At 67.7% G+C, this 57671-nt stretch carries 48 protein-coding genes (2 of these 48 only partly in view); 19 read left to right on the top strand and 29 right to left on the bottom strand.

Going from position 1 to position 57671, the window contains the following annotated elements; genetic code table 11:
* The 3 genes in view from Q9R17_RS08535 to Q9R17_RS08525 are tightly spaced (at most 40 nt apart) and all read right to left on the bottom strand, a layout consistent with a single transcriptional unit that may run on beyond the window.
* Positions 1 to 194: the beginning of a TRAP transporter small permease gene (locus Q9R17_RS08535; protein ID WP_308157984.1), read on the bottom strand. Its footprint begins 340 nt before the window's first position; the window shows 194 of its 534 coding nt (coding positions 1-194); its start codon is at positions 192 to 194; the stop codon falls past the left edge of the window.
* 10 nt (positions 195 to 204) lie between these two features.
* A complete protein-coding gene (locus tag Q9R17_RS08530) occupies positions 205 to 1209 on the bottom strand; it encodes a TRAP transporter substrate-binding protein (protein ID WP_308157983.1) in 1005 nt (334 codons plus the stop codon).
* 40 nt (positions 1210 to 1249) lie between these two features.
* Positions 1250 to 2083 (bottom strand): 2-keto-4-pentenoate hydratase, encoded by an 834-nt coding sequence (locus tag Q9R17_RS08525; protein ID WP_308157982.1) that lies wholly within the window; start codon positions 2081 to 2083, stop codon positions 1250 to 1252.
* 180 nt (positions 2084 to 2263) lie between these two features.
* On the opposite strand from Q9R17_RS08525, the gene Q9R17_RS08520 reads away from it, so the two are divergent.
* Positions 2264 to 2842 carry a cysteine dioxygenase family protein gene (locus Q9R17_RS08520; protein WP_308158310.1) on the top strand — a complete coding sequence of 193 codons (579 nt, stop codon included), beginning with the start codon at positions 2264 to 2266 and terminating at the stop codon, positions 2840 to 2842.
* 27 nt (positions 2843 to 2869) lie between these two features.
* On the opposite strand, the gene Q9R17_RS08515 is transcribed toward Q9R17_RS08520, so the two are convergent.
* The gene (locus Q9R17_RS08515; protein ID WP_308157981.1) at positions 2870 to 4153 is read right to left on the bottom strand and encodes an alginate lyase family protein; all 1284 of its coding nucleotides are present in this window, start codon (positions 4151 to 4153) and stop codon (positions 2870 to 2872) included.
* The gene (locus Q9R17_RS08510; protein ID WP_308157980.1) at positions 4153 to 6972 is read right to left on the bottom strand and encodes a TonB-dependent receptor; all 2820 of its coding nucleotides are present in this window, start codon (positions 6970 to 6972) and stop codon (positions 4153 to 4155) included. Before Q9R17_RS08510 ends, Q9R17_RS08515 begins: the two co-directional genes overlap by 1 nt.
* A 267-nt stretch (positions 6973 to 7239) precedes the next feature.
* Here Q9R17_RS08510 and Q9R17_RS08505 point away from each other — a divergent pair, with 267 nt between their 5' ends.
* The 4 genes from Q9R17_RS08505 (at position 7240) to Q9R17_RS08490 (ending at position 11290) form a co-directional block, all read left to right on the top strand.
* Positions 7240 to 8994, top strand: coding sequence for a glycosyl hydrolase family 28-related protein (locus Q9R17_RS08505; RefSeq protein WP_308157979.1), 1755 nt, complete (start codon positions 7240 to 7242; stop codon positions 8992 to 8994).
* A gap of 23 nt (positions 8995 to 9017) precedes the next feature.
* Positions 9018 to 10043, top strand: coding sequence for a sugar kinase (locus Q9R17_RS08500; protein WP_308157978.1), 1026 nt, complete (start codon positions 9018 to 9020; stop codon positions 10041 to 10043).
* Entirely contained in the window at positions 10030 to 10668 is a 639-nt protein-coding gene (gene eda / locus Q9R17_RS08495; RefSeq protein WP_308157977.1) for a bifunctional 4-hydroxy-2-oxoglutarate aldolase/2-dehydro-3-deoxy-phosphogluconate aldolase, read from the top strand. The genes Q9R17_RS08500 and eda overlap by 14 nt, the downstream gene beginning before the upstream one ends.
* A 154-nt stretch (positions 10669 to 10822) precedes the next feature.
* Positions 10823 to 11290 carry a cupin domain-containing protein gene (locus Q9R17_RS08490; protein WP_308157976.1) on the top strand — a complete coding sequence of 156 codons (468 nt, stop codon included), beginning with the start codon at positions 10823 to 10825 and terminating at the stop codon, positions 11288 to 11290.
* Positions 11291 to 11317: 27 nt separating this feature from the next.
* Here Q9R17_RS08490 and Q9R17_RS08485 read toward each other — a convergent pair whose 3' ends face one another.
* Entirely contained in the window at positions 11318 to 13177 is a 1860-nt protein-coding gene (locus tag Q9R17_RS08485; RefSeq protein WP_308157975.1) for a sigma-54-dependent Fis family transcriptional regulator, read from the bottom strand.
* A 227-nt stretch (positions 13178 to 13404) separates the two neighbouring features.
* Between Q9R17_RS08485 and adh the strand changes: the two genes are divergently transcribed.
* The 5 genes from adh to Q9R17_RS08460 all read left to right on the top strand — a co-directional run bounded on the left by adh (position 13405) and on the right by Q9R17_RS08460 (position 19872).
* Positions 13405 to 14934 carry an aldehyde dehydrogenase gene (adh, locus tag Q9R17_RS08480; RefSeq protein WP_308157974.1) on the top strand — a complete coding sequence of 510 codons (1530 nt, stop codon included), beginning with the start codon at positions 13405 to 13407 and terminating at the stop codon, positions 14932 to 14934.
* 75 nt (positions 14935 to 15009) lie between these two features.
* Positions 15010 to 16038: an alcohol dehydrogenase AdhP gene (gene adhP, locus Q9R17_RS08475; RefSeq protein ID WP_308157973.1), complete on the top strand. Its 1029-nt coding sequence runs from the start codon at positions 15010 to 15012 to the stop codon at positions 16036 to 16038.
* Between the two features lie 110 nt (positions 16039 to 16148).
* Positions 16149 to 16526 carry a DUF779 domain-containing protein gene (locus Q9R17_RS08470; RefSeq protein ID WP_308157972.1) on the top strand — a complete coding sequence of 126 codons (378 nt, stop codon included), beginning with the start codon at positions 16149 to 16151 and terminating at the stop codon, positions 16524 to 16526.
* A 26-nt stretch (positions 16527 to 16552) separates the two neighbouring features.
* Positions 16553 to 16948, top strand: coding sequence for a hypothetical protein (locus Q9R17_RS08465; protein ID WP_308157971.1), 396 nt, complete (start codon positions 16553 to 16555; stop codon positions 16946 to 16948).
* A gap of 182 nt (positions 16949 to 17130) precedes the next feature.
* Complete coding sequence (locus tag Q9R17_RS08460; protein ID WP_308157970.1) at positions 17131 to 19872, top strand: TonB-dependent receptor; 2742 nt, start codon at positions 17131 to 17133, stop codon at positions 19870 to 19872.
* Between the two features lie 58 nt (positions 19873 to 19930).
* Here Q9R17_RS08460 and Q9R17_RS08455 read toward each other — a convergent pair whose 3' ends face one another.
* The 5 genes from Q9R17_RS08455 to Q9R17_RS08435 all read right to left on the bottom strand — a co-directional run bounded on the left by Q9R17_RS08455 (position 19931) and on the right by Q9R17_RS08435 (position 27170).
* Positions 19931 to 20329 carry a hypothetical protein gene (locus Q9R17_RS08455; RefSeq protein WP_308157969.1) on the bottom strand — a complete coding sequence of 133 codons (399 nt, stop codon included), beginning with the start codon at positions 20327 to 20329 and terminating at the stop codon, positions 19931 to 19933.
* A gap of 113 nt (positions 20330 to 20442) precedes the next feature.
* On the bottom strand, positions 20443 to 21843 hold the full coding sequence (locus Q9R17_RS08450) for an ATP-binding protein (RefSeq protein WP_308157968.1): 1401 nt from the start codon (positions 21841 to 21843) through the stop codon (positions 20443 to 20445).
* A complete protein-coding gene (locus Q9R17_RS08445) occupies positions 21836 to 22558 on the bottom strand; it encodes a response regulator transcription factor (RefSeq protein ID WP_308157967.1) in 723 nt (240 codons plus the stop codon). The genes Q9R17_RS08450 and Q9R17_RS08445 overlap by 8 nt, the downstream gene beginning before the upstream one ends.
* A 58-nt stretch (positions 22559 to 22616) precedes the next feature.
* A complete protein-coding gene (locus Q9R17_RS08440; protein WP_308157966.1) occupies positions 22617 to 24944 on the bottom strand; it encodes a TonB-dependent siderophore receptor in 2328 nt (775 codons plus the stop codon).
* A gap of 126 nt (positions 24945 to 25070) precedes the next feature.
* Entirely contained in the window at positions 25071 to 27170 is a 2100-nt protein-coding gene (locus tag Q9R17_RS08435) for a TonB-dependent receptor (protein ID WP_308157965.1), read from the bottom strand.
* Between the two features lie 173 nt (positions 27171 to 27343).
* Between Q9R17_RS08435 and Q9R17_RS08430 the strand changes: the two genes are divergently transcribed.
* The 3 genes from Q9R17_RS08430 (at position 27344) to Q9R17_RS08420 (ending at position 30758) form a co-directional block, all read left to right on the top strand.
* Positions 27344 to 28546, top strand: a complete 1203-nt coding sequence (locus tag Q9R17_RS08430) for an amino acid aminotransferase (RefSeq protein ID WP_308157964.1) — start codon at positions 27344 to 27346, stop codon at positions 28544 to 28546.
* A gap of 377 nt (positions 28547 to 28923) precedes the next feature.
* Positions 28924 to 29940, top strand: coding sequence for a class 1 fructose-bisphosphatase (locus Q9R17_RS08425; RefSeq protein ID WP_308157963.1), 1017 nt, complete (start codon positions 28924 to 28926; stop codon positions 29938 to 29940).
* A 107-nt stretch (positions 29941 to 30047) separates the two neighbouring features.
* Positions 30048 to 30758: a 2OG-Fe(II) oxygenase gene (locus tag Q9R17_RS08420; protein WP_308157962.1), complete on the top strand. Its 711-nt coding sequence runs from the start codon at positions 30048 to 30050 to the stop codon at positions 30756 to 30758.
* An 18-nt stretch (positions 30759 to 30776) separates the two neighbouring features.
* Here the strand turns inward: Q9R17_RS08420 and Q9R17_RS08415 are convergent, their stop codons facing one another.
* From Q9R17_RS08415 to dnaA, 16 genes are all read right to left on the bottom strand, one after another.
* Entirely contained in the window at positions 30777 to 31124 is a 348-nt protein-coding gene (locus tag Q9R17_RS08415; RefSeq protein ID WP_308157961.1) for a hypothetical protein, read from the bottom strand.
* A gap of 125 nt (positions 31125 to 31249) precedes the next feature.
* Positions 31250 to 32362: a PA0069 family radical SAM protein gene (locus Q9R17_RS08410; protein ID WP_308157960.1), complete on the bottom strand. Its 1113-nt coding sequence runs from the start codon at positions 32360 to 32362 to the stop codon at positions 31250 to 31252.
* Positions 32363 to 32619: 257 nt separating this feature from the next.
* A complete protein-coding gene (locus tag Q9R17_RS08405; protein WP_308157959.1) occupies positions 32620 to 33363 on the bottom strand; it encodes a pyridoxine 5'-phosphate synthase in 744 nt (247 codons plus the stop codon).
* 9 nt (positions 33364 to 33372) lie between these two features.
* Positions 33373 to 33639, bottom strand: coding sequence for a hypothetical protein (locus Q9R17_RS08400; protein WP_308157958.1), 267 nt, complete (start codon positions 33637 to 33639; stop codon positions 33373 to 33375).
* 36 nt (positions 33640 to 33675) lie between these two features.
* Complete coding sequence (cls, locus tag Q9R17_RS08395) at positions 33676 to 35136, bottom strand: cardiolipin synthase (RefSeq protein WP_308157957.1); 1461 nt, start codon at positions 35134 to 35136, stop codon at positions 33676 to 33678.
* A gap of 149 nt (positions 35137 to 35285) precedes the next feature.
* Positions 35286 to 35702: a biopolymer transporter ExbD gene (locus tag Q9R17_RS08390; RefSeq protein WP_308157956.1), complete on the bottom strand. Its 417-nt coding sequence runs from the start codon at positions 35700 to 35702 to the stop codon at positions 35286 to 35288.
* A gap of 3 nt (positions 35703 to 35705) precedes the next feature.
* Positions 35706 to 36131 carry a biopolymer transporter ExbD gene (locus Q9R17_RS08385; RefSeq protein WP_308157955.1) on the bottom strand — a complete coding sequence of 142 codons (426 nt, stop codon included), beginning with the start codon at positions 36129 to 36131 and terminating at the stop codon, positions 35706 to 35708.
* A gap of 60 nt (positions 36132 to 36191) precedes the next feature.
* Entirely contained in the window at positions 36192 to 36953 is a 762-nt protein-coding gene (exbB, locus tag Q9R17_RS08380) for a TonB-system energizer ExbB (protein ID WP_308157954.1), read from the bottom strand.
* Between the two features lie 89 nt (positions 36954 to 37042).
* Positions 37043 to 37705, bottom strand: coding sequence for an energy transducer TonB (locus Q9R17_RS08375; RefSeq protein ID WP_308157953.1), 663 nt, complete (start codon positions 37703 to 37705; stop codon positions 37043 to 37045).
* Between the two features lie 143 nt (positions 37706 to 37848).
* Positions 37849 to 39042 (bottom strand): tetratricopeptide repeat protein, encoded by a 1194-nt coding sequence (locus Q9R17_RS08370; protein WP_308157952.1) that lies wholly within the window; start codon positions 39040 to 39042, stop codon positions 37849 to 37851.
* Between the two features lie 134 nt (positions 39043 to 39176).
* Complete coding sequence (locus Q9R17_RS08365; RefSeq protein WP_308157951.1) at positions 39177 to 39983, bottom strand: M48 family metallopeptidase; 807 nt, start codon at positions 39981 to 39983, stop codon at positions 39177 to 39179.
* A 73-nt stretch (positions 39984 to 40056) separates the two neighbouring features.
* The gene (locus tag Q9R17_RS08360) at positions 40057 to 40902 is read right to left on the bottom strand and encodes a CPBP family intramembrane glutamic endopeptidase (RefSeq protein ID WP_308157950.1); all 846 of its coding nucleotides are present in this window, start codon (positions 40900 to 40902) and stop codon (positions 40057 to 40059) included.
* 68 nt (positions 40903 to 40970) lie between these two features.
* Positions 40971 to 43430 carry a DNA topoisomerase (ATP-hydrolyzing) subunit B gene (gyrB, locus tag Q9R17_RS08355; RefSeq protein ID WP_308157949.1) on the bottom strand — a complete coding sequence of 820 codons (2460 nt, stop codon included), beginning with the start codon at positions 43428 to 43430 and terminating at the stop codon, positions 40971 to 40973.
* 112 nt (positions 43431 to 43542) lie between these two features.
* Positions 43543 to 44637, bottom strand: a complete 1095-nt coding sequence (gene recF / locus Q9R17_RS08350; protein ID WP_308157948.1) for a DNA replication/repair protein RecF — start codon at positions 44635 to 44637, stop codon at positions 43543 to 43545.
* A 915-nt stretch (positions 44638 to 45552) separates the two neighbouring features.
* Complete coding sequence (gene dnaN, locus Q9R17_RS08345; protein ID WP_308157947.1) at positions 45553 to 46653, bottom strand: DNA polymerase III subunit beta; 1101 nt, start codon at positions 46651 to 46653, stop codon at positions 45553 to 45555.
* Between the two features lie 274 nt (positions 46654 to 46927).
* Positions 46928 to 48250 carry a chromosomal replication initiator protein DnaA gene (gene dnaA, locus Q9R17_RS08340; protein ID WP_308157946.1) on the bottom strand — a complete coding sequence of 441 codons (1323 nt, stop codon included), beginning with the start codon at positions 48248 to 48250 and terminating at the stop codon, positions 46928 to 46930.
* A gap of 253 nt (positions 48251 to 48503) precedes the next feature.
* Between dnaA and rpmH the strand changes: the two genes are divergently transcribed.
* The 6 genes from rpmH to Q9R17_RS08310 all read left to right on the top strand — a co-directional run bounded on the left by rpmH (position 48504) and on the right by Q9R17_RS08310 (position 56293).
* Positions 48504 to 48644 carry a 50S ribosomal protein L34 gene (rpmH, locus tag Q9R17_RS08335; RefSeq protein WP_005411729.1) on the top strand — a complete coding sequence of 47 codons (141 nt, stop codon included), beginning with the start codon at positions 48504 to 48506 and terminating at the stop codon, positions 48642 to 48644.
* Between the two features lie 5 nt (positions 48645 to 48649).
* Positions 48650 to 49144, top strand: coding sequence for a ribonuclease P protein component (rnpA, locus tag Q9R17_RS08330; RefSeq protein ID WP_308157945.1), 495 nt, complete (start codon positions 48650 to 48652; stop codon positions 49142 to 49144).
* The gene (gene yidC / locus Q9R17_RS08325) at positions 49144 to 50868 is read left to right on the top strand and encodes a membrane protein insertase YidC (RefSeq protein ID WP_308157944.1); all 1725 of its coding nucleotides are present in this window, start codon (positions 49144 to 49146) and stop codon (positions 50866 to 50868) included. Before rnpA ends, yidC begins: the two co-directional genes overlap by 1 nt.
* Positions 50869 to 50998: 130 nt before the next feature.
* Positions 50999 to 53695, top strand: a complete 2697-nt coding sequence (locus tag Q9R17_RS08320; protein ID WP_308157943.1) for a polysaccharide deacetylase family protein — start codon at positions 50999 to 51001, stop codon at positions 53693 to 53695.
* A 3-nt stretch (positions 53696 to 53698) separates the two neighbouring features.
* Positions 53699 to 55048, top strand: coding sequence for a tRNA uridine-5-carboxymethylaminomethyl(34) synthesis GTPase MnmE (mnmE, locus tag Q9R17_RS08315; RefSeq protein WP_308157942.1), 1350 nt, complete (start codon positions 53699 to 53701; stop codon positions 55046 to 55048).
* 129 nt (positions 55049 to 55177) lie between these two features.
* Entirely contained in the window at positions 55178 to 56293 is a 1116-nt protein-coding gene (locus tag Q9R17_RS08310) for a glycerophosphodiester phosphodiesterase (RefSeq protein WP_308157941.1), read from the top strand.
* A 119-nt stretch (positions 56294 to 56412) separates the two neighbouring features.
* On the opposite strand, the gene Q9R17_RS08305 is transcribed toward Q9R17_RS08310, so the two are convergent.
* Together Q9R17_RS08305 and Q9R17_RS08300 are read right to left on the bottom strand one after the other, a co-directional pair.
* Entirely contained in the window at positions 56413 to 57183 is a 771-nt protein-coding gene (locus Q9R17_RS08305; RefSeq protein ID WP_308157940.1) for a rhomboid family intramembrane serine protease, read from the bottom strand.
* 97 nt (positions 57184 to 57280) lie between these two features.
* Positions 57281 to 57671 carry the final stretch of a TerC family protein gene (locus tag Q9R17_RS08300; protein WP_308157939.1) on the bottom strand. It continues 566 nt past the right edge of the window, so 391 of the gene's 957 nt are visible here — the last part of the coding sequence; its start codon lies beyond the right edge, outside the window; its stop codon occupies positions 57281 to 57283.

Below are 57671 nucleotides of genomic sequence, written 5' to 3'. Positions count from 1 at the left end.
CTCAGCAGCAGCAGGGTGACCGGCTCGGTCCAGCTGGGGGAATCGTTGACCACGTAGCGGGCGAACACCTGCCAGCCCTGTACCACCACCAGGCCGAGCAGGGCGACGACCGCGATGTGGATGGCCAGGGCGGCGATGCGATCGAGCAGGCGCTGGGCAGGACCGGCGGTTGCTGGCGTTGTTGTCTGCGTCATGGCGAGGTCCTCAGGCGGTGGCGCGGATGCGGGCGACCAGCGCGGCCAGGTCCGGCTGCTGCAGGTACTGCCGCAGCAGCGGCTGGGCCGCGGCGCGGAAGGCAGGCATGTCCACCGCGTTGGCCTTCACCCCGTAGGCGAGTACGGCGCGGCGCGCAGCTTCTTCGGAGGCATCCCATCGTTCACGCATCACCTGTACCGACGCACGGGCGGTGTCCAGCAGCAGGCGGCGGTCGCTGGGCTGCAGCTGTTCGAAGCTGGCCCGTGACATCAGCAGCACGTCCGGTGCATAGGAATGGTCGCTCTGCGACCAGTAGTGCGCGGCCTCGAAATGGCGGCTGGAATGGAAACTGCGCATGTTGTTTTCCGCACCGTCGATCATGTGCGTTTCCATGCCCGAGAACGTATCGCCCAGCGACATCGGGGTCGGATTGGCACCCAGCAGACGCATCAGCTGGATGAAGATGTCCGAGGAGGCCACCCGCAGCTTCAGCCCATGCAGGTCGCGCGGCTGCACGATGGGGTGCTTGGTGTTGTAGAAGCAGCGTGCGCCTGAATCGTAGATCGCCAGCCCGACCAGGTCGCGCTGCTCGAAGCTGTCCAGCACGGCATCGGCCAGGCCGGCATCAAGCGCGGCACGCTGGTGCGCCACCGATTCGAACACATACGGCAGGCACAGCGCCTGGGTCAGCGGAAACGCATTGTTGAGTGCACCGGCATAGACGCGGGTGATGTCGATGGCGCCGAAGCGGGCCATGTCGATCGCTTCCGATTCACGGCCAAGCTGGCCGGAATGGTACTGGCGCAGGCGCAACCGGCCGCCGGTCTGGCGTTCAAGGGTTTCGCCGATCCACTTCACCGCGGTGACGGTGGGGTAGTCGGCCACATGCACATCGGTGGCGGTCAGCAGCTGTCCGCCGGCGATGGCAGGGCCCGTGCCACGGCCGCAGGCCGCCAGCATCGGGGTGGCCAGGGCAGCGGCGCTGCCGGCCAGGAAGTGTCGTCGTGTGATCATCTGCGCCCTCCCGCGCGTGCTCACCAAGGGATCTAGGCGGTCAGCCGGCCGGTACCGCCCTGCAGGCGATTTCGGCCACGCCGGCAAAGCGCAGCCGCGCGACCTGGCCGATGGCGATGTCGTGGATGCCGGTGGCGTTGCCGGTGGCGATCAGGTCGCCGCGGCGCAGGGGCCGGCCACGTCGCGCCGAACGCGCCAGGGCAAAGGCGAATGCTGCACGCAGGCCGCCGGGCAGGCGGGTGGCACCCCCGCTGCCCACCGGCTGGCCATCGATCAACGTGTCCACGCACAGTTCCTGTTCCGCACGCGCGGTCCAGTCCGGGATCTCGGCCCCGAGCACCAGACCGTTGTTGTTGCCGAAATCGGAAATCACCGCACGCGGGCCCAGCACGTTGATGGTCGCCAGCGGGCTGCTGGCCACTTCAACACCAATGTACAGGCGTGCCGGCAGGGCCTGTGCCTGTGCCGGTGTCCACTGGAACTGTCCGGCCGGTGCGTCCTCCAACACCTCCAGCACGTACTCCGCCTCCACCGCAGCAAACCCGCCGGCGCCGGAAAACACCGGAATATCGTTGATGGCACCGGTATCATTCCAGAGATGCGAACGGAAGATCGGGCCCAGCAGCCGTTCGTCACCGGACGCGTCGCGCATCGCTTCGGCGATGTAGCCGACCTTCCAGCCGGCAATGTCACCGCGCCACAGGTCGATGGCCCGGTCCTGCACCAGGTAGGCCTGTTCCAGATCGGCCGGCAGCACGCCCGGGAAATCCGGCAGGGCACGGCCAGCGTGCCGCGCTGCGGTGAAGGCACGGGCGATGGCCAGTGCCGGCGATGGCGCTGTGGCCTGTGCTGCAGTGCCGTGTTCGTTGCTCAAGCGCAGTCTCCGTTGGGCGGTAGGGCCCCTTGCGGGGGCCGTTGTCTTTGTATGGTAACCGGTGTCATCTTGCAAGAGGGTCGTCACCATGGCGTGCTGCAGGCCGGGGTTCATGGCGTCCATGACGCATGGGCAACATTCTCTTAACCGGCCTTGGCTAGAGTCGGGGGCATGTCAGGGATGTTCACACCACTGCCGTTTCCCGGGCGCGCGCAGCTGCTCGCGGCGATCGACGCGGCGGTCTGCCTGCACGATCCGCACGCGGTCACGCATGCGCTGCAGGAGGTGCTGGCCACGGCCATCAACGACCCGGCCATCGTGCTGCCGCCCTGCGTGTACCGGCCGGTGCAGGGCCATTACGCGCGTCGTGAACTGCACCGCAGTGCCACGCTGGGCTACAGCGTGGTGGCCATGTGCTGGGGACCGGGGCAGGGCACACCACTGCATGACCACGATGCGCTGTGGTGCGTGGAAGGGGTCTGGCAGGGCGAGCTGCAGGTGACGCCGTATGCGCTGCTGCAACGCCAGGGCGAACGCTTCCGGTTCCAGCCGCAGTCCACGCTGCATGGCCTGCGCGGCAGTGCCGGCAGCCTGATCCCGCCACACGAGTACCACACGCTGCGCAACGCGCGCGATGACACCGTAGCCGTGACCGTGCATGTCTACCAGGCGGCGCTGGAACGCAGCGCCGTGTTCGATCCGCTTGGCGAAGGCTGGTACCAGCGCCGCGTGCAGGTGATGGAAACCGACGCCGCCTGACCGCGCGGCGCCGGCCGCATGCCGGCCTCATGGCGTGGCCGGCAACGCCGCGCTGCGCAGCCACAGCAGGTCGGCCGGGTGCTGCGGTGCCAGCTGCCGGGCGGCGGCGCCGAAGCCTTCGCCCGGCCAGCGCTGCTCGGCACGCAGCATCACCTCCAGCAGGTCCTGGGTATCGTCCAGGTCCAGTTCGGGGTAGGGCCAGCGTGCCGGCGGCACGGCCGTGCCGGCCAGGAAGCGGGCCGCGGCGTGCAGGCGGCCGCTATCACCATCGCGGTACTGCCACAGGTCCACGCCCACGCACTGGCCCAGGTCGGCCAGGGTGAACGCTGCATCCAGCGTCCAGCTGCTGTAGTGCAGCGAACGGGTGCGGGTAAGCTCATGCGGCAGGCTGCCATCGGCGGCGATCTGGCTGGCCAGCCGGCGCGGCCCGGCCTCCTGCGCGGTACGCCGCGCCAGTGCGGTGTCGCGCGCGAACAGGGCGAAGTGGGTCAGCAGCATGTCGTAGTACAGGCCATGGTTGTTGCGCGCGGCCTGTTCCTTGCGCCCGATCGGGCTGTCCACCATCCAGTGCGCGAAGTCGCCGAACCACTGCTCCAGCCCCTTCAGTTCCTGCGCGTCGAGCGTACCGGACGGTGCCAGCAGGCCGATCGATTCGACCACCCGTGGCAGGCGGTGTGCATCGATCACGCCTTCCGCGCGCCCGGCCACCTTGCCCGGAATGGACTGGCCATGGTCGAGGTTCGGGTTCATCCGCGTGGCCGGGGCCAGGAACCAGGTGCGCAGCAGCTGCGCGGCCTTGTCCGCATAACGGCGCTCGCCACTGAAGTAGTACGCCAGCGCCAGCGACTGCACATCACGGCTCATTGCTTCCAGCCGGGTCACGTCGAAGGCGTCACCATCACGCTCGGGATTGAAGTGGCCGTCACGACGCACATAGGGCACGCCGCCCGGCCGCTTCGGGTCGGGCCACCAGTACGGGCCCAGGCTCATGTAGTCGTGGCGGTTGCCGCTGGCCGGCAGGCGGGTCTTGTCGACCACGCTGTAGGGCCCGCGCTGCAGGGCGGCGTCAGCCTCGGCCTGCAGCGCGCGCCAGGCCGGCTGCAGCGTGGCGTCGGTCGGCAGCCGCCGCGCGACGTCCTGCAGCACATCCGGTCGCCACAGGAAGGTGCGCCGCCCTTCCGCGCCACCGGCGAACCCCTGTTCGGCGCGGCACTGCGGTGCCGCTTCCGGTACGGCCGGCGTGGCGGCCGCGGCCACCAGCGGCGTGGCCAGGGCCAGGCCCAGTACCGTGCAGAGCATGCGGGCGGCCATCAGTAGCGGAACCTCACGCCGACGAAGTAGCTGCGGCCGAAGAAGCTCGATTCGGCGATGCTGCCTTCCACCGGGCGGAACATCAGCTGGTGCTGGTCGGTCACGTTCAATGCCTGCGCCTTGATCTGCCAGTGGCGGTTGATGTTGTACGACGCCGACAGGTCCAGGAAGCCCACGTCATCGACGAAGCGGTTGGCGGTCAGCGTGGACGGCTTGAAGTAGCCCGAACGGTACTTGTAGGCCGCGCGCAGCGACAGGCCGCCATACTCGTAATACAGCGTGGCCGACCCGGAATGGCGGGAGAAGCCCGACAGCCCGGCCGGATCGGTGAACTGGGACAGCGGGAAGGCCGGTTCCACCGCCGAGGGATCGGGGTAGCGGAAGTTGGAATGGGCGCGGTTGTAGTTCAGCTGCACGCCCAGCCCCGACCACGCACCCGGCAGGTAGGTGAAGGCGTGGTTGACGCCCACTTCAACACCGCGCAGGTTGGATGTGCCGCTGCTGTTGCCCTGCTGTGCCACCGGTACGGTGTAGGTGCGGCCATCGACCACGAACTGTTCCAGCACGCGGTTGTCGGCGGCGGCAACCACGCCGGCTTCCAGGATCTTGTAGTACAGCGCCATCGAGTAGCTGGTGAAGTCGTTCTGGTAGAACTCGAACGACAGGTCCGCATTCCACGCTTCCATCGGCTCCAGCCGCGGGTTGCCACCGGTCGCCCCGGCCAGCGCGTCTTCCGGCGTGGCGGCGGCACCGTCGGTGATCAGGCTGCGGCCGGCGCCCATGTCCTCGATGTTGGAGCGGGCCAGTGCCTTGTACAGCGCGCCCTTCACGTACAGGCCCGGCTGCAGTTCGGCGCTGATGTTGAAGCTGGGCAGCACGTTGCGGTGGCGGTGCTTCATGCGCACGCGGTCGAAGCTGCCGGCCACCGGGTCCAGGCGGTAGGAGGACGTGCCGGTGACCGGATCGGTGGTGGTCACCAGCCGGTAGTCGCCGCGGTAGCCGGCCGAATCGATGTGGGTATCGACCAGGCGCACGCCCAGGTTGCCGGTGACCGGCACATCGCCCCAGCTGGTGCTGAAGCTGCCCATCGCATAGGCCGCATAGATGCGTTCGGTGATGTCCAGGTCGCCGGCACTGCGCGGGTCGGCCGCCGGGCCCAGGTCGTCGCTGCCGGTGAAGTTGCGGTACAGGCAGCGCGTATCGAACTGTGCCCAGCTGCGGATGTTGGTGCCGCTGCCCTTGCCCCAGTTGTCCACTACGTTGCCGATGCGGCAGTTGGCGTTGCCGGCCAGCATCGCAGCGGTGCTGATGGCTTCGATGTCGTTGTTGTTTTCCACATCGGTGGTACGGCTGTGGTCGGAGGCACGCACACCGACGCGGAACTGGTGCCAGGTACCGTAGCGGTCGTAGTCCAGGTCCAGGCGCGCGGCCTTGATCTCGTCCACGCGGTCCTCGAAGGCCCGCCGCGCATAGGCATTGCCGGTGAAGGCGGCATGGTTGTCGAGGTTGACCGGCGTGGCGAAGTCCACACGCGGGATGTCGGTGCCCTGGTCGAAGGTGTAGGCGACGCGCCCACCGGGCCCGAACAGCGTGTTGCTGCGCAGGCGGGCGGCCATGTCGTCCTGTTCGCGATGGGTCCGCGAATAGGACAGGTCGCCCTTCACGGTGATCGCCTCGCTGGCCTTGAAGGCGGCCGACAGGCCACCGCCGGCATAGGTCTCGTTGCGGTTGCGCTGCAGGCTCTGGCTTTCCAGGTAGCTGTTGCCCGAGTAGCGCAGCAGCGCCCCATTGGCAGCCTGATCGATCGGGGTGATGCCACGGCGGCCTTCGGCGATGACCAGGTCATGGCGGTCCTCGAAGGACTTGCGCTTGGACAGCTGCACGTCCAGGTTCACGTCCCAGCGGTCGTTGGGTTGCCACTGCACGTCGCCCACCACCGCGCGGCGGGTGTCCTCGGTGCGCAGCTGGCGGAAATTGACCTGGTTGGGCACGAAGTACACCGGGGTGCCGCGGTTGGCCGCGTAGGTGCAGTTGCCCGCCGCGCTGCCGGTGAGCAGCCGCGGGTTGGGGTTGATCGAGTTGCACGGGCGGAAGCTGGAGGAGGCGGTGTAGAAATCCTCCGGCGCGGTGCTGTCGGTGGTGGCCACGCCGAGCGCGACGCCGATGCGGCCCACGGACGTATCGAACTGGTCGATGTACGAGCCGGACAGGCGCGAGCCGAGGTCATCGCCGGCACGTTCGGCGGCGGGCATGTAATGGGCACGGCCTTCCATCTGGATGCGGCGCTTCTTGTAATCCAGCGGGCGCGCGGTGCGCAGCTCGATGACGCCGGACACGCCCCCTTCGATGAAATCGGCCTGCTGGCTCTTGTACACCAGCACGCCATTGGTCAGTTCCGAGGGGAACTGCTGGAAGGACACGGCACGGTCGCCGCCGCCGCTGGATACCTCGCGGCCATTGACGGTGGAGAAGCCCAGGTAGGGCCCCAGGCCACGCACCGAGATTTCCGAGGCCGATCCCTTGAAGCGGTCGGCGGTGACGCCGGCCACGCGCTCCAGGGTCTCGGCCACCGAATTGTCGGGCAGCGCACCGATCTCATCGTTGACCACCGCATCGACGATCACCGAGGCATCGCGCTTGACCGTGGCCGAATCGCGCTGGGTTTCACGAACGCCGGTGACGTTCACGGTGTCGAGCGTATTGGCCGGATCGGCGGGCGGCTGCTGGGCCAGCGCCGGGGCGGCATGCAGGGCGAGCAGGATGGCGCCGGACAGCAAGGTAACCGGTGTCTTCCGGGAGTTGCGCGAGGTTGCGGTCACAAAGGGATCCCCTGGATCAGAATTTGCCGTTGATTGGGATATTCCGATGGCGTGCACCCGCTCCGGGGGCCGCCGCCAGCCGCAATGACACCGCTGGCCAAAAAGAAACTAGCAATCCTTCACATCCTCCGCATCTTGCAACGCAACATGCTGAAAACCCCGGTTCTTTTCACTCTTGCCGCCCTTCCCCGGCTGCTGCTACGGTGAAATGACCATCGGTGTCATCGCCTGTCCCCCTCCCATGTCCTGTCTCCTGCGGAGCCTGTCATGCCCCATCGTTCCTCCCGTTTCCACCGCGGCGTCCCCCGCATTGTCCCGGCCTGGCCCCTGCTGCTGGCGCTGTCCCCGTTGACCGTGTCGGCGGCCGTGGATGTCCCGCCCCCGGTGTCCGTGGCCACGGCGCACTGCGCGGTGACGGTGCCGGATTTCTCTTTTGCCGGCTACCGCCACGGGCGGCCGGAACTGCCCACTGCCCGCGGCACGGTGATCGACGTGCGCGACTTCGGCGTGGTCGCCGATGATGACCGCGATGATTCTCACGCCCTGCTGCGCGCACTGAAGGCGGCCGATGCCGTGGACGGTCCGGTGGTGGTGCAGCTGCCGCCGGGGCGGGTGGTGCTCAGCGAAGTGCTGCGCATCACCCGCAGCAACATCGTACTGCGCGGGCACGGCAGTGGCGGCGGCGGCAGCGAGCTGTACATGCCGCGCCCGCTGCGCATGGTCGACCGCAGCAACGCGCTGGACGAACTGCGCCAGTACCTGCGCGACAACCACAAGCACCAGGTCGAACCGGCGCAGAACGTGGACGTGCTGTTCTCGCCGTGGTCGTGGAGCGGTGGCTTCCTGTGGGTGGGGCCGCAGGGCAACCGCCCGGCCGCCTACCTGGCATCGCATGACACGCCCTCGCGCCGTGACCGCCTGGCCGAGGTGCTGCAGGGCACGCGCGGCAGCACGCAGCTGCGCGTGGGCAACGCCGCCGCCCTGCGCGTGGGTGACGTGGTGCGCGTGCGCTGGTTCAACCGCCAGGGGCCCGATGGCGCACTGGTGCAGGAACTGTACGGGCCGCAATACAGGACGCTGAAGGTGGGCTCGCACCACTGGACCACGCCGGACCGCCCCTTGGTGGTACAGGCCAGTACGATCGCCGCGATCGACGGTGATGCCATCACCCTGGCCGCCCCGCTGATGCACGATGCCGGCGGCCCGCTGCAGGCCGACCTGGCACGCTGGCAGCCACTGCGCGAGGTGGGCATCGAGGATCTGGCACTGGTGTTCGCCCCCGGTGGCAGCTTCGGCCACCACCAGGAAGAGGGCTACAACGGCATCTACTTCACCGGCGTGTACGACGGCTGGGTGCGCAACGTGCGCACGCGCGATGCCGACGCCGGCGTGCTGACCTACGACAGCGCGCAGCTGACGTTGGCCGACATCCGCGTGGAAGGCGCGCGGCCGGCGCACTACGCCGTGCACCTGGGCAACGTGCAGGCCACGCTGGTGCGCGACCTGGAAGTCCACAACCGCGTCATCCACACGCTCAGCGTCAACACCCAGGCCAGCGGCAACGTGTTCCTGCGTGCACAGGCATGGCAGGCACCGGTGATCGACCAGCATGCCGGCGCCAACCACCAGAACCTGTTCGACCAGGTCACCTTCCACGTGCAGGCGCAGCGTGATGCGCAGGGCAAGGCGTGGTATCCGGTATGGAACGGCAGCGGTGCCGGCTACTGGGAACCCGGCCATGGCCGCTACAACACCACCTGGAACCTGCGCGTGCTGGTGGAAGGTGGCGCCGCGCCGGGTGAAAGCGTGCGCCTGGCCGGCGAGGACGAAGGCCCGGACGCGCGCCTGGTCGGCCTGTCCGGCAACCACCCGTTCACCGTCGACTACCGCCCGGCAGCAGCCGTGCGGCAGGTGGGCGAGCGCCTGTGGCGCAGCCCGTCGCTGTATGAGCTGCAGTTGGCGCAGCGCCTGGCCGGGCAGCCGGTCGCCACCTGCCTGGCCGCGCCGGCCGATGCCCCATGACCCCCTCCGATGAGCCTTCTTCCATGAACTCTCCCCGCATCCTCTGCTTCGGTGAACTGCTGCTGCGCCTGGGCGCGCCTGGCCGCGAGCTGCTGCTGCAGTCCCCGCGGCTGAACGTGCATGTCGGCGGTGCCGAAGCCAATGTCGCCGTGTCGCTGGCCCATTTCGGCCATGACGTGGCGATGGTCAGCACCGTCGCCGGCAATCCGCTCGGTGCCCATGCCGTGGCCGAACTGCGCCGGCACGGCGTGGGCACGCGCCACATCCGGCGCGATCCGGACGGCCGCATGGGCCTGTATTTCCTGACCACCGGGGCCGTGCAGCGCGCCAGCGAGGTGGTCTACGACCGTGCGGGTTCGGCCTTCGCCAGCAGCACCGCCGCCGATTACGACTGGCCCACGCTGCTGCAGGGCGTGCAGTGGCTGCACCTGTCCGGGGTCAGCCCGGCACTGGGGCCGCAGGTCGCGCAGGCCACCGTCGAGGCGGCACGGGCCGCGCGCGCGCAGGGCGTGCGCGTGTCCTTCGACGGCAACTTCCGCCCCAGCCTGTGGCAGCGCTGGGGCGGTGATGCGGCGACGATCCTGCAGGCACTGTTCGCCCAGGCCGACATCGTGTTCGCCGATTACCGCGACATCGAAGTGGTGCTGGGGCAGCGTTTCGCGCAGGAGGACGTGGTCGCGCGGGTGGACGCTGCCGCCGATGCCGCCTTCGCCGCCTTCCCGCAGCTGCAGTGGATGGCCTGCACCCAGCGCCAGGTGCTGGGCGTGGACCACCATGTGCTGGGCGCCCTGCTGCTGGGCCGCGATGGCACCCGTGCGCAGGCGCCGGCCCGCACGCTGGCGGGCATCGTCGACCGCATCGGCGGCGGCGATGCCTTCGCGGCAGGCATCCTGCATGGCATCCTGTCCGGCTTCGATGCCGAGGCCACCGTGCGCTTCGGCCTGGCCGCCGGTGGACTGAAGCACTCCCTCCCCGGCGATTTCAATCCTGTCAGCGAAGCTGACGTGCTGGCCCTGGTGGGCGAGGAGCGATTCGATGTCCGGCGCTGATCCGCGCGTACGCGCAGTCCTGAAACTGGCCCCGGTGATTCCGGTGTTCACCCCCGATGACGTGGACGATGCGGTGCAGGTGGCACAGGCCCTGTTCCGCGGCGGCCTGCCGGTGATCGAAGTGACGCTGCGCACGCCGCGGGCGCTGGAGGCGATCCAGGCCATGGTCGAGGCCGTGCCCGATGCCGTCATCGGTGCCGGCACCGTGGTCACCGCCGCGCAGATGCAGGCAGTGAAGCAGGCCGGTGGCCGCTTCGCGGTCTCGCCCGGGGCCACGCCGACGCTGTATGCGGCCGCGCGCGATGCCGACCTGCCGTACCTGCCGGGCGTGGCCACCGGCTCGGAGCTGATCCTGGGCCTGGAACACGGCCTGGATACCTTCAAGTTCTTCCCGGCGGTGCAGGCCGGCGGCGCGCCGCTGCTGTCGGCATGGCATGGGCCGTTCCCGGACGTGCGCTTCTGCCCGACCGGTGGCATCAGCGCGCAGACCGCCAGCCAGTTCCTGCACCTGCCCAACGTGCTGTGCGTGGGGGGCTCGTGGCTGACCACCGCGGCCCTGATGCAGACCCGCGACTGGGAGGCGGTGGAACGCCTGGCGCGCGAATCGGCCGCCCTGGCCGGCTGAGGCGGCACCCGGCTGTGCCGCCTGCGCGCGGCACAGCGCCTGGTTTCCAGATGATCGGTGCGCATGACGCACAGCTGATGTGCGCGTCCACGGCTTATCGAGCGTGCGGGTGGCCCCTAGTCTGGCCACCTTTCCCACGCAAGGTACCGCCACGATGACGACTGTTCCGTTCCGCCCGCTGCTGGTCGCTTCCCTGCTGGCCCTGGCCGGCACTGCCTGCGCCGCCACGCCGGCCGCACCCCTGGCGCTGGACGATGCCGCCGTGTCGCTGCCGGCTGCACAACTGCAGTGGCGGGACGTGCCCGGCACCGGGGGCGCGGTCCGCTACGCCAACACCCAGGGCGACATCCTCAGCGACGGCAAGGGCTTCTATTCGGCCTTCGTGCGCTTCAAGGCCGGTACCGACAACGGCCTGCACACCCACAGCCAGACCCTGCCGACCGTGGTCCTGGCCGGCACGTTCTATGCCCGCATCGACGGCCGCGAGGTGCTGTATCCGGCCGGTTCGTTCTACAACCTGCCGGCCGGCAAGGTGCATGAGAGCGGCTGCAAGGCCGGCACCGACTGCCTGCTGTTCCAGTACCAGGCCAACAACTTCGACCTGGTGTCGGCCAAGGGCTGAGCCCCGCGCGCCTGACAACCCCGGCGGCTAGGGCTTGCCCAGCCGCCGGTACAGCGTGCTGCGGCTGATGCCCAGCCGCCGTGCGGCGGCGGTGACGTTGCCATCGCTGGCGGCCAGGGCCTGGCGCATCGCCGCCTCGGTGATGTCGTCCAGCACCCCGCTGGCCACCGCCTGCGCCGGCAGGGCCGGGGACTGGCGTACCTGCAGCGGCAGCAGCGCCGGCCCCAGCCGCTGCCCCGGCTCGGCCAGCGCCACCAGCGTGCGCAGGCAGGCGCTGAGCTGGCGCAGGTTGCCCGGCCACAGGCAGGCCGCCAGTACGGCACGGGTGTCGGCGGGCAGCACATGGCCCTGGCCCACCTGCTGCCACAGCGCATCGACCAGGGCCGCACGGTCCGGGTGCAGGCGCAGCGGCGGCAGGTCCACCACATGGTCGGCGATGCGGTAGTACAGGTCCGCACGGAAGCGCCCAGCCGCCACCGCCTGGGGCAGGTCGCAGTGGCTGGCACAGACCAGCGCGAAATCCAGTTTCACCGGGCGGCCACCGCCCAGCGGTGACAGCTCGCGCTCCTGCAGCACGCGCAGCAGGCGCGGCTGCAACGCCAGCGGCATGTCGCCGATCTCATCCAGGAACAGCACGCCACCGTCGGCCTGCCGCAGCAGGCCCGGGCTGCCCTGGCGCCGCGCACCGGTGAAGGCGCCTTCCTCGTAGCCGAACAGTTCCGATTCGATCAGCCCTTCCGGCAGCGCCGCGCAGTTGACCGCCACGAACGGCCGGCCCGCCCGTGTGCTGCGTGCATGCAGTTCACGGGCAAACACTTCCTTGCCGGTGCCGGTTTCCCCCTGCAGCAGCACCGGCAAGCCGGCCTGCAGCACCCGCCCGGCGCGTTCCAGCTGCTGGCGGGCGGTGGCATCGAACAACGGGCCTGTGCGTGGTGCGGTGGTGGCCGTCGGCGCTGCCGGTGCGCGCGGCATCGGCGCGCCCACCGCCACCGATGTACCCCGGCCCTGGCGGATGCCGTGCAGGGTACGGCCCTGCCGGTCCAGCAGCAGGCCGCCATCGGCCAGGCGCGCGAGCGGCTGCTCGAACAGCGCCTCGTAGGGCGTGCGGCCCAGGTCGTGGCGTTCCAGCCCGAACAGGGCCAGGCCCGCGCGGTTGGCGGCCACCAGCCGGCCGCCGCGGAAACCCAGGACGCCTTCGCGCGCGCTGCCCAGCAATGCCGGCTGATGGTGCAGGCGCAGCAGTTCGCAGTCGGCCAGGCCACGTTCGAAGTAGCGGTGCTCGATCTGCACCGCCGCCTGCCGTGCCAGGGCCAGTGCATGCAGGTGCGGTTGCCGGGCGTCGCCGGAAATATCCAGCACGCCCACGCACTGCCCCCAGGGGTCGAACACCGGCGTGGCCGAGCAGGTCAGGATGCCGTGCGGCGCGAAATAGTGTTCGCCGCCGCGTACCTGCACGGCACACCCTTCCACCAGTGCGGTGCCGATGGCGTTGGTGCCGACACTGCCTTCGTCCCAGCGCGCGCCGGGCAGCAGGGCCACGCGGCCGGCCTTGTCCAGAAACCCCGTACTGCCTTCGGCATCGAGGATCCAGCCATCCTCATCGGTCAGCAGCACGATGTTGCCGCTGGCCGCCAGTTCCGCGCCCAGGCCATCGAGTTCGGGACGGGCGAAGCGCCACAGGCGCTCACGCCGCTGCCGCAGTTCGCGCAGCCGGCCGTCGGGCAGGGGTTCCAGGGCGGGCTGTCCGTCCACGGCCAGGCCATGGCGCCGGCAACGCTGCCAGGACTGCAGGATGGTGCTGGGCACCGCGCCGACCGGCGTGGTGCCACGCTCGAAGAAGCTGCGGCGTGCACTGCCCAGGCGGGCATCAGGGACGAGCGGGGACACCGTCAGCCTCCAGTGTCGCAATCTGCGACAGTCGTTGCAGGACCTGTCCCGATTAACAGCACAGCCACCCTGCACTTGCAACGGGCAGGCTGCTGCAGCGCGGTAATTCCTCGACCGCGATCACGTCCCGGCGCGGCTTTCGCCGCTGACGCAACGCAGCACGGCAAAGCTGGCATCGTCCTTGCGCCTGGACCGGACCCCATCCCGTGCCATTCCAGGAGCCCACGATGAATGCCGTCACCGCCGCCCGGCCGTTCAGTACCGATCCCCGCTCGATCTTCAAGCCACGCTATGGCAACTACATCGGCGGTGAGTGGGTGGCACCGCGCAGTGGCCAGTACTTCCCGAACAGCACGCCGATCACCGGGCAGGTCTTCACCGAAGTCGCCCGTTCCAATGCCGAGGATGTCGAAGCGGCCCTGGACGCTGCCCATGCGGCCAAGGAGGCCTGGGGCCGCACCTCCACCACCGAACGCGCCAACGTGCTCAACCGCATCGCCGACCGCATCGAGCAGAACCTGGCGCTGATCGCGCACGCCGAAACCTGGGACAACGGCAAGCCGATCCGCGAAACGCTCAACGCCGACATTCCGCTGATGGCCGACCACTTCCGCTATTTCGCCGGCGCCGTGCGCGCGCAGGAGGGCAGCCTGTCGGAGATCGACCACGATACGGTGGCCTACCATTTCCACGAGCCACTGGGCGTGGTCGGCCAGATCATCCCGTGGAACTTCCCGCTGCTGATGGCGGCATGGAAGCTGGCGCCGGCGCTGGCGGCCGGCAACTGCGTGGTGCTCAAGCCGGCCGAGCAGACGCCGGCCTCGATCCTGGTACTGATGGAAATCATCGGCGACCTGCTGCCCAAGGGCGTGCTGAACGTGGTCAATGGCTTCGGGCTGGAGGCCGGCAAGCCGCTGGCCAGCAACCCGCGCATCGCCAAGATCGCCTTTACCGGCGAAACCACCACCGGCCGGCTGATCATGCAGTACGCCAGCCAGAACCTGATTCCGGTAACGCTGGAACTGGGTGGCAAATCGCCCAACATCTTCTTCGCCGATGTCATGGCCGAGGACGATGACTTCCTCGACAAGGCGGTGGAAGGCTTCGTGCTGTTCGCCTTCAACCAGGGCGAGGTGTGTACCTGCCCGTCGCGCGCGCTGGTGCAGGAATCGATCTACGAACGCTTCATGGAACGGGTGCTGGAACGGGTGGCGGCGATCAAGCAGGGCAACCCGCTGGACCCCAACACCATGGTCGGCGCGCAGGCCTCCTCCGAGCAGCTGGAAAAGATCCTGTCCTATATCGACATCGGCCGCCAGGAAGGCGCCGAGGTGCTGATCGGTGGCGCGCGCGAAGTGCTCGATGGCGACCTGGCCGGTGGTTTCTACGTGCAGCCCACCGTGTTCAAGGGCCACAACCGCATGCGCATCTTCCAGGAGGAAATCTTCGGACCGGTGGTGTCGGTCACCACCTTCAGGACCGAAGAGGAAGCGCTGCAGATCGCCAACGACACGCTGTATGGCCTGGGCGCCGGCGTGTGGAGCCGCGATGCCTCGCGCCTGTACCGCATGGGACGCGCCATCCAGGCCGGCCGCGTGTGGACCAACTGCTACCACGCCTATCCGGCACACGCTGCGTTCGGCGGCTACAAGCAGTCGGGCATCGGCCGCGAGAACCACAAGATGATGCTCGACCACTACCAGCAGACCAAGAACCTGCTGGTCAGCTATTCACCGAAGAAGCTGGGCTTCTTCTGAGGGTTTGATCGTGATCAAGGCGCCGCCCGCGCACCGGCGCCATCCTGCCTCCAAGCGCACTACGGAGAACCATGCATGAACAAGACCATGAAGGCCGCCGTTGTACGTGAGTTCGGCAAGCCGCTGGTGATCGAGGAAATGGCCGTACCGCGCCCGGGGGCGGGCGAGGTACTGGTGAAGATCGAAGCCTGCGGTGTCTGCCATACCGACCTGCACGCCGCCGAGGGCGACTGGCCGGTGAAACCGAACCCGCCGTTCATCCCCGGCCACGAAGGTGTGGGGCACATCGTGGCCGTGGGCGGCGGGGTCACCCATGTGAAGGAAGGCGACCGCGTCGGCATTCCCTGGCTGTACTCGGCGTGCAGCCACTGCGAGCACTGCCTGGGCGGTTGGGAAACGCTGTGCGAAACGCAGCGCAACACCGGCTATTCGGTCAATGGTGGCTTCGCCGAATATGCCATTGCCGATGCGAACTACGTCGGCCTGCTGCCGGACGCCGTCGGCTTCGTCGAGATCGCGCCGGTGCTGTGCGCCGGCGTGACGGTGTACAAGGGTCTGAAGATGACCGATACCCGCCCCGGTGACTGGGTGGTGGTCTCCGGGGTCGGCGGTCTGGGCCACATGGCGGTGCAGTACGCGCGTGCGATGGGCCTGAACGTGGCGGCGGTGGATGTGGATGACGCCAAGCTCGGCCTTGCCACGCGGCTGGGCGCGACGGTCACCGTCAATGCGCGCACCACCGACCCGGCCGCCTACCTGAAGAAGGAGATCGGCGGCGCGCACGGCGCGCTGGTCACGGCCGTTTCGCCCAAGGCCTTCGAGCAGGCGATGGGCATGGTCCGCCGCGGTGGCACCATCGCGCTCAATGGCCTGCCGCCGGGCAACTTCCCGCTGGACATCTTCGGCATGGTGCTCAACGGCGTGACCGTGCGGGGCTCGATCGTCGGCACCCGCCTGGACCTGCAGGAATCGCTGCAGTTCGCCGCCGACGGCAAGGTGGCCGCCACGGTCAGCACCGACCGCCTGGAAAACATCAACGACGTGTTCGCGCGCATGCATGCGGGCACCATCGAAGGCCGCGTGGTACTCGACTTCGCGGCCTGATCCGCCGTGCATGGCCGCTGCTGCCCGTTTCCTCTCCCACGGGCGGCAGCGGCCATGCCGCTGCTGTCCACCCCGTCAGGGGTCCACGCTGTGCGAGGAGGGAGCCTGCCATGACCGAACTTCCGCCCCAGGTCACCGCCACCCTGGCCGCACTGCAGCTGATCGACAGGCTGCGGGCGCGCCATGGCCCGCTGCTGTTCCACCAGTCCGGCGGCTGCTGCGACGGCTCTTCACCGATGTGTTTCGCGCAGGGGGATTTCCTGCTCGGCGACCGCGATGTCCGCCTGGGCGAGATCGGGGGCGCACCGTTCTATATCAGCCCTTCGCAGTTCGCCTACTGGAAGCATACCCAGCTGATCATCGATGTGGTTCCCGGCCGGGGCGGCATGTTCTCGCTGGACAACGGCGAAGGCGTGCGCTTCCTGGTGCGCTCGCGGCTGTTCACCGATGCCGAGTCCGCCGCACTGCAGGCCGCTGGCAAGGTCTAGCGCGGCGGGGCGCCGTACAATGGGCCATGCCCGACCTGCTCAAGACCCTGCTGCTGTCCCTGCTCGCCCTGGTCGGCGCGCTGGTCGCACTCACCCTGGTGACCAACATGGCCAGCTGGCTGCCCACGCTGCTGGGGCTGGCGCTGGGCAATCCGGCGCAGCTGGGCTGGGACCTGGCCTTCACCGTGCTCGGAGGCATCGCCGCCGTTGCCTTCGCCACGTGGTATGCGCCGTGCTGGCCGCGTTCGCACGGGGCCGGCATCTGGACGTTGATCGCACTGGGCAGTGGCTACGGTGTCTGGGTGCTGGGCGGCGATTTCCCGTCCTGGTTCGTCAGTGGCCTGCTGGCCTCGCTGCCGGTGCAGCTGGGGCTGGGCTGGTACATCGGTGGACAACGTCGTCGCAGCGCAACATCCCGTTAACAATCGAGGCTTAGCCTCTTGGTCCGCCGAATGTCGGCAACGCAGCGCAGGGGCCCAGACCCAGGGAACAACGGGGTGGGCGCAGCGTACGACCCCTTCAAGGACCCGGGATTCAACCCATGCGAACCAACCACCGGGAGGCGGCCCGTTCCGCCCCCCATGCGAAGCTTTTGTCCCACGCCGTGCATGCTGTGCTGATCGGCGGGCTGGCCGCGCTGCCCATCGATGCCATGGCCGAAGAGGCCACCGATGATGGCGATACCCGCCAGCAGCTGCAGCAGCTGGACACCGTCAACGTCAGCGGCAGCTATGCCAGGAGCCTGGAACGCGCGGTCGATCTCAAGCGCGCCAACATCGGCTTCTCCGATTCCATCGTCGCCACCGACGTGGCCGACTTCCCCGAACAGAACCTGGCCGAAGCGCTGCAGCGCATGCCGGGCGTGACCATCGAGCGCAACAAGGGGCTGGGCAGCAAGGTCAGCGTGCGCGGCCTGCCCAGCGAATTCACCCTGGTCTCGATCAACAACCTGGCCACCGCCTCGGGCAGTGGCGGCCGTGACGTGCAGTTCGACATCTTCGCCTCCGACGTGGTGCAGACGGTGACGGTGCAGAAATCGCCCACCGCCGCCGATGAGGAAGGCGGCATCGCCGGCTCGGTCTACATCGAAACGGCCAAGCCGTTCGACTACAACGAACCCAAGTTCAGTGCCTCGGCAGAAGCCTCGCACAATTCGATCAACGGCAAGATCGACCCGAAGATCTCCTTCCTGGCCAGCGATACCTGGGGCGACTGGGGCGGCCTGGTGTCGTTCTCCAAGGCCAAGCGCACCAACCGCACCGATTCCAACTCGGGCATCAACTTCCGCCCGATGGGCCGCTTCCTGGAAGCGTCCGGCACCCGCGCCTCGCAGGCCGCCGCCGTGCTTGCGCGCGATGCCGGCGTGGTGGTGAAGAACCGCCTGGACAAGGACGAAACCAGCCGCATCATCTTCCAGGACAAGGTCGGTGACCGCGTCTACCTCAACGACCAGGACCAGTGGGGTGCGACCGCATCGCTGCAGTTCAAGCCCAGCGACACGTTCTCCCTGAGCTTCGACGGCATGCTCGGCGGTTATGACACCCACGAGGACGAGTACGATGCCGCGGCCTATTCGGCCTCCAGCCGCAGCACCCTGGACCGCATCTACGACTACGACAAGACCACGCTGGGTGCCTATGGCATCACCGTGCTCAAGGACGTGGCCTACACTGCCACGCAGCATGAAATCCTGAGCAAGGAACGCAACGCCAACACCGACTACCGCCAGTTCAGCACCAAGCTGGACTGGAAGGTGGGCAGCTGGGACATCGATGCGCTGATCGGCTATTCCGGTGCCCGCAAGGATTCGGACTACGCCAACCTCAAGCACGTGGCCTATGCGCCGTCACGCACGCGCTGGACCGCCGATGGCGGCGAGACGGTTCCCAGCAGCGCCGGTGGCTTCGACATGTACCACTCGCCGGACAAGTACCTGTTCGAAGCGTACGAGACCGAAGTGGAGAAGGTGAAGGATGACAAGTACGCCGCGCAGCTGGACCTGCGCCGGCAGATGAACCTGGCCTTCTTCCCGGCGCTGAGCGCACTGCAGTTCGGCGCGCGCTACACCGACAAGACCAAGGAACGCGAGTTCGGCAGCGGCAAGATCCAGGGCCCGGGCGCCGGCAGCACCGCGTGGGTCAACAAGCGCACGCTGGCCGACAGCAACCCGATGTGGATCAGCCAGCTGGCCCCGGGGGGCGCCTACCGCCCCAGCGACCTGGACTGGCAGCAGATCTCCAACGCCTACGCCCGCGCCACCTTCCGCTACCCCGGCTATGCAACGCCGCTGGACCCGGGCCAGTACTACGAAGTGAAGGAGAAGACCCTGGCGCTGTATGCCATGGCCGACTTCTACTTCGATATCGGCCGCGTGCCGGTGTACGCCAACCTGGGCGTGCGCTCGATCGACACCGACGTCGATTCGGCCGGCTTCCACCCGGTGCAGAAGCCCGATGGCAGCAACGGCTTCACCGCCACGCCGATCTCCAGCAGCGGCGATTACAGCAAGATCCTGCCCAGCTTCAACATGACCGCCGAGATCGCCGACGGCCTGGTGCTGCGGGGTGCAGCCTCGGAAACGCTGATGCGCCCGTCGCTGACCGACATCGCCTACCGCCGCACCGTCAGCTGGAGCAGCTTCCGCTTCATGGACGGCAACCCGGCACTGAAGCCGACCACCGCCAGGCAGTGGGAAGTGGGCCTGGAAAAGTACCTGGGCAACGGCGGCCTGCTGGCAGCCTCGTACTTCTCCAAGAAGATCGACGGCGTGGTGCGGCAGTCGCTGACCGGCATCGTCAAGAACGTCGAGAAGCTCAACGCCAACGGGTCGCTGGACGGCTACTACGACTTCGAGGTGTACCAGCCGGTCAATGCCGATGGCGCCTACAAGGTCACCGGCGTGGAACTGGTCGCGCAGCTGCCGTTGTCGATGCTGCACCCGGCGCTGGAAGGCTGGGGCATCAACGCCAACTACACGCAGCTGGACAACTCGCTGACCGGCGCGTCCGACCTGGGCATCCCGACCCCGCCGGAAGGCCTGGCCGAGAAGGCGTACAACTTCACCCTGTACTACGAGAACGACCGCTTCAGCGCGCGCGCCTCGTACAACTTCAAGGACAAGTACGTCGAGTACATCCACCTGAACATGTACCCGGTGTACCGCGACGCCTACGGCCAGCTGGATGCCTCGTTCGGCTTCCGCCTCAACGACACCTGGAAGCTGAACCTGGAAGCGATCAACCTGCTGGACGAGAAGACCAAGGGCTACACCATCGACAAGGCGTTCCCGACCCAGTACGAGTTCTCCGGCCGTCGCATCACCTTCGGCATCCGCGCGGACTTCTGATCCGCACCAGGACGGCCAGGCACTGCCTGGCCGTCCTGCACGGGTTCACGGTGTGGCGTTACTGCAGCAGCGGCCGCACCGCCGCGGCCGGCATGTGGTCCAGCGCCATCCAGGCGTCTTCCACCACCGGTCGGGCTTGCTGCCACGACAACCGCGACTGCCCGCGCATCTGTTCCCAGTGCGCCGCCAGTTCCTCATCGGTATCGGCATCACCGCCGCGCGGCCAATCGGCGGCATGCGTGCTCAACGCGAACGCATAGGCGGCGCACAGGTCGCGCCAGCTGCGATGGCCCTGGCTGCGGCGGCGCTCGTAATCGCTGCGCATGTACTGCTGGTAATCCTGGGCCACGGCCTGCGGTTCGGCGGCCTGGCGGGCCCGGCGCTGCGCGCTGCGGGCGCCCAGCGGATCCAGGTGGACGTTGAACACGGACGGTGCGGGACGTTCCAGGCGGGGCATGGCCGGCTCCAGCAGCAGGCGGGTGGGCAGGTGTACCGGCGCCGCCGTTAGCCGGCCGTGACGCCACCGTTCACCTCAGCCGCCGTGCCCGGCTGAACAGGCAGCGCGCCGGCTCAGCCGGCCGGCTGCGCGCGGGGCAGGGTGATGCGCACGCACAGCCCGCGGCCGCCCGGACCGTCCTCCAGCGCCAGCTGGCCCCCGTGCGCCTGCACGATGGCCAGCGCGATGCTCAGGCCCAGCCCGGTACCGCCCTGGCGATCGCTGCGCGAGGCCTGCAGCCGCTGGAACGGCTGCAGCAGCCGCGCCCGCTCGCTGGCGGGGATACCCGGGCCCTGGTCCTGGATGACGATCTGCACGGCCTGCGCATCGGCCGAGGCCACCACCTGCGCCTGCCCCCCGTAGCGGGCCGCGTTGTCGACCAGATTGGCCAAGGCACGCTTCAGGCTGCGTGGAAAGCCGGGGCAGGCCACGCCCCCCTGGCCGCCCAGCTGCACGGCATGGCCCGCTTCGCGCGCATCTTCCACCACCGTGCGCAGCAGCGCATCGATATCCACCGCTTCGCGGTGCCCCTGCAGCTGCGTGGCGCTGCTGTAATCCAGGATCGAGTCGACCAGCGCCTGCATATCGTCCAGGTCGGCCCGCCAGCGCTCGCGGGCAGCGTCATCGGCCAGCAGTTCGGTGCGCAGGCGCAGCCGCGTCAGCGGCGAGCGCAGGTCGTGGGACACCGCCGCCAGCAGCTCCTCCCGGGCGTGCGCCGCCTGTTGCAGCTGGGCCTGCATCTGGTTGAAGGCGTGCGCGGCCTGGCGCACCTCGCGCGGGCCTTCCAGCGGCAGCGGCGGGGCATGCAGGTTGCGGCCCAGTGCCTGTGCCGCGGCCGCCAGCCGGGTCAGCGGCCGGGTCAGCCAGCGCACCACCAGCAGGGCCAGCAGCAGGATCAGCAGCGTGCGCAGGCCGTAGATGCGCAGCAGGTAGTCGCCCAGCGCGTGGGTGGGTTCCAGCTGCAGGCCGGCCTGCCCCTCGCGCACATCGAACTGCAGCCACTGGCCCTGCGCGCTGCGCACGCGCAGCTGGAACTGGCCGGCCACATGGCGGGCGGACAGCACATCGTCATCATCGCGCCCCTGCCGGTCATACAGGCGCAGGTGCTGCAGGTGCAGTTCGCGCGGGCTGCCCAGTTCACTGGCCAGTGCATCGCGCAGCAGGCGCTCGACGGTGCGGTCACGTGCGCGCAGCGCCACGCTGCCGCCGTCATCGACCGCGTGCACGGACAGGTCGGCGGTGGACAGCAGCGCGGGGTCGGCCCCGGCCAGCGGTGAATCGGCTGCCTCCAGCAGGCGCAGGCTCTGCGCCACGTGCGCGGCGGTCAGCCGCGCCGGTATCTCGGCCACCCGCTCATAGCGGGCGTCATGCCAGACCGTGCCGGTCAGCAGCTGCGCCAGCAGCATGCCGGCCACCAGCACGATCATCAGCCGGCCATACAGCGTGCGCGGCCAGCCCAGGCGCGGCTCAGTCATCGGCGTGCACCGGCCCGGCCAGGCTGTAGCCACGGTGGCGCACGGTGCGGATCAGCGCCGGCGCGCGGCTGTCGTCCTCCAGCACCTGGCGCAGGCGGCTGATGCACATGTCGATGCCACGGTCATTGGGCTGGCGGTCGCGGCCGTAGACCTGCTCGACCAGGAAGTCGCGCTCCAGCACCTGGTCGGGCTGGCGCAGCAGCAACAGCAGCACGGCAAAATCGGTGTCCCCCAGCAGGTGGCGACGGCCATCGGCGGCCTGCAGCGCGCGGCGGCGGGTATCCAGGGTCCAGCCCGCGAAGTGCAGGCGGGCCGGCGGTGGCTCCAGCTGCACGCCGGTCCGGCGCAGCACCGCGCGCAGACGCGCCAGCAGCTCGCGCGGGTCGAACGGCTTGGCCATGTAATCGTCGGCACCGGTTTCCAGGCCGAGGATGCGGTCCATCGGCCGCCCGCGCGCGGTCAGCATGATCACCGGCAGGCTGCTCTGCGCACGCAGCTGCTGGCACAGCGCCAGGCCATCGTCACCGGGCAGCATCAGGTCCAGCACCACCGCATCGAAGCGGCTGCGCTGCAGCGCGGCCCACATCGCCGCGCCGTCGCCCACCACATCGGTCTGCAGGCCATGCTGGCCCAGGTACTGCGCCAGCAGCGCGCCGATTTCCGGGTCGTCATCGACAACCAGCAGGCGGGCGGCAGGGCAGGGCGGTTCGGCCATCATGCCGGCATCTTCCCAGAAGCGGCCCCGGCGCGCAGGGCCGGGGCCGGGCGGGTGGTCAGAACCGCGCGCGCACGGTGAACGTGGCCGAGCGCGGCTCGCCGAAGATCAGCCCGTCGTAGAAGCCGTACTGGGTGTAGTAGGTCTTGTCGGTCAGGTTGTTGATGTTCAGCGCCAGCTGCACCGTATCGGTCAACGCGTAGCGGGCCATCAGGTTGACCAGGGTGTAGCCGCCCAGCGGCAGGTTGCTGGCGTCGTAGCGGCCATTGCCCAGCGGACGGCCGGGATTGGTCGACATCACCGTGCCGCTCTGCACCGACAGGCCACCACCGACGGTCAGCTTCGACCAGGCGCCGGGTAGGGTCCAGGCGGTGTTCAGGCGCAGCAGGTGGCGCGGGTCCTGCTGGTAGGACAGGCCATCGACCTGCAGCCAGGTATAGCCGGCGTACACATTCCAGCCCGGCGCCAGGCGCCCGGAGATTTCCAGGTCCGCGCCCTTGGAGGTCACCCCGTCCACGGCGCGGTAGATGGTCAGCCCGGTATCCGGGTGGACCAGGCCGGTGCTTTCGGCCACGTTGTTCTGCGCATTGCGGAACAGCGCCAGCGCGGCATTGAGCGCACCATCGGCCCATTCGCCCTTGATGCCGGCTTCGTAGCTCTTGCCGGTCACCGGATCGAGCAGCGTGTCGTTGGCATCGCGCACGTTGCCCTGCGGGCTGAACACATCGGTGTAGCTCACATACGCCGAATAGTTCGGCGCGAAGTCCCACACCAGGCCCGCATACGGCGTCACCACCTGCTGCTCGCCGGTGGCGGCACTGCGCGTGCGTGCACCGGTCAGGGTGTAGGTCTGCGTATAGGTCTTATAGTTGCTCACGCGGGTGCCGAGCACCAGCGACAGCGGGTCGGACAGGCTGAAACGCCCGGCCAGGTAGCCGCCCAGGTTCTGGGTGATGGTCTTGGTGCGCGCCGGGGTACGGAACGCGGTGAACGGTGCGTAGCTGCCATCCCAGCTGCGCCAGTCGGCGATCGGCAGGCCGACCGCGCGGTACTGGCAGCCGCTCCACGGCGCCACGCCGGCAATCGAGCAGTTGCCCAGCGCCGCGCTGAAGGTGTAATCGGTGATCTCGCTGCGGTAGCCGTTGAAGCCGGCCATCAGCTGGTGTTCGCGGCCGAACAGCTGCAGCGGTCCGCTGGCACTGATGTCCAGGTTGTCGCGGCGGGTATCGGATTCGCTGTGGATGGCATTGAGGAACGCGCCGCTGCCATCGGGGTTCCAGAAGCCGGCAAAGCCCTGCCCGCGCGCGGCATTGTTGACCTTGGCCACGCCGTAGTGGGTGTAGGTATCACCGCTGTCGTGGGCGAAGGCCGCACGCAGCGTCCAGCCCGCGCCCAGGCCCTGCTCGACACTGCCGAACACGGTGGTGGCATCGCGCTTGGCCAGGCTCCAGTCGGCAGCCGGGTTGGTGCTGCGCGACAGCTGCGCGCGGCTGCCATCGGCCCACCAGATCGGCACGTTGCTGCCCCAGGAGGCGCCGCCGTTGCGGGTCTTCTCGTACTGCACGCCCAGGTTCACCACCGTGGCACTGCCCAGATCGGCCTCGATGCTGGCCAGCCCGGCCAGGCGCTGGATGTTCTCGCGCTGGCGGAAGGTGTCCGAATCCTCGGCACTGACCACCACGCGGCTGCGCACGCGGCCATCGGCGGTCAGCGGCGTGTTGAGGTCACCCATCAGGCGCCGCTTGTCGTGGCTGCCGACGGTGAGCGCGGCGGCCGCGCCGAACTCCCGGCCCGGGCGCTTGCGCTCCAGGTACACCGTGGCCGACGGATCACCGGTGCCGCCGAGCAGGCCATTGGCACCGCGCACCACCTGCACGTGGTCATACAGGTCCATGTTCAGCGCCGCGCCGCCGCCACTGAAGCTGCTGGCGCCGTTGACCAGCATGCCGTCGACCTTGAAGTTGCCGATGTCGAAGCCGCGCGCACGGAAGGTGGTGCGGCCAGCGTTGTCCAGCGAATAGGTGGTGATGCCGGTGGTGCTGGTCAGCACATCGTCGATGGACTCGATCTGCAGGTCATCCATCTGCTGGCGGGTCACCGTGGTCACCGACTGCGGGGTCTGCCGCAGGCTCAGGTCCAGGCCGATGGCCGCACGGCTGGCCGGCAGCGTGTAGCTGTCCACCTGTGACTGCCGGCGCGCGGTGACTTCCAGGCCATCCAGGGTGGTCGGGTCACTGGCCGGGGCCTCGGCGTGGGCCGCCATCGGCAGGGCCAGGACAACGGCCAGCGCAAGCGCATGCTGTCCAGAAGCACGCCGCACGGGCGCAGGCGGGCACGGCAACGCAGCGCGCGGCAGGCCCGCGCGGGTGTGGGCATCGGCAATCACGGGGGGAATCCTTCTCAGATGTAAATGGGATCGATTCCCATTGGCATCATGATAGCGACGCCACCGTGGCCGCCGGCCCGCGCAAATGTAAGGGTGTGTAATGGGCCCGGCGCAGCGCAGGGAAGATCACCGCCAGGACCACTGCACGCCCACGCTGGCGCGTCGGTCCGGGCCCGGCTCGAAGTAACGGCCATTGCCGTCGTTGACGATCACCGAGCCGATGTAGCGCTGGTCCAGCAGGTTGTCCACGCGGGCGAAGGCACGCAGTTCGCCGCTGCCCCGTGCCCAGCGCCGGCCCGCTTCCAGGTTCAGCAGCGCGTAGCCCGGTGCCGTGTCGGTGGCCAGGTCGTTCACCCCCACCGTGCTGCTGGCGCTGGCTTCCATTGCCCACTGCCACACGCCCGGCTGCCATTGCAGGCGCGCGAAGGCCTGCTGCCGCGGCACGCCCGGCAGGCGGCTGCCGGCACGCACCACGGTGTCCGGCACGCTGCAACCGCTGCCGCCGCAGGTCAGGTAGTCCGAGCGCACCTGCGCCTGCAGCCAGGTCCAGGCCAGCTGCAGTTCGGCGCGTTCCCCCAGCGGCTGGCGGTAGTCCAGCTCCATGCCCTGGCGGCGGGTGCGGCCGATGTTGCGGTAGGTGCTGCGGCCGTTGGTGTTGCTGGCCACGGCCAGTTCGTCGTCGGTGTCGGCACGGAACACGCTGATGTCCAGCACACGGCCGCCTTGTGCATGCCACTTGCTGCCCACTTCCAGGGTGCGGCTGCGCGCGGCCGACAGGTCCAGCGCCAGCCCGGCCCGGCCATCGGCGCGGTAGCCCAGTTCGTTGAAGGTGGGTGTCTCGAAGCCACGGCCCACGGCCGCATGCAGGCGCCACTGCGGGGTGGCCTCGAAGCTCACCCCGGCCACCGGCGTGGTGGCCGGGTAGCGGCGGCGGCCACTGTCATCGGGGTTGCGGCCGACGATGTAGCGATCATCCGACGCGAAGCGCACCGCGCTGTGCCGTGCGCCCAGCAGCACTGACCAGCGCGGGCGCCACTGCCACCAGGCCTGCACGAACTGGTCCACGTTCTGCACGGTGTCGATCTGGTCGCGGCGCAGCCGTCCGCGCACGCCCAGCGTCGTACCGATGAAGTTCTCGTAGCCGGTGCGGTGCTGGCGCTGGCGGTCGGCGTTGATGCCGACGGCCAGGTCCAGCGGGCGGCCAGCCAGCGTACCGTTCCAGCCCCAGCGCGCGTCCAGGCCACCATAGGCACCGTCCAGGTCGATCACCCCGCCGGCATGCAGCGGGTTGGCCTGCACCGCGGGCGGAATGGCCAGGTACTGGGTGACCGCGCGCTGGCCGGCATAGCCCATCAGCTGCCAGCGCTGGGCACCGCTCTCGCGGGTCCAGCGCAGCCCAGCCTGCTGCTGGCGCACCGATTTGCGCGTGTTGTACTGCTCGGCCACCGCCGTGGCCTGGCGTGGGTCGGCCGCCACCTGCGCGCGGGTCAGGCCCAGCGGGTCCTGCGCATCGGGCGCATCGAGCGCGTTGAGCAGCAGTTCCAGCCGTCCCCCGCCCAGCTCGCCGCCGATGCGGGCATTGAGTGATTCGCGGCGGGCCCGGCTGTGCTCGCGCCAGCCATCGGTACGGAAGTGGTTGGCCGCCACGTTGTAGTCGATACCCGCGCGGGCCCCGCGCAGCTGCGCGCCGACGCTGAGCGTGTTGTCCGCACCGGCATTGACGCGCAGCCGCCAGGGATCACCGGCTTGGCCCTGCGCGCTCCACACCTGCAGCACGCCGCCGGAGGAATTGCCGTACAGCGCCGAGAACGGCCCGCGCAGCACCTCGATACGCTCGGCACCGAGCAGGCTGGCGTGCGAGAGCTGGCCCTGGCCATCGGGCATGGTGGCCGGCACGCCATCCATCAGCACACGCACCCCGCGCACGCCGAAGGTGGAGCGCGCACCGAAGCCACGGATCGACAGCTGGGTGTCCTGGGCGAAATTCTGCCGTTCGCGCGCGACCACGCCCGGTACCCCTGCAAGCGCCTCGGACAGCTGTGCGCCGGCCCCGGCGCGGTCCTCGCCGACCCAGACCGTGTCCAGCGATGCCGGCAGCGCGAAGGGGTCCACGCCCTGCGCACGCGCCACCTGCACCTCGACCGCGGGCAGGGCGGTGGGTTCGGCCGCCAGGGCAGGCAGGGCAAGCACCAGGGACAGAGCGGACAGCGCTGGAGCGGGATTCATGGTTCAGGTTCATGGATCGGGCGGCAACGCACGCCATGGTACGGGCTGTGGCGTGACGAGCGGTGCCGCCGGGGCCGGCCGGCTTTGTTACGATGGTCCGGTTTCGGCGCGATGCCGCGACCTGCAGGGCTGCACCCCCCTCCCCCTATCCGTCTACCGAACGAGATATTGCCGTGTCCTTCTTTGCAAACGTGGAACTGGTCCCGGGCGACCCCATCCTGGGCCTGACCGAGGCGTACAACGCTGACAGCCGCCCGACCAAGGTCAACCTGGGCGTGGGCATCTACTACGACGAGAGCGGCCGCATTCCGCTGCTGCGCGCCGTCAAGCAGATCGAGCAGCAGCTCGCCACCGAGGCCAAACCGCGCGGCTACCTGCCGATCGACGGCCTGCCGGCGTACACCCAGGCCACCCGCGAACTGGTCTTCGGCAAGGATTCCCCGCTGCTGGCGGCCAACCGCGTCACCACCGCCCAGACCGTCGGTGGCAGTGGCGCCCTGCGCGTCGGCGCGGACGTGCTGAAGAAGCTGCTGCCGCACGCCACCGTCGCCCTGAGCAACCCGAGCTGGGAAAACCACCGCGCGGTGTTCAGCGCGGCCGGCTTCGAGGTGCTCGACTACACCTACTTCGATCCGTCCACCCACGGCGTCGACTTCGACGGCATGCTGGCCGACCTGGGCAAGCTGCAGCCGGGCACCGTGGTGCTGCTGCACGCCTGCTGCCACAACCCGACCGGTGCCGACCTGACCGCCGCCCAGTGGGTGCAGGTGGCGCAGCTGCTGAAGGACCGCCAGCTGTTCCCCTTCATCGACATGGCCTACCAGGGCTTCGACAAGGGCATCGCGCAGGACGGCGCGGCCGTGCGCATCATCGCCGAGGCCGGCATCGACAGCTTCATCGTCGCCAACTCGTACTCCAAGTCGTTCTCGCTGTACGGCGAGCGCGTGGGCGCGCTGTCGATGGTCGCCCCGACCGCCGCCGACGCCAAGGCCGTGCAGTCGCAGGTCAAGCGCGTGATCCGCACCATCTACTCCAGCCCGTCCACGCACGGTGCCGCGCTGGTGGCCGGCGTGCTGACCAACCCGGAGCTGCGCGCGCTGTGGGAGCAGGAACTGACCGAGATGCGCGAGCGCATCCACGCCCTGCGCCAGGGCCTGGTCGAAAAGCTGGCGGCCGCCGGTGCCCCGCAGTTCGGTTTCATCAACGAACAGGCCGGCATGTTCTCCTACTCCGGCCTGAGCCGCGAGCAGGTCGAGCGCCTGCGTGACGAGTTCGGCATCTATGCCGTCGGTACCGGCCGCATCTGCGTGGCCGCGCTGAACCAGAACAACCTGGAGTACGTCGCCAAGGCCGTGGCCACCGTCGCCAAGGGCTGAACGACCGCTGCAGTGGTTTGAAGACAAGGGCGCCGCAAGGCGCCTTTGTTTTTGCTCCTGCTTCTGCCTCTGCCACACCCTCCGCGCTCGCGGCAAACCCTGAAGCGCGCGGGACCGCAGGCGCCATGGGTGAGGGCGCTTTGCTTGCGAAGCACTGCTTCGCAAGCGCCCGAACGCCCAGCCGCCAGCGGCTGGGCCGGACCCCGGAGGGGGGTTCACGGCGTGTCCCGCGCAGCCTGTCCCTCCCGCGCGCCTCCATGAAGGAAGGCGCCACCAGCGCAACGCATCTGGAAACGATTCCGTTCTCCCACGGTCACGCACGCGCCGCCCGCACGGGCGACAATAGGCGTTTCCCCGCTGCCAAGGCCCGCCCGCCCATGTCCCGTACATCATTGACCCGGTACCTGATCGAAGAACAGCACGCCGGCCGCATCAATGCCGACCTGCGCCAGCTGATCGCCGTGGTCGCCCGTGCCTGCACCAGCATCTCCATCGCCGTCAGCAAGGGCGCCCTCGGCGGCGTGCTGGGCGATGCCGGCACCGGCAACGTGCAGGGCGAAGCGCAGAAGAAGCTGGATGTCATCAGCAACGAGATCCTGCTGGAAGCCAACGCCTGGGGTGGCCACCTGGCCGCCTGCGCCTCGGAGGAAATGGACCACAGCCAGCCGGTGCCCGACATCTACCCGCGCGGCGATTTCCTGCTGCTGTTCGATCCCCTCGATGGCAGCTCCAACATCGACGTCAACGTCTCCGTCGGCACCATCTTCTCGGTGCTGCGCTGCCCGACCAACGTCGAGCTGCCCGGCGATGACGCCTTCCTGCAGCCGGGCAGCCGGCAGATCGCCGCCGGCTACTGCATCTACGGGCCCAGCACCCAGCTGGTGCTGACCGTCGGCCACGGTACCCACGCCTTCACCCTGGACCGGGAGAAGGGCGAGTTCGTGCTGACCACCGCCAACATGCAGATTCCGGCGGCCACCCAGGAGTTCGCCATCAACATGTCCAACCAGCGCCACTGGGAGGCGCCGATGCAGGGCTATGTGGCCGATCTGCTGGCCGGCAAGGAAGGCGCGCGCGGCAAGAACTTCAACATGCGCTGGATCGCCAGCATGGTCGCCGACGTGCACCGCATCCTCACCCGCGGCGGCATCTTCATCTACCCGTGGGACAAGAAGGACCCGGGCAAGGCCGGCAAGCTGCGGCTGATGTACGAAGCCAACCCGATGGGCCTGCTGGTCGAGCAGGCCGGCGGTGCCGCCTGGACCGGCCGCGAACGCATCCTGGACATCCAGCCCGACCACCTGCACCAGCGCGTGCCGGTGTTCCTCGGCTCGCGCGAGGAAGTGGCCGAAGCCGTGCGCTACCACCACGCGCACGACGCCGGCAACGGCTGATCCCTGCCGCACCGACGACGGTCATGCCAGCGCAATGGCATGACCGTCACGTGACATCGTTGCCAGCGCGCGGCACCATCGGGCTCTTGCCGCCACGGACAACGCGCATGCACGAGCAGGGCCCGGTCGATTTCATCGAAGTCATCCACAACGCCGTTCCGCCCGAGGTGTGTGCCGCCATCGTCAGCCGCATGCAAGGCAGCGACCGCCTCAGCCCCGGTGCGGTGGGCAGCGGTGTGTTCCCGGAACTCAAGCGCAGCAAGGATCTTCGCATCAGCGGGCTGGACGGCTGGCAGGATGTGGACAACCTGCTGCAGCAGGCGGTTTTCGCCGGGCTGCTGACTTATCTACGCCGTTATCCACAGGCGCTGATCGCCCCGCTGATGTTGCAGATCCAGGACAGCAACGGCCAGCCGCGCCGGCTGACCGCCGAGGATTTCCCGCAGATGGACCCCGGCACGCTGGCCGACCTGGCCCGCACCTGCCTGCGCCCGGGTGCGATCAACCTGCAGTGGTACCAGGCCGGCGAGGGGGGCTACCCCTACTGGCACTGCGAGTTGTACCCCAAGGACCCGCAGGCCGAGACCCTGCACCGCCACCTGCTGTGGACGCTGTACCTCAACGATGGGTTCGACGAAGGCGAAACCGAGTTCCTGTTCCAGGGCCGCAGGATCGCCCCGCGTACCGGCAGCCTGCTGATCGCCCCGACCGCGTTCACCCACACCCATCGCGGCAACCGGCCGCAGGGTGGGGACAAGTTCATCGCCACCAGCTGGATCCTGTTCCAGAGCGCGCAGACGTTGTTCGGCGGCGGTTGAAGCGCGGCGGCGCAGCCCCTACAGCAACGCCATCGTGCCTGCTGCGATGGCAAGCACCAGCACCGGCATGAACAGCGCCACCCGCAGCGCCGTGCGGCGCTGTGCCTTCTGCTGCCTCTGCAGTGCCCCCAGGTCGAAGTAGCACTGCTGGGGTCCGCTCCTCTTCAGCAGCCCCAATGCGATACAGGCCTGCAGCTCCGCCTGCAGCACGGCGTCGATGTCGGCACAGCGCAGCGCGCGCGCTGGACTCATCGCATCGCGCAGATAGAACTCGGCCAGCACCGCACGCCGCTGGCGCGGTGTCACTGCGGCAATCGCGGCATTGGCAGCGTCCAGTGCCGCCACCGCATCGGTATCGATCAGCATGTGTTCCCCTTTGCGCCCATGGACGCCCCCACGACCAGTCTTCGCCTGCAGCCCGCCCACGTCCATCGGCAGACGCGACGTCGATACGCGCCTTCAAACCGCCGCGTCGTGCCCACCCGGGCGGTCTAGAACAGGCTGCCCTGCGGCGATTCTCTGCGCGGCGGCAACGGCTTCAGGAACCGGCTGCAATCGAGCTTCGGCCAATGGCTGTTCTGCGCGTTGAAGCCCAACCGCTTGCGGGCCAGCTTGAAGCGGTTGCTGAGCAGGTCGGCATACGCGCCCTGACCACGCATGCGCGTGCCGAACCGGCTGTCGTAATCCTTGCCACCGCGCAGCTGCTGGACGGTGCTCATCACATGCGTGGCACGGTCGGGGTAATGTGCGTCAAGCCAGTCGCGGAACAGCGGTGATACCTCCAGCGGCAACCGCAGCAACACATAGCCGGCCGTGCTGGCACCGGCATCACGACAGGCTTCGAGCACCGCCTCCAGTTCGCTGTCGTTGATCCACGGGATCACCGGCGCCACCATCACGCCAACAGGAATGCCGGCGTCATGCAGGCGCTTCATCGCACGCAGCCGGGCATGGGGTGCCGACGCGCGCGGTTCCAGCTTCGCCGACAGATGTGAATCGAGCGAGGTCACCGAGAAATGCACGCTGACCAGATTCTCTGCCGCCAGGGGCGCCAGCAGGTCGATGTCACGCTCCACCAGCGCATTCTTGGTGATGAGCGAAAAGGGATGCTTCGTTTCCAGCATCACCTCGATCAGCTGCCGGGTCAGCTTGAACTTGCGCTCGATCGGCTGATACGCGTCCGTGTTGATGCCCAGCGCGATCGGCTGCGGTACGTAGCCCGGCTTCGACAGTTCCCTGCGCAGCAGTTGCGGCGCATTGGTCTTGGCGAACAGCCTGGTTTCAAAGTCCAGGCCGGGCGACAGGTTGAGGTAGGCGTGCGAGGGGCGCGCGAAGCAGTACGAGCAACCATGCTCGCAGCCGCGGTAGGGGTTCACCGACTGGCTGAACCCCACGTCCGGGGAGTTGTTGCGGCTGATGATGCTGCGCGCCGTTTCGGCGCGCACTTCGGTACGCAGCCGCGGTGTGGCGAATTCCACCCCATCCTCGGCGTCCCAGCCGTCATCCACCGCTTCGCTGATGGTGCGTTCAAAGCGCCCGGCGAGGTGGGAGGTCGCGCCGCGGCCCTTGATCGCGGTGTGGGCCCTGCGAGCGTGTTGTTCCATGTCGCCCTCCGGCCTGGCATCGAGTCGTTAGTATTATTGCTAACCACAGGCGGTGCAACCGGCCGGAATTCATGTAGCTGTAGGCGTGAGCGCCATTCGGTGAGACCGTTGACCCCAGACTTATCCACAGCGTTCGACGGCGGCGCGCGCAGCCTTCATGGCAGCAGCGCAGCAGCGCATGACGCCGCCGTCTCAGCGGCTGCGATGGTGGGCGGCGGAAGGGAGCCTGGCCGGTGGCGCCAGGCCCGGCGCTATGCTCAGAGCAGCGCGAGGTAACCCTTCACCGTGGCGTCGAGGCCGTCGTACAGCGCCTCGCCGATCAGCGCGTGGCCGATCGACACCTCCAGCACGCCCGGCACATCGGCCAGGAAGTCGCGCAGGTTGGCCTGCGACAGGTCGTGGCCGGCGTTGACGCCCAGGCCGACGGCCTGGGCGCGGCGGGCGGCCTGGGCGAACAGCGCCAGCATCGCACGCGCATCGCCGGCGGCGTGGGCTTCGGCGTAGGGGCCGGTATACAGCTCGATGCGGTCGGCACCGACCTCGGCGGCCTGCTCCAGCAGCGGGTTGCCGGCATCCACGAACAGGCTGACGCGGCAGCCCATCGCTTTCAGTTCGGCCACCAGCGGGCGCAGCCGCTGTGCATCACGGGCGAAGTCGAAACCGTGGTCGGAGGTCAGCTGGCCGTCGGCATCGGGGACCAGGGTGGCCTGGGCCGGGCGGGTCTGCGCGCACAGCGGCAGCAGGCCGGGGTACCCCTCGCGTGGCGGCGCGAACGGGTTGCCCTCGATGTTGAACTCCACGCCGCGCGCACGGGTCAGCGCCGACAGCGCGACCACGTCCTCGGCGGTGATATGGCGGCGGTCAGGCCGCGGGTGCACGGTGATGCCGTGCGCGCCGGCATCCAGGCAGGCCTGGGCGGCACGCACCACATCCGGTTCATCGCCGCCGCGCGAGTTGCGCAGCACGGCGACCTTGTTGACGTTGACGCTGAGCTGGGTCATGGAACGGCACTACAAAGGGGCAGGGGGATCACGGTCGTCCGTTGCGGCCGCGCGCCGGGCCTGGGCCTGCTCACGCAGGCGACGCAGCTCCTCGGCGTCGATCAGCGTCGCCGGATCACGCTGAAGGTCGCCGAAACGGGCCACGTAGCGGCCCCGCACCCAGGCCAGCAGGAAGCCCAGGGCGGCCAGCAGGGCCAACACCATCAACCCCATGCTCGGGGTCTTCAGGGCGAGGGCGAAACAGCCCAGCGCCAGCAGCAGGAACAACCAGTACATGTCAGTCTCCCCAGGTGACGCGGGCAGTGTAGCGCTTCACAGCAGCGGCGAGGCCAGCCGCGCGAAGGCCTCCGGCAGGCGGTGCAGCCACAGCGAGCGCTGGCGTTCGTTGTGGACCTGCGTGGCGGCAGCGAACTCGGCCTCCAGCAGCTGCGCCAGCGCACCGACCCGTCCGGCGTCGCGCAGCATCATCGACAGCTCGAAGTTCAGGCGGAAGCTGCGGTGGTCGAAGTTGGCGCTGCCGACGATGCAGACCTCGTCATCGGCGATGAAGGCCTTGGTGTGCAGCATGCGCGGGCCGTACTCGAAGATCTTCACCCCGGCCTGCAGCAGTTCGTCGAAGTACGAGCGCGCGGCCTGGGTGACGAACCAGGAATCGCTCATCTTCGGTACCAGCAGGCGCACGTCCAGGCCCCCCAGCGCGGCCGAGGTCAGTGCCATGCGCGCGGCCTCGCCGGGTACGAAGTAGGGCGTGACCAGCCAGACCCGCTCCCGCGCTTCCTGGATGGCCGCCACATGCAGGCGGTGGATGGTTTCCCAGGACGAATCCGGGCCGGACACCAGCACCTGGGCATCGATCGTCCCATCGCGCCGGTGGGGCATGTCGTTCGGCCACAGCGTGGCCATTTCCAGGTCCGCCGCGCCCTGGCCGCTGGCATACAGCCAGTCTTCCACGAAGACCAGCTGCAGGCTGCGCACGACGTGGCCGCGCAGGCGCATGTGCAGGTCGCGGTAGGCATCGGGGTTGCGCCGTTCGTCTTCCTCGTCGGTGATGTTGATGCCGCCGGTGAAGGCCAGCGTGCCATCGATCACCACGATCTTGCGGTGCGTGCGCAGGTTCAGCCAGGGCCGCTTGAAGGGCTTGAGCAGCTGCCGCGGATGGAACCACACCGCTTCGCCGCCGGCATCGCGCAACGGCTGCAGGAAGCGCTGTGACACGGCTGAGGAACCCACGGCATCCAGCAGCAGGCGCACCTGCACGCCGGCACGGGCGCGCTCGACCAGCGCGTCGCGCACGGCAGTGCCGGCATGGTCCGGATTGAAGATGTAGTACTGCAGGTGCACGTGGTGGCGCGCCTGGGCGATGGCGTCCAGCAACGCGCTGTAGGTGGCCCCGCCATCGACCAGCCAGGTCACCTCGGTGGCGCTGCTGGGGGCCAGCCCGGTGGTGGCCTGGGCGATCTTGGCCAGTTCGGTGCAGTCGGCATCGGGCGGGCAGACGCTGCTGTAGTGTTCCATCCCCGAGCGCGCGCGGCCTCGGCGCAGGCGCTGCCGCTTCACCTTCTGCGGGCCCAGCAGGTAGTAGATGAACAGCCCCAGATAGGGCAGGGCAGCCAGCGACAGGATCCAGCTCAGCGTGGCGACCGGCTCGCGCTTCTGCAGCATGATCCAGCCCGACAGGTAGAGCAGGTACAGCAGGTAGGCCACCGCCAGGGTCGTACCCAGGTGGGGGATGCCGTCGAGCCAGTGCCGCAGCGAGTCGAAGAGGGCGAGCATCTGCCGATCATAGGCGACGGGTCGGGTCCAGCGCCCCTGTCTGCTGAAAACGAGCCAGCCCCCACAGATACCGGGTCGGCAAAAAAAAACGCCCCTGTCTCCAGGGGCGTTTCCAGTCGCGTCATGACTGAGTCTTGCAGTACCGCTGATCAGTTCTGCTGGATGAAGCCAATCTTCTTCATCTGCGCGTTCTTCGCGGCGGCCAGAACCTTGGCCATCACGTCGTACTCGGAGTCCGGGCTCGCGTCGATCCGCAGTTCCGGCTGGTTCGTCGGGTCCTTCTGGACCTCCTGTTCCATGCGCTGCTGCAGTTCGCTCGTGTTGATCGGACTGTTGTTCCACGAGACCTGGTTGCTGGCGTCGATCTTCAGTTCGATCGGCGGCGGCGGTTCGACCAGCTGCGGCGGTGGGTTGAGCACGCGCTGCGGCAGGTCCACGGCGATCGGGTACGTCATGATCGGCGCGGTCACGATGAAGATGATCAGCAGCACCAGCATCACGTCCACGAGGGGCGTGACGTTGATGTCGGCCATTGGGCCCTTGCCACCACCACTACTGAATGCCATGGCTTACTGCCCCTTCTCTTTGGTCGCGACGAAGCCGACGTCCAGCATGCCCTGTTCCTGCGCGATCTTGGTCAGATCGTTGATGACGCGCATCTTGGTGGTGCGGTCACCACGCAGGTTCAGCGGCGGCTGCGGGGTCTGCTGGGCGGCGGTCGACAGGCGCGACTCGAGCGTCTGCTTGTCGATTTCCTCGTCGTTCCAGTAGATCGAGCCGTCTTCCTTGACCGCCAAGGTGATCGGACCGGCACGCTTTTCAGCGTCTTCCGGCTTCTGGATCAGGTTCGCCTCCGGCAGATCCACCTTGACCTTGTGGGACATCAGAGGCGCCGTGATGATGAAGATGATCAGCAGCACCAGCATCACGTCCACGAGGGGCGTAACGTTGATGTCGGCCATGGGGCCGCCGCTGTTACCACTACTGAAAGCCATAACGGGCTCCGTCTAGATCTTGGTGTCTACTTGCTCGTCACCGGGTGACGCGCGCCGCAATTAGCGGACGCGCGAACCGGTGGCGAAGAAGTCGTGCAGGTCGTGCGCGAAGGTATCGAACTTGCTGATGGTCGCGCTGTTGATCTTGCTGAAGAAGTTGAAGGCGAACACGGCCGGGATCGCGACGAACAGACCGATCGCGGTCATGATCAGCGCTTCACCCACCGGGCCGGCAACGGCGTCGATCGAAGCGGAGCCGGTGGCACCGATCTTGATCAGCGCGCCGTAGATGCCCCACACGGTACCCAGCAGACCGACGAACGGAGCGGTCGCACCGACGGTGGCCAGCAGGGTCATGCCCGACTGCAGCTTGTTGCTTTCGCGGGTGACGGCCTGGCGCAGGGCGCGGTCGACGAACTCCGAACGGCTCAGGTTCTCACCCAGGCCACCGGTGGCGCCGCCTTCAGCGCGCTGGTGGTGGGCAGCAGCCTGCGCAGCATCCAGGGCGATCTTCGAGAACGGCTCCGAAGCCGGCTGCTCTTCCATGGCGCGGATGGCGTCCTGGGCGTTCGGGGTATCCCAGAACAGGCTCACGACGCGGTCAGCAGCGCTCTTCAGGCGGGTGGCGCGGAAGATGTTGATGACGGTCCAGTACCACGACAGCGCCGACATGACGATCAGGGTGATCAGCACGACCCAGGAGACGGCGAAGTCGCCCGGCTGGGTGGTCATTTCGTGGATCAGGTGCTCGAAGCCCATCTGCGACAGGGCGTTGGACGGATTGCCCCCGGCAGCAGCGGCGATGAAAATTTCCTGCAGCATGACGCTTACCTTTGTTGTGTGTGGTGATAAAGGGTGTAACTAAATAAAGGACTGGAAGCGGGGGTGGCCTGCGGGCCACCCTGGCGCCATCAGTTCAGCGCAAAGTTGACCGGGACGCGAACGCGGCCTGCCGTCTTCTTCCCGCCGGATTCGGCTGCGTTGAAACGCCACTTGCGTGCGGCTTCCATCGCGGCGCGGTCCAGGTCGCGGTTACGGCTGGACTTTTCCACCGTGACATTGGTGACGTTGCCCTGGGCGTCGACATCAATGATCAGGATCACTTCGCCCTGGATACCTGCGCGGAAAGCGGCCGGCGGGTAACGCGGGGGGTTCATGTTCTTGGACGAGATGTCCACGCTGGCCTCGATCGACGTCGCCGGTGCCGGCGGTGCGGGCGGGGTCGGCGGGGTCACGATGTCGTTCGCGCGCGGCTCCGGCACGTCCACGACCGGCGCCTGCGGCGGCGGCGGCACGGGTGACGGCTTCGGCGGTGACAGATTCTTCACCGGCGGCGGCGGAGTATCTGTCGGCGGCGGCGGCGGCGGGGGCGGCGGCGGCGGTGCATCCACGATGGTCACCATCACGTTGCGCTCCTTCTCTGCAGCGGCCTTGGGGGCCACGGCGGGGATCAGGAGCATCATGAAGGCGGCCAGATGCAGGGCGATTACAAACGCGATGCCCACGATGCGCGGCCAGCTCAGGCCTTTGTCATCGGGTTCTTCGTACCGGTGAACGATTAGTTGTTCCGTCATGCGCCAAGAGCTCAATAGTGGGGCCGGGATGCCGGGGGCGGAATCCCTGATCAGCGGTGCATGACACCGCAGGAACCTCCAAGCTTATACCAATCCTGAGCGCCTGCGCATCACTGCAACAGGCGTTCAGGCGTTATTCCTACTTACTTCAGGTTGATGATCTTGTCAGCATCCTTGGGGTTCTTCACACCCTTGGACTTTGCCTGCCGGGCTGCTTCCTTGGCTTCCGGCACACGGCCTTCCGTGTACAGCACCTTGGCCAGGTTCAGGTAGGTTTCACCGTCCTTGGAAAGCGGGGCGGCCTTCTGCCACGCTTCGATCGCCTTGTCCGCCTGCGCGGGCTCGGAGTAGTAGTAGGCCTGGGCCAGCGCCAGGTAGACCTGGTAGTCCGGCTTCAGGATGCCCTTCTGCAACCCGTCATTGATAACGGCAATGACGTCCTTTTCTTTGCCCTCGGTGTTGGCGTAGATGGAGTACAGCTGCTTGTACTCGCGCTCTTCGGTCAACTGGCCGGCGGCATAGAGCTTGCTGATGACCCCGGCGGCCTTGTCCATCTGGTCGGCCTGCATGTACATGCTGGCCAGGTTCAGCTGGGTCTTCTTGTCGTTGGGATTCTTGGCGGCCAGGGCTTCGGCCTGCTTGACCGCTTCACCGGTCTGGCCGGCTTCGGACAGCGCGGCCATCAGCAGCTGGTTCCAGTTGTCCTTCGGCTCGGTGGCACCGGCGATGGCCTGCTTCAGCACCGGGATCGCTTCCTGGTAGCGCTCCAGCTGGTACAGGGCCTGGCCCTTGGCGATCAGTTCTTCCGGCTTGGTCGACTTGCTCTCGGCGAAGTACTTGTCCAGGGTGGCCAGGCCTTCAGCGGTCTGGTCTTCCTGCAGCTGCAGCTGGCCCAGCATCAGCATCGACTGGAAGTGGCCGTTGTTGTCCAGGCCGTTGAACTCGATCACCTGCTTGAGGTAGGCGACGGCCCCGGCCACGTCATCGGTCTGGTAGGCGGCCTGCGATGCCAGCTGGGCGGCCAGCGACTTGTCGTAGGTGTTGGCATTGGCATCGGCCAGGATGGCGTCGGCCTGTTCACGGGTTTCCGGGAACTTATCCTTGTTGTAGCTGTCGATCATTTTCTGCAGCTTGCTGCCCAGCTTGGCCGAGGCCTTCACCGAGGGCTCCTGGCGCGTGGCATCCGGGTACAGCACTTCGGCCTTGGCCTGCTTGCCGCCGCGGTTGCCACGCTCGGACGAACGCGAGGACTGCGCGGCTGCATCGGTGACCACGACGCCGGTCAGGGCGGTCGCGATGAGGACGGAAAGCACAGCGTTGTGGTTACGGAAAATCATCGTTCACCTCGGTCGTACCGCCACAGGGCAGCAAAGTCAGATCTGTCAGAAAATTCTGAGCCGCCAAACGTATCAGAAACAGATGGCGTGAGAAATCGTTTCGTGTGCTGCATCACAGCAAACGCTGAGCGTATTCAGCCACACCGCGGCGCCTGCCCACCCGCGCGGGCCTGCTGGTAGACCGGTTCCAGCGCGGGCGCATCGCGCCGCAGCTCCTGGATGCGGTTGGCCGGATCGGGGTGCGTGGACATCCATTGCGGGTTGCGCGCACCGCCGCCGGCCATCATGTTCTGCCACAGGTCCACGGCCTGGGCCGGGTTGAAGCCGGCCTGGGCCATCAGACGCTGGCCGATGACGTCGGCCTCGCTTTCCTGCGTGCGCGAGCCGGGTAGCAGGAACGCGGCCTGCGCGCCCATGCCGCCGAACTGGTTGACCGCGCTGGCGGCGGTATCGCCGTAGGCAGCGCCAGCCAGTGCCCCCAGCACCGCCAGCCCGGTCTGGGCGCCCATCTGGCGGGTGATGCGTTCCTCGTGGTGGCGGGCGATGACATGGCCGATCTCATGCCCGATGACCGCCGCCAGCTGGTCCTGGTTCTTGGCTACCGTGAAGATGCCGGTGTTCACGCCCACCTTGCCGCCGGGCAGGGCGAAGGCATTGGGTTCCTTGTCCACGAACACCGCCGTCTCCCACCGTACGCCACGGTACTGTGGCGGCAGCTGCGCGACCAGCGCGTTGACCACGCACTGCACGTACGCATTCTGCTTGCCGTCGGTGCTGACCTTTTCCTTCTGCTTGGCTTCGGTGAACGCCTGCGCGCCGAGCTGGTCCAGTTCGGCCTGGGACACGCCGCCGATCACCTGGCGGCGCCCGGTCGGCGAGGTGGTGGTCGCACAGGCGCTGACCACGGTGACGATGAAAAGGCCAAGCAGCAGTCGTTTCATGGTGGGCTTTCCCCTGTTCACCGCTGCAGTGTGCCCCCCTGCAGCGTAATGTTTCGTCAAGCGTGGAACGTCGTTACTGCACGCCCACCAGTACCAGCACCGCCAGGGCCACAGCATTGTTCAGGGCATGGGCGGCGATCGGTGCCCACAGGGTACCGGTGCGCTGGTAGAGCCAGCAGAAGGCGGCGCCCATACCCCCGTAGATCAGCCACAGCTGCGCGATTTCCGCTGGCCCGTTGGCACTGGTGCCGGGAATTTCATGCACCAGCGCAAAGGCCAGGCTGCTCAGCACCATGCCCAGCCAGGGCCGGCCGGCCTGCCACAGGCGTCCGAACAGCGCCCGGCGGAACAGCAGTTCCTCGTAGGCCGGTGCCAGCAGGACCGCAAACACCACCAGGAACGCCGGGAACTGCGAAACCGCGTGCTGCATCAATGCCTGGTTGGTCGGCACCGGCTGCACGCCGAACTGCTTGAACAGATACCCCAGGCCATTGCTGCCCAGCACCACCACGGTGGCCACCAGCAGCGTCCAGCCCCAGGTCGAGGGCCTGAGCGCGGCGCGGCGCGACGCCTGGCGTTCGACCGACGTGGCACGGCGGCGCCAGGCATACACCAGCAGGGCGGTGCCGCCGGTGGCGACCAATGCCATCAGCACCTGCGCCAGCGCACCCGGTTCGCCCATCTGTTCGGTCAATGCAGCGCCGGCCGGCACCGCGCCGCCGTCACGGGCAATCTGCGCACCGATGATCGCGCCCCGGTACAGGCCCCAGACCATGCCGGCGACCACACTCAACCCGATCATCGCCACGATGGCGATGCCCAGATCGATGAAGAAACCGGCCAGCGGCGATCCACGGCGGGCCGCAACGGTCGCCGGCGGAACCGGCGGTGGGGTCGAAACCGGGGTGGATGCGGACATCGGCTACCTGTGTTCGGAAAGGGAAGGGCCGGCCATGCCATGCGCAGGCCGGCCCGTTTCCGATTGTGTCAGATATCCAGGTTCGCGACCTTCAGCGCGTTGTCCTCGATGAAGTCGCGGCGCGGTTCGACCACATCGCCCATCAGCGTGCTGAAGATCTGGTCGGCGGCCACGGCATCTTCGATGCGCACTTGCAGCAAGCGGCGGGTATCCGGGTTCACCGTGGTATCCCACAGCTGTTCCGGGTTCATTTCACCCAGGCCCTTGAAGCGCTGGATCTGGCGGCCACGCTTGGCTTCGTCCAGCAGCCAGTTGCGGGCCTGCGCGAAGGAGCCGACCTCGATCGACTTGGCGCCGCGGCTGATGGTCGCGCCATCGCGCACCAGCCCATGCAGCAGCTGCGCCGCCTGGTGGATGGCCCGCAGTTCGCCGCTTTCAAACGCCGACAGCGGCAGCACCTGGATGTGCTCCTCGCCCATATGGCGGCGGGTCACCAGCACGGCAGCCGGACGCTGGTCGTTGGCTTCCTGCAGTTCCAGGGTGAAGCGGGCGCTGCCCAGGCTGCCCTGGTTGAGGTGCCTGGCCAGTGCATCCAGGCCCTGGCCTTCGCCTGCGTTGCGCAGGTTGTCCAGGTCCATCGGCATGAAATCAACCAGCGCTTCGAGCAGGTTGCGGTCGTAGCGGTGGGCATTGCGGGCGATGGTGTCCTGCGCGGCAGCGTAGGACAGCAGCAGCTTTTCCAGGGCCACGCCTTCGATCGGCGGTTCGCCGGCCGCCGGTGCCAGCGCGGCGTTTTCCACCGCGCTGCTGGCCAGGTAACCGTCCAGCGCCGGGTCGTCCTTCAGGTACAGCTCCTGCTTGCCCTGCTTGATCTTGTACAGCGGCGGCAGGCCGATGTAGACGTGGCCGCGCTCGATCAGCTCCGGCATCTGACGGTAGAAGAACGTCAGCAGCAGGGTGCGGATGTGCGCGCCGTCGACGTCGGCGTCGGTCATGATGATGATCTTGTGGTAGCGCAGCTTGTCCGGGTTGTACTCGTCGCGGCCGATGCCGGTGCCCAGCGCGGTGATCAGCGTACCGACCTGGTCGGAGGACAGCATGCGGTCGAAGCGCGCGCGTTCCACGTTGAGGATCTTGCCGCGCAGCGGCAGCACGGCCTGGTTCCTGCGGTTGCGGCCCTGCTTGGCCGAGCCACCTGCCGAGTCACCCTCGACGATGAACAGTTCCGACAGCGCCGGGTCCTTTTCCTGGCAGTCGGCCAGCTTGCCCGGCAGGCCGGCGATATCCAGCGCACCCTTGCGGCGGGTCAGGTCGCGGGCCTTGCGCGCGGCTTCGCGGGCACGGGCAGCATCGACGATCTTGCCGGCGATGGCCTTGGCTTCGTTCGGGTTCTCCTGCAGGAACTCTTCCAGGCGCGCACCGAAGGCGTTTTCCACGGCCGGGCGCACGTCCGAACTGACCAGCTTTTCCTTGGTCTGGCTGGAGAAGCTCGGGTCCGGCACCTTCACCGACAGCACCGCGATCATGCCTTCGCGCATGTCATCGCCGGTCAGGTTGATCTTGGCCTGCTTGGCGATGCCGTTCTGCTCGATGTAGTTGTTGAGCACACGGGTCAACGCGCCGCGGAAACCGGCCAGGTGGGTGCCGCCATCCTTCTGCGGGATGTTGTTGGTGAAGCAGTACATCGTCTCCTGGTAGGAGTCGGTCCACTGCAGCGCCACGTCCACGGTGATGTTGTTGTGCTCGCCGGTGACCGAAATGACGTTCGGGTGCAGCGGGGTCTTCAGCTGCGCCAGGTGCTCCACGAAGCTGCGGATGCCGCCTTCGTAGTGGAAGTCATCGCGGCGGCCATCGCCGCGCTCATCAGCCAGGACGATCTTGACGCCGGAATTGAGGAACGACAGTTCACGCAGGCGACGGGCCAGGATGTCGTAGTGGAATTCCACGTTGTTGTGGAACGCCACCACCGACGGCCAGAAGCGCACGGTGGTGCCGCGCTTGGTCGTGGTGCCCAGCTGCTTGAGCGGGGTGACCGCGGCACCATCGCTGAATTCCTGCTGGTAATGGAAGCCGCCCTGGAACACGTCCACCAGCAGCTTCTGCGACAGCGCGTTGACCACGCTGACGCCCACGCCGTGCAGGCCGCCGGATACCTTGTAGCTGTTGTCGTCGAACTTGCCGCCCGCGTGCAGCACGGTCATGACCACTTCGGCGGCCGAGACTTCGCGGCCCAGCTTGGCGCTCATCTGCTCGTGCTTGCCGACCGGGATACCGCGGCCGTTGTCGGACACCGACACCGAGCCGTCGGCGTGGATCGTCACCGCCACATGGTCGGCATGGCCGGCCAGGGCTTCGTCGATGGAGTTGTCGACAACCTCGAACACCATGTGGTGCAGACCGGTGCCGTCATGGACGTCGCCGATGTACATGCCGGGACGCTTGCGGACAGCCTCCAGGCCTTCCAGGGCCGTAATGCTGTTGGCGTCGTAGTTGCCGTTGTTTGCCGGGGTGTTCTGTTCGTCGGTCATTGCGCTTGCCGTGGGCTCCGCAGGTCGGCCAGTCCGTGCAGCGACGGGCCGAGATAGATGGGATAGCAACCTGAATTATACCAGCCGGGCCTGGCCGGCCCCTCTGTGCCCACTATGGCACAGCCATGATCTGTCCATGTTCCACGTGGAACCGCGTGATGTTCTCCCGCTCCTGCAGCGCCGTCGGGGTTTCGGTGGCGGTGATGAAGATCTGCGCCGGGCCGGACAACAGGCGATTGAGCACCCGGGCCTGGTGGGTCCGGTCCAGTTCGGAGGCCAGGTCGTCCAGGGCAATGACGGGCCAGTGCCCGCGCTGCTGGGCGTAATCCTCGGCCTGGGCCAGCAGGCAGGCGAGGGCGGTGAGCTTGGCCTGCCCGCGCGACAGCGCATCGCGGCCGGGAATGGTCGTGAAACCCACGCTCCAGTCTGCCCGGTGCGGCCCCACCGAGGTGTAGCCCGCCTGCCGGTCGCGCTCGCGCGCCAGCAACAGGGCATCGGCCAGGGGAAGTTCGTGGCGACGCCAGCCGGGGCTCAGGTCCAGGCGGGTGATACCCAGCTGCGGCGCCAACTCGCTGGCCAGCGCCACCGCACGGTCCTGCAGCCGTTCCAGGTAGTGCTGGCGGCGGCTGGTGAGCGGTTCACCCGCTTCGGACAGCTCATGGTCCCAGGTATCGAGCATCCGCGAGGGCCCGCCCTGCTTGAGCAGGGCGTTGCGCTGCTTCAGCGCCCGCGAGTAACGGCGCCACAGGGAAAGAAAGTCAGGTTCCACGTGGAACAGGCCCCAATCCAGGAACCGGCGCCGGGGCTCGCCCCCGCCACTGACCAGCGCATGGCTGCCAGGCTCGAAGGTCACCACGGCCAACGCGGCGCACAGGTTGCCGATCTGCGCCACGTCCTCACCGTCCAGGCGGCCTTTCCAGTCCTGTCCGCTGTGGCGCAGGCCCGCTTTGCGCCGCTGCACCGGCAGATCGCCACGCAACTCGTCCCATTCCACGAAGACTTCCAGCGCCTCGCGGTCCTGCTGGACCAGGCCATCACGCACCCGGCCGCGGAAACTGCGGCCGTAGGCCATCAGATGCAGGGCCTCGAGCACGCTGGTCTTGCCGGCCCCGTTGTCACCGGTCAGCAGATTCAATCCAGGCTGCGGCGACAGGTCCACCGCCGCAAAGCGACGCAGATGGTGCAGGGACAGACGGCGGATCAGCATGTGGAACTCGGGCGACCATCCGCCAGACGGCGGGCAGGGGAGGGAATCCATCAGCTTACTGCATCGGTCAAGCCGGGCCGCGGTGTTCCACGTGGTCCCGCCTGGGTGCAGCGCGTAGCGCCCACGGATGACGGCACCTGCCGTGTTTTTCTTCAGATCTACCTGGCCCAGCCCCGAGTGCCCGCCTGGATTTCGCGGAATTTCGCCCCGATGCGCGAGCGCCGGATCAGCCGATCAACGCGAAGGGCAATGATTTCTTGAAATCTGCGGGGCAGAGGGTGCCATGGCCTGTCAGATTTCAAAGGATTCACGCCCTGAGGTTCCACGTGCCGCCCGACTGCCGGCAGGCGCTGTGCGAGCTGTACACAGGACCTCTGTATGACTTATACACAATCTCTGGGCAATCTGTGGATAAAAATGGCACGTTGGTCCGGGCCCGAAACTATCCACAGGTTCCCCCCCAGCCCAGGAGCCCTCTATACAGGGGGTTTCAGACCCAATAAATCCTTTTAAAACAGTAGGATAGGCCTGTTTTCCACGAAATCTGGCTCTACCATCATCACCATGCTTTAGATTTATACCCAGATTTAGAAGCTAGGCGAGCCCCGAAAGCACTCCATCAGGGCCTGTGGACAGTGGCAGCTGCCAACGGGAAGGCCACCGCGTTTACTGGGCGCTGTTCGCGATGCCGTCCACGGGATCATCTGGTTTCACGACAGCAGCCACAGCAGCGCGTTGATACGACACCTGCAGCCGAAGGATTTCTTGCGCTTCAGCCGACGCTTTGCAGCAATGGTTGAGCAGAGGGCTGCAAGCCGCCCCCTGTCAGCTCGACACACATGCTCCACGTGGAACATGCAAAAAAAAACGCCCGGAGAAATCCGGGCGCTTTCAGTTCCACGTGGAACGTCGCTGTCAGAGACGCAGCGGCATCACGACGTGGCGCGACTTCTCGTTGCTGGATTCACGCACCAGCGCGGAGGAATTGGAGTCGCGCAGCTGGATGATGACTTCCTCATCGCGCAGTGCCGAGAGGGCATCCAGCAGGTAGTTCACGTTGAAGCCAATGGCCAGATCGGCGACCTGGGTATCGGCTTCGATTTCTTCCTGGGCTTCTTCCTGCTCGGGGTTGTGCGCGCTGATCTTCAGGTTGCCCGGCGAGACTTCCACGCGGATGCCGCGGTACTTCTCGTTGGACAGAATGGCAGCACGCTGCAGCGAAGCACGCAGGGCTTCACGATCAACCTTCACTTCGCGATCGGCGCCGATCGGAATCACAGCCTCGTAATCCGGGAAGCGGCCGTCAATCAGCTTCGAGGTGAAGGTGACATCGTCGCGCTTCACGCGCACGTGGCTGCGGCCGACTTCCAGTTCGATCTCGCGATCGCCGCTTTCCAGCAGGCGCTGCAGCTCGGTCACGCCCTTGCGCGGCACGATGATCTGGCGCTTGGAACCGCTGGGCTTGGCCAGTTCGGTTTCACACAGCGCCAGGCGGTGGCCGTCGGTAGCGACGGTGCGCAGGGCCTCGCCACGCAGATCGAACAGCAGGCCGTTGAGGTAGTAGCGCACGTCCTGCTGGGCCATCGCGAACGCGGTGCGCTCGATCAGTTCCTTCAGGGTGGCTTCGCCGATGGCGACACGCTCGGTGGCTTCGACTTCGTCAACCGACGGGAAGTCGTTGGCCGGCAGCGTGGCCAGCGTGAAGCGGCTGCGGCCTGCCTGCACGGTGATCTTGTCGCCGGTCTGCGAGACGGTGATGCGGCTGCCATCGGGCAGGGCGCGGATGATCTCGAACAGCTTGCGCGCCGGGATCGTGGTTTCACCGTCCTGGGCGTCATCGACCGCGATCCGCGACACCATCTCCACTTCCAGATCGGTACCGGTCAGCGACAGCTGGCCGTTCTGCACCTGCACCAGGAAATTGGCCAGAACCGGCAGGGTCTGGCGGCGTTCGACCACGTTGACGACCTGTGCCAACGGTTTGAGAAAGGCTTCGCGCTGCAGTGTGAAACGCATGTGGTTCCGTGCCCCTATGCTTTAAAAGTGTGGAATAAATCAAAAGCTTGGTGGTGCTGGTAGCGCCAGAATCGTTGGAAAAACAAGCTAACTGCCTGTATTCAAAGAGTTTTTCAGCATCGAAACCCTCTGAATCACTGCCCTTCAACCGGTGGGAGATTCTGTGGATAACTTTACAGCGATTTCCACCGCCATTTTTATCCACAGATTGCCCCGCGCTTGCTCCCGGATTCTGCACCGTTTTGTGCGATGACGCCTTATCGGCGTACGTGCATCATTCGCTCAGCTTGCGGATCAGCTTGTCCCAGTCCTCGCGCAGCTTGCCGTCGGTCTCCATCAGGGTCCGGATCTGACGGCAGGCATGCAGCACCGTGGTGTGGTCACGGCCGGCAAAGGCGTCGCCGATCTCAGGCAGGCTGTGCTCGGTCAGTTCCTTGGTCAGGGCCATCGCGACCTGGCGCGGGCGGGCCAGCGAGCGGGTCCGCCGCTTGGACAGCAGATCCTTGATCTGCAGCCCGTAGTAGTCGGCCACGGTTTTCTGGATGTTCGGGATGCTGATGGCCTGTTGCTGGGCACGCAGCAGGTCGCGCAGGGTTTCCTGGGCGAATTCGGTGGTGATCGCGCGGCCGGTGAAATTGGCGCGGGCGGTCAGGGTATTCAGCGCGCCCTCGAGGTCGCGCACGTTGGAGCGCATCTTCTTGGCGATCAGGAACGCAACATCATCGGGAATCTCGGCGCCGCGTTCGCGGGCCTTGGCCAGCACGATCGCCGCACGGGTTTCGAAGTCCGGCGGTTCGATCGCCACCGACAGGCCCCAGGCCAGCCGCGACTTCAGGCGCGCTTCCAGGCCCTCGACTTCGCGCGGGTACCGGTCGCAGGTGAGGATGATCTGCTGCTTGCCGTCGAACAGGGCGTTGAACGTGTGGAAGAACTCTTCCTGGGTACGGTCCTTGCCGGCGAAGAACTGGATGTCATCGATCAGCAGCGCGTCCACCTGCTGGAACTGGCGCTTGAACTGATCCATGGTCTTTTCCTGCAAGGCCCGGATCATCGCGCTGAAGAACTGTTCCGAGCGCAGGTAGAGCACCTTCGCGCCCGGATTGGCCTGGCGCATCGCGTTGCCGGCGGCAAACATCAGGTGGGTCTTGCCCAGGCCGGTGCCCCCGTACAGCAGCAGCGGATTGTGCGCGCGGTCGCCCGGCTTCTGCGCCGCCTGGAACGCTGCGGCCAGGCCCAGCTGGTTGCTGCGGCCTTCGACGAAGTTGGCGAAGGTGTAGTGGTTGTCCAGGTTGCCGGCGAACGGCACCTGCGGCTCGGCGGCCACCGGCGTGGAAGGCGCCGAAACCGGCGTGTCCTGGGGGCGCGGGCGCGAGCCGATTTCAAGGAAAACGTCGCCGAAACCGGCAAAATGGGCCAGCAGCTCGCGGATGCGGGGCAGGTACAGCGCGCGGACCTGGTCGACGATGAACGCGTTCGGGGCGTACAGCACCAGGCTGTCGGTGCGCAGATCGGCCTGCAACGGCTTCAACCAGGTGTGAACGTCTTCCGGCGGAAACTCCGCTTCCAGGCGTTCGAGACTTCGGGACCAGGCATCCATCAGCAATAATCGTCCGATGGCCGGCGGTTGGACGCGAAAAGGCGCCGACCACAGGCCGGAAAGGGGGGAAATGGATGGCTCAGACTACCACCGAGCGGCCGCCTTCGGAATGCTTGTCCCCCACTTATTCACAAAAACATCCACAGCTATTGCACAGGCCAGTGAATTCGCGTAGTCACCAGGGGTTGACGCGAGGGGGTTGACCTCTCTAGAATTTCCGGTTCTTTCCGTCCCATTCATACGAGAGGCCCCCATGGCCACCAAGCGCACCTACCAGCCCAGCAACCTCAAGCGTAAGCGCGACCACGGTTTCCGTGCCCGTATGAAGACCGCTGACGGCCGCAAGATCCTGTCGCGTCGCCGCGCCAAGGGCCGCAAAGTCCTGAGCGCCTGATTGCCATGCCGCATCCAGCGGCAGACGCAATCCCCTCGACAGTGAACACTACTGACCCGCGCAAGCGATTCCCTCGCTCTGCGCGGGTTCGTACGCGTGCCGAGTATTCAACGGTCTTCAACGGCGCCCGCCGTGTGTCCGATCCGCTCATGACCCTGCACTGGCTGCCAGCTGACCGGCCGGCCAGGCTGGGTCTGGCGGTTTCCCGCAAGGTAGACCCGAACGCCGTAGGGCGTAACCGGGTCAAGCGCGTGCTGCGCGATGCCCTGCGTCACCTGCGAGCCGACCTGCAGCCAGGCGACTACGTCGTCGTGGCCCGAAGTGCTGCCCGTCAGGCCAGCAACGACGAGATCCGCCAGGCCTTCCAGCGCCTGTTGCGGCGCCTGCGCGCATTGCCCGCGCCCGCTGCGGACGGCACAATGCCGCCGCCAGTTGCCATCGCAACTTCCACTTTGACCGAGCCGGCATCGCGTTCCGGCCCCGCCGAGCCTGCCTGCTGATGAACCAGACCCGCGTATTCCTGATCTTTGCCTGGCTGATGGTGGCCGTGCTGCTGTGGATGGAGTGGAGCCGTGAAAAGGCCGCCCCGGCCCCGGCCCCGACCACCACCTCGGCCCCGGCGGCAGCGGCCTCCGTGCCGGGCGCGCCCCCGGGCGAGGTGCCCAGCGCACAGGTGCCCTCGGCCGACGGCAGCGTGCCGGCCACGGCGCCGCAGGCCCAGGCCAGCGCCACCCCGGCCGCCCAGCGCGTGACCGTCACCACCGACGTGCTGCGCCTGGTGCTGGACGGCGGCCGCGTGCTCGATGCCGAACTGCTGCAGTTCCCGCAGACCAAGGATGCCGGCAGCCCGCCGGTGCGCCTGCTGACCGAGGAACCGGCGCATCCCTACAGCGCTGCCAGCGGCTGGGCCAGCCAGGACAAGAGCGCCCTGGTGCCGGGCGCCGACGGCTTCAAGCTGGTCGGCGACACCCGTGACTTCACGCTGGCCGACGGCCAGCAGGAAGTGTCCATCCCGTTCGTCTGGACCGGCGCCAACGGCGTGGTGATCCATCGCACCCTGACCGTGGCCCGCAACCACTACGCGGTGAAGGTCAAGGACGAGGTCAAGAACAACGGCACCGCGGCCTGGAACGGCTACGTGTTCCGCACGCTGGACCGTCACCCGACGATCCTCTCGCGCAGCATGACCAACCCGGACTCGTTCAGCTTCAACGGCGCGACCTGGTTCGACAACGACAAGAAGTACCAGCGCCGCGCGTTCAAGGACTACCTGGACGACGGCACGCTGAACCAGAACATCACCGGCGGCTGGCTGGCGATGCTGCAGCACCACTTCTTCACCGCCTGGGTGCCGCAGAAGGACCAGATCGCCAACTACGTGCTGTCCCAGCACGATGGCCGTGACCAGATCACCGCCAACGGCCCGGCCTTCACCCTGGCCCCGGGCCAGCAGGCCAGCACCGAGGCGCGCCTGTGGGTGGGCCCGAAGCTGGTCAACCAGATCGCCAAGGAAGATGTGCCCGGCCTGGACCGCGTGGTCGACTACAGCCGCTTCTCGATCATGGCCGTGATCGGCCAGGGCCTGTTCTGGGTGCTGAACCATGTGCACAAGCTGGTCGGCAACTGGGGCTGGGCCATCATCGGCCTGGTGGTGCTGCTGAAGCTGGTGCTGTACCCGCTGTCGGCCGTGCAGTACAAGAGCGGCGCCAAGATGCGTCGCTTCCAGCCGCGCATCGCGCAGCTGAAGGAACGCTATGGCGATGACCGCCAGAAGTTCCAGACCGCGATGATGGAGCTGTACAAGAAGGAAAAGATCAACCCGATGGGCGGCTGCCTGCCGATCCTCATCCAGATGCCGATCTTCTTCGCCCTGTACTGGGTGCTGGTGGAATCGGTCGAACTGCGCCAGGCGCCGTGGCTGGGCTGGATCCAGGACCTGACCGCACGTGATCCGTACTTCATCCTGCCGGTGATCAACGTGGCGGTGATGTGGGCCACGCAGAAGCTGACCCCGGCACCGGGCATGGACCCGATGCAGCAGAAGATGATGCAGTTCATGCCGCTGGTGTTCGGCGTCATGATGGCCTTCATGCCGTCCGGCCTGGTGCTGTACTGGGTGGTCAACGGTGGCCTGGGCCTGCTGCAGCAGTGGTGGATGACCAAGCGCCACGGTAGCGAGCCGGTCCCGGCAACCACCGTCACCGCCCCGGTCAAAAAGAAATAAGCGGCAGAGGTCGACCGTGGCCGACCGCTCTTCACGGCCGACCGATCGATGAAAAGCCCGCCGCAAGGCGGGCTTTTCGCATGCGGGGTTAGAATCGCCCCCACACCGTGTCCCCGCTTCCGAGTCCGCCATGCCGCGTGCGTCGTCATTCCGCCTGTTCGTTCCCTCCCTGCTGCTGACCCTGGCCGTCGCCGGCTGCAGCCGCGACGGTGCGGTACCTGGCCAGGAAGGGCAGGCGGCTGCGACCCAGCCCAGCGCACAGGCCGCCGCCGCCGCCGACCCTGCAGCCGCGCCGCTGCTGAGCGCGCTGCAGAAGCAGCTCGACAGCCATCGCCGCATCATCGTGCTGCTTGCCGACGAAGCGCAGCAGTCACCGGCCGACCGCACCCGCTCCAGCCAGATCGGCCAGCAGCTGTTCCATGACACGCTGGAACAGCGCGCGGCCATTGCCGGCCAGTTCGACGCCCTGCTGCGCAGTGGCAGCGCCCAGCGTTTTGCCACCCTGGGCACCGTGCTGGACTACGTGGAATCGGCACCGGAACTGTTCGATGCCGACCGCCTGGCTTTCCGCGAAGTGCTGCGTGACCTCAAGGACCGGGTCGGTACCGATTCCTCCCTGCCGGCGGTGAAGCTGCACCGCCGCATCGGTGAGGACCTGGACGCGCTGGATGAGATCGAGCGCAGCTACAACCAGGAACTGACCCGCATCTTCAGCCGCTTCGACCGCACCCGCGCCATCGCGCTCAAGCGCGAGAAGTGGGAGGACTACGTCGGCCACCTGCGCACGCTGTACACCCGCGACGCGATCCTGCGCGACTACGGCGTGATCGAGCCGTACCCGATGTCGATGAAGGACAGCGACCGCGAAGTGTTCGGGCGCGACCTGCCGGCCAAGACCGTCGTGCTGACCTTCGATGATGGCCCGCACAAGGCCTATACCGATGAAGTGGTGGCCATCCTGCAACGCTACGACGTGCCGGGTGTGTTCTTTGAAGTGGGCCGCAACCTGGGCAGCATCGGTGCCGATGGCAAGGCCACCCTTGGCCCGATGGCCAAGATCAGCCGCAACCTGATGGAGCAGGGCTACGCGGTGGGCAACCACAGCCTGACCCACGCCCAGCTCTCGCGCACCACCGGTGACGCGCTGCGCCAGCAGGTGCTCGACACCGACACCCTGCTGAAGGATGTGGACAGCAAGCGTGCCCCGCTGTTCCGCTTCCCGTACGGCGCGCGCAATGCCGAAGGCCTGCAGCTGCTCAACGAGGCCGGGTTGAAGTCGATCATGTGGAACATCGACTCGATGGACTGGGCAGACCCGGTACCCGAATCCATCGTGCAGCGCGTGCTCGACCAGGTGAACAAGGAACAGCGCGGCATCATCCTGTTCCACGACATCCACGACCGCGCGGTGAAGGCACTGCCGCAGATCCTGGACCGGCTGATTGCCGACGGCTACCAGTTCGCCGGCTGGAACGGCCGCGATTTCAGCGTCAGCCGCGCACGCAAGGGCGCCAGCAACAGCGATGCCACCGTCACCACCGGCTACGACAAGTCGTGGGCCATCGTCATCGGCGTGGACGACTATGCCAAATGGCCGAAGCTGGAATACGCCAGCCACGATGCCCAGGCCATCGCCGATACGCTGACGGGCCAGTTCGGTTTCCCGTCCTCGCAGGTGATCGTGCTGAAGAACCAGCAGGCCACCCGCAACAACATCCTGGCCGCCTTCCATGACCGCCTGGCCGACGACCGCACCGGCCGCAACGATCGCGTGTTCGTGTTCTTCGCCGGCCATGGTGCGACGCGCCGGCTCGCCTCCGGGCGCGACCTGGGCTACATCATCCCGGTGGATTCGGATCCCAACGAGTTCGCCACCGACGCCATCGCCATGACCGACATCCAGAACATCGCCGAGAGCCTGCAGGCCAAGCACGTGATGTTCGTGATGGACGCCTGCTACAGCGGCCTGGGCCTGACCCGTGGCGGCCCGGCGTCGTCCTCGTTCCTGCGCGAGAACGCCAAGCGCAGCGCGCGGCAGATGCTCACTGCCGGCGGGGCCGACCAGCAGGTGGCCGATGCCGGCCCCAACGGCCATTCGGTGTTCACCTGGGTGCTGCTGCAGGCGCTGGCCGGCAAGGCCGATCTGAACGGCGATGGCCTGATCACCGGCACCGAGCTGGCCGCGTACGTGGCCCCGGCGGTGTCGGCGGTATCGCGACAGACCCCGGCGTTCGGCAGCCTGCCCGGCTCGCAGGGCGGCGAGTTCGTGTTCCAGTTGCCGGGCAGCCAGGAATACCTGACCGCCGACACCCAGCAGCTCTCGCCGGAGGCAATTGCGCTGAACACCCGCGTGGACGCCGCACAGGACGCCAAGACAGCCAAGGGCCAGTCCGATGCGCCGGTGACGGTGGCCGACCTGCAGGGCGGCAGCAAGACCCTGGTGGTGCCCAGCGCGGTGCCGACCTCCGACCGCCAGCGCGCGCAGCAGGCCAACGACCGCGGCCTGCAGCTGTACCGCGAGAAGCGCTACGACGAAGCGGTGGCCCAGTTCACCGAAGCGCTGAAGCTGCGCCCGGACTTCGCCCTGGCAGCCAACAACCTGGGCTTTGTGTACTACCGCCAGCAGCGCTACGCCGAGGCAGCGCGCTGGCTGGAGAACACCGTCAAGATCGACCCCTCACGCGCCGTGGCCTACCTGAACCTGGGCGATGCCTATTTCCATGCCGGCGACAAGCCCAGGGCAAAGCAGGCCTACACCACCTACCTGGCGCTGCAGCCGCAGGGCAGTGGCGCCGCCCAGGCGCGCGCGCAGCTGGAGAAGCTGTAAGCCATGACCGCACCGACCACGATCGCCACCATCGTCGCCATCGCCTCCGCACCGGGGGCCGGTGGTGTGGGCCTGCTGCGCCTGTCCGGCCCGCGCGCGACGGCCATCGCCACGGCGCTCGGGGTGAAGGCACTGCGCCCGCGCCATGCGCATTACGCGCGCCTGCGCGATGCCGAGGGCGAGGTGATCGACGATGGCATCGTGCTGTGGTTCCCGGCGCCGAACAGCTTCACCGGTGAGGATGTGGTGGAACTGCAGGGCCATGGCAGCCCGGTGTTGCTGCAGCAGCTGGTGGCGCGCTGCATCGCCCTGGGCGCGCGCCAGGCACGCGCCGGTGAATTCAGCGAACGGGCTTTCCTCAACGGCAAGCTCGACCTGGCCCAGGCCGAGGCCATCGCCGACCTGATCGCCGCCGGTGACAACCGCGCCGCGCGCGCGGCCCGCCGCTCACTGGATGGGGTGTTCTCGCGCCGCATCGAGGCGGTGGTCGAGCAGCTGGTGCGGCTGCGCATCCATGTCGAAGCGGCGATCGATTTCGTCGATGAACCCCTGGATACGCTGGGCGGTGCGCAGGTCAGGCGGGGACTGGCGCAGGCACGCAGCGACCTGGACCTGCTGCGTCGCGACGCCGAGCGCGGCCGTCGCCTGCGCGATGGCCTGCACGCGGTGCTGATCGGCCCGCCCAATGCCGGCAAGAGTTCCTTGCTCAATGCCTTGGCCGGCAGTGAGCGCGCCATCGTCACCGACATCGCCGGCACCACCCGCGATACCCTGCGCGAGACCATCCGCCTGGATGGCCTGGAGCTGACCCTGGTCGATACCGCCGGCCTGCGCGATGGCGGCGATGCCATCGAACGCGAAGGCATGCGCCGTGCGCACGTGGAGATCGAACGCACCGACCTGGCATTGATCGTGCTGGACGCACGCGATCCGGCGGCCGGTGAAGCGGCCATCGGTGAGGCGGTGCGGGCCGTGCCGCACAAGGTCTACATCCACAACAAGTGCGACCTGCTCGATGGCGTGCCGGCAGGGGATGACCCGGACCGCGTGTTCGTCTCGGCCGCCACCGGTGCCGGGCTGGAGGATCTGCATGTGCGGTTGCGTGCGATCGCCTCGGCCGGGGCCGGGGAGCAGGTGGACGGCGAGTTCTCCGCACGCACCCGTCACGTCGATGCGATCGAACGCGCGCAGGACCATGCGCAGCGGGCCGACGGCGAGCTGGCACATGAGTACCTGGAGCTGGCCGCCGAGGAGCTGCGGCTGGCGCACGATGCGCTGGGCGAGATCACCGGGCAGATGAGTGCCGATGACCTGCTGGGCAGGATCTTCTCCAGTTTCTGCATCGGCAAGTAAACGCACGCATCCCACCGCGCGTGCATCCACGCATGGCGTGGATCTACCGACGGTGCTGCGGCGCTACCCCCGCCTGTCACATTCCCGCCGCATACTGACCGCCATCACATACCGCTTGGGGATGTCGCTGTGAAGGTGTTGGGTTTTGCCGTGTTGTTGTCGCTGGCCGTGGCACCATCGGTGGCCATGAGCGCTGAGTCCACTCCCACGGCCGCGGCCAAGGTGTCCGTCTACGGCCACCGCGGTGCCAGCGCCCTGCTGCCCGAGCACACCCTGGCCGCCTATGCGCAGGCCATCGGCGATGGTGCCGATTACATCGAGCCCGATCTGGTGATGACCAAGGACGGGGTGATGGTGGCCCGCCACGAGAACGAGATCGGGGGTACCACCGATGTGGCCTCGCACCCCGAGTTCGCGGGCCGCAGGACCACCAAGGTGATCGACGGGCAGAAGGTGGAAGGCTGGTTCACCGAAGACTTCACCCTGGCCGAGCTGAAGACGCTCTATGCGCGCGAACGCCTGCCGGCCATCCGTGGCACCGCCAACGATGGCCAGTTCCGCATCGCCTCGCTGGATGAAATCATCGCCTTCCTGGTGGTACAGGCGGGCCGGGCCAACCGTGGCATCGGCCTGGTGCCGGAGATCAAGCACCCGACCTATTTCCAGTCCATCGGCCTGCCGATGGAAGACGCGCTGCTGGCGGCGATCCGCGGCACGCCGTACACCAACGTGGGGCCGGTGACGATCCAGTCGTTCGAGACCGCCAACCTGCGTTACCTGCGCGGCAGGATCGGCCGCAGCAGCAACATCCGCCTGCTGCAGCTGCTGTGGAAGGGCGATACCCAGCCGGCGGACATCGCCAAGGCAGGGGGCAAGCTGACCTACGCACAGATGATGACCCCGGCCGGGCTGAAGGAGATCGCCACCTACGCCGACAGCATCGGCCCGGAGCTGCGCTCGATCATTCCGCTCGATGCCAAGGGCGCGTTGGGTACGCCGACCGCGCTGGTGCACGATGCGCATGCGGCCGGCCTGATGGTGATTCCGTACACCTTCCGGCCCGAGAATTCATTCATGGCCAGCAACCTGCGCAAGGGCGGGGAGAACGCGCGCAACCCGGAAGGCTCGATCGCCGAGATGCGCGCCTACCTGGCCACCGGCATCGATGCGTTCTTCACCGACGACCCGGCCTTGGGCCGCACGGCGGTGGATGGGATGGGCGCGGCGGGGAACGCAGCGGACTGACCCGCGCTGGTCCGCGTGCTCCGGTAGTGTGGCCAACCTTGGTTGGCCTGCAGCAGGAGCGCCGACCAAGGTCGGCCACGACCGGGTCATGAAGATGCCAGGTGGGGTCCGGGCCCCGATCAACCGCGCGGGTCGTCCGGGCGGCGGAACGGAATCACCACGTAATCCTGCCCCTCGCGCGGCTGCCACAGCACCGGGACGCGGCGCGGCGACGGCGGTTCCAGTTCATCGTCGGCCCGTGCTTCGGCCTCGTCTTCTTCATCTTCCCAGCTGTAGCGCTGGCGTGGCGGCAGCGGATCGCTGTGGCGGAACAGCAGCGCGGCGATGATGCCGGCGAACGCACCGCCCATGTGCGACTGCCAGGACACGCCGTCGGCATGCGGCAGCACCGTCATCAGCATGCCGCCGTAGAACAGCACGCCGATCAGGCCGGTGGCGATGGCCGCGCGGTCGCGGCGCAGCAGGCCCAGACTGGCCAGCAGGAACATCAGGCCATGGGTCACCCCGCTGGCGCCGAGGTGGTAGCTGCCCGGGTCGCCCAGCAGCCACGCGCCCAGCCCGGAGCCCACCCACAGCAGCGGCAGCGCGCGCAGGGTGGCCTTGGGGTACACGCTGCCGGCCAGCGTGCCCAGGATCAGGATGGCGATGCTGTTGGAAATGATGTGCTGCACCGAGCCATGCAGCAGCGGGCCACCGACCAGGCCCAGCAGGCCCTTCGATTCCAGCGGCGACACTGCCCACGGTCGCCAGTCGAACTGGCCCTGCAGGGCGAAGATCGCCATCAGCACCAGCACGGCGGCCAGGCTGAGGTTGAAGGCACGCAGGACCCGCATGCGGTCGCTGCGGGGGGCCGGGGCGGTGCCGGCGGGCAGGGGCGCGTTGGTGTTCATACCTTCAGCAATGGCATCGGCCGCGGCGAATGCAAGGCGCGGCCGATGGGAAAATCGGCCCGGGCAGCGGGACAATCCGCTGCCCGGGCCGCTGCCGTCAGGCCGCGCCTTCCTTGGGCGGGTTCTTCAGGCTCAGCACCACGGTGGCCGCGATGATGACCGCCACCACGCCCAGCGAGATCGGGGTGGGGATCTTGAAGATGTCGATCAGCAGCATCTTGATGCCGATGAACGCCAGCACCAGGGCCAGGCCGTAGGGCAGCAGGTGGAAGCGGTCGGCCATGCCGGCCAGCAGGAAGAACATCGCACGCAGGCCCAGCACCGCGAACACGTTGGAGGTGAGCACGATGAACGGGTCGGTGGTGATGGCGAAGATGGCCGGGATGCTGTCCACCGCGAAGATCACGTCGGTGACCGCGATCAGGATCAGCACCGCGAACAGCGGGGTGAACCAGCGCACGCCATCGCGCTTGACGCTCAGCGCATTT

Source organism: Stenotrophomonas sp. 24(2023), assembly GCF_030913365.1.
Taxonomy (GTDB): Bacteria; Pseudomonadota; Gammaproteobacteria; order Xanthomonadales; family Xanthomonadaceae; genus Stenotrophomonas.
This window is presented reverse-complemented; position numbering and strand designations above follow the sequence as displayed.

What these genes read in the sequence shown, in the direction of transcription:
- Q9R17_RS08385 (WP_308157955.1), bottom strand. Translation starts at nt 36,131, where the DNA reads ATGGCTTTCAGTAGTGGTAACAGCGGCGGCCCCATGGCCGACATCAAC.
- Q9R17_RS08465 (WP_308157971.1), top strand. Translation starts at nt 16,553, where the DNA reads ATGCCCGACCTGCTCAAGACCCTGCTGCTGTCCCTGCTCGCCCTGGTC.
- Q9R17_RS08370 (WP_308157952.1), bottom strand. Translation starts at nt 39,042, where the DNA reads ATGATTTTCCGTAACCACAACGCTGTGCTTTCCGTCCTCATCGCGACC.
- Q9R17_RS08420 (WP_308157962.1), top strand. Translation starts at nt 30,048, where the DNA reads ATGCACGAGCAGGGCCCGGTCGATTTCATCGAAGTCATCCACAACGCC.
- exbB (WP_308157954.1), bottom strand. Translation starts at nt 36,953, where the DNA reads ATGCTGCAGGAAATTTTCATCGCCGCTGCTGCCGGGGGCAATCCGTCC.
- Q9R17_RS08320 (WP_308157943.1), top strand. Translation starts at nt 50,999, where the DNA reads ATGCCGCGTGCGTCGTCATTCCGCCTGTTCGTTCCCTCCCTGCTGCTG.
- Q9R17_RS08405 (WP_308157959.1), bottom strand. Translation starts at nt 33,363, where the DNA reads ATGACCCAGCTCAGCGTCAACGTCAACAAGGTCGCCGTGCTGCGCAAC.
- yidC (WP_308157944.1), top strand. Translation starts at nt 49,144, where the DNA reads ATGAACCAGACCCGCGTATTCCTGATCTTTGCCTGGCTGATGGTGGCC.
- recF (WP_308157948.1), bottom strand. Translation starts at nt 44,637, where the DNA reads ATGCTGATCCGCCGTCTGTCCCTGCACCATCTGCGTCGCTTTGCGGCG.
- Q9R17_RS08375 (WP_308157953.1), bottom strand. Translation starts at nt 37,705, where the DNA reads ATGACGGAACAACTAATCGTTCACCGGTACGAAGAACCCGATGACAAA.
- adhP (WP_308157973.1), top strand. Translation starts at nt 15,010, where the DNA reads ATGAACAAGACCATGAAGGCCGCCGTTGTACGTGAGTTCGGCAAGCCG.
- Q9R17_RS08305 (WP_308157940.1), bottom strand. Translation starts at nt 57,183, where the DNA reads ATGAACACCAACGCGCCCCTGCCCGCCGGCACCGCCCCGGCCCCCCGC.
- gyrB (WP_308157949.1), bottom strand. Translation starts at nt 43,430, where the DNA reads ATGACCGACGAACAGAACACCCCGGCAAACAACGGCAACTACGACGCC.
- Q9R17_RS08415 (WP_308157961.1), bottom strand. Translation starts at nt 31,124, where the DNA reads ATGCTGATCGATACCGATGCGGTGGCGGCACTGGACGCTGCCAATGCC.
- Q9R17_RS08360 (WP_308157950.1), bottom strand. Translation starts at nt 40,902, where the DNA reads ATGTCCGCATCCACCCCGGTTTCGACCCCACCGCCGGTTCCGCCGGCG.
- Q9R17_RS08470 (WP_308157972.1), top strand. Translation starts at nt 16,149, where the DNA reads ATGACCGAACTTCCGCCCCAGGTCACCGCCACCCTGGCCGCACTGCAG.
- Q9R17_RS08490 (WP_308157976.1), top strand. Translation starts at nt 10,823, where the DNA reads ATGACGACTGTTCCGTTCCGCCCGCTGCTGGTCGCTTCCCTGCTGGCC.
- dnaN (WP_308157947.1), bottom strand. Translation starts at nt 46,653, where the DNA reads ATGCGTTTCACACTGCAGCGCGAAGCCTTTCTCAAACCGTTGGCACAG.
- Q9R17_RS08365 (WP_308157951.1), bottom strand. Translation starts at nt 39,983, where the DNA reads ATGAAACGACTGCTGCTTGGCCTTTTCATCGTCACCGTGGTCAGCGCC.
- Q9R17_RS08435 (WP_308157965.1), bottom strand. Translation starts at nt 27,170, where the DNA reads ATGAATCCCGCTCCAGCGCTGTCCGCTCTGTCCCTGGTGCTTGCCCTG.
- eda (WP_308157977.1), top strand. Translation starts at nt 10,030, where the DNA reads ATGTCCGGCGCTGATCCGCGCGTACGCGCAGTCCTGAAACTGGCCCCG.
- Q9R17_RS08400 (WP_308157958.1), bottom strand. Translation starts at nt 33,639, where the DNA reads ATGTACTGGTTGTTCCTGCTGCTGGCGCTGGGCTGTTTCGCCCTCGCC.
- Q9R17_RS08445 (WP_308157967.1), bottom strand. Translation starts at nt 22,558, where the DNA reads ATGGCCGAACCGCCCTGCCCTGCCGCCCGCCTGCTGGTTGTCGATGAC.
- cls (WP_308157957.1), bottom strand. Translation starts at nt 35,136, where the DNA reads ATGCTCGCCCTCTTCGACTCGCTGCGGCACTGGCTCGACGGCATCCCC.
- Q9R17_RS08425 (WP_308157963.1), top strand. Translation starts at nt 28,924, where the DNA reads ATGTCCCGTACATCATTGACCCGGTACCTGATCGAAGAACAGCACGCC.
- Q9R17_RS08410 (WP_308157960.1), bottom strand. Translation starts at nt 32,362, where the DNA reads ATGGAACAACACGCTCGCAGGGCCCACACCGCGATCAAGGGCCGCGGC.
- rnpA (WP_308157945.1), top strand. Translation starts at nt 48,650, where the DNA reads ATGCCGCATCCAGCGGCAGACGCAATCCCCTCGACAGTGAACACTACT.
- mnmE (WP_308157942.1), top strand. Translation starts at nt 53,699, where the DNA reads ATGACCGCACCGACCACGATCGCCACCATCGTCGCCATCGCCTCCGCA.
- Q9R17_RS08455 (WP_308157969.1), bottom strand. Translation starts at nt 20,329, where the DNA reads ATGCCCCGCCTGGAACGTCCCGCACCGTCCGTGTTCAACGTCCACCTG.
- adh (WP_308157974.1), top strand. Translation starts at nt 13,405, where the DNA reads ATGAATGCCGTCACCGCCGCCCGGCCGTTCAGTACCGATCCCCGCTCG.
- Q9R17_RS08500 (WP_308157978.1), top strand. Translation starts at nt 9,018, where the DNA reads ATGAACTCTCCCCGCATCCTCTGCTTCGGTGAACTGCTGCTGCGCCTG.
- Q9R17_RS08505 (WP_308157979.1), top strand. Translation starts at nt 7,240, where the DNA reads ATGCCCCATCGTTCCTCCCGTTTCCACCGCGGCGTCCCCCGCATTGTC.
- rpmH (WP_005411729.1), top strand. Translation starts at nt 48,504, where the DNA reads ATGGCCACCAAGCGCACCTACCAGCCCAGCAACCTCAAGCGTAAGCGC.
- Q9R17_RS08450 (WP_308157968.1), bottom strand. Translation starts at nt 21,843, where the DNA reads ATGACTGAGCCGCGCCTGGGCTGGCCGCGCACGCTGTATGGCCGGCTG.
- Q9R17_RS08390 (WP_308157956.1), bottom strand. Translation starts at nt 35,702, where the DNA reads ATGGCATTCAGTAGTGGTGGTGGCAAGGGCCCAATGGCCGACATCAAC.
- Q9R17_RS08515 (WP_308157981.1), bottom strand. Translation starts at nt 4,153, where the DNA reads ATGGCCGCCCGCATGCTCTGCACGGTACTGGGCCTGGCCCTGGCCACG.
- Q9R17_RS08520 (WP_308158310.1), top strand. Translation starts at nt 2,264, where the DNA reads ATGTTCACACCACTGCCGTTTCCCGGGCGCGCGCAGCTGCTCGCGGCG.
- dnaA (WP_308157946.1), bottom strand. Translation starts at nt 48,250, where the DNA reads ATGGATGCCTGGTCCCGAAGTCTCGAACGCCTGGAAGCGGAGTTTCCG.
- Q9R17_RS08530 (WP_308157983.1), bottom strand. Translation starts at nt 1,209, where the DNA reads ATGATCACACGACGACACTTCCTGGCCGGCAGCGCCGCTGCCCTGGCC.